The 57245-nt window shown below is 66.4% G+C and carries 48 protein-coding genes and 2 pseudogenes (2 of these 50 running past the window's edge); 27 read left to right on the top strand and 23 right to left on the bottom strand.

Translation table 11 applies throughout. The annotated features are described in order from the left end of the window. The 11 genes from nifB to CFB24_RS08775 all read left to right on the top strand — a co-directional run. A protein-coding gene (gene nifB, locus CFB24_RS08825) for a nitrogenase cofactor biosynthesis protein NifB (protein ID WP_088520234.1) crosses the window boundary here: on the top strand, positions 1 to 945 show its 3' portion. Its footprint begins 486 nt before the window's first position; 945 of the gene's 1431 nt are visible here — the last part of the coding sequence; its start codon lies beyond the left edge, outside the window; it ends in the stop codon at positions 943 to 945. Positions 946 to 969: 24 nt separating this feature from the next. Further along, on the top strand, positions 970 to 1158 hold the full coding sequence (locus tag CFB24_RS08820; protein ID WP_088520233.1) for a 4Fe-4S dicluster domain-containing protein: 189 nt from the start codon (positions 970 to 972) through the stop codon (positions 1156 to 1158). 43 nt (positions 1159 to 1201) lie between these two features. Continuing rightward, positions 1202 to 1552, top strand: coding sequence for a HesB/IscA family protein (locus CFB24_RS08815; protein WP_088520466.1), 351 nt, complete (start codon positions 1202 to 1204; stop codon positions 1550 to 1552). Positions 1553 to 1807: 255 nt separating this feature from the next. Next, a complete protein-coding gene (locus CFB24_RS08810; protein WP_141098395.1) occupies positions 1808 to 2056 on the top strand; it encodes a hypothetical protein in 249 nt (82 codons plus the stop codon). Between the two features lie 81 nt (positions 2057 to 2137). Then, entirely contained in the window at positions 2138 to 3127 is a 990-nt protein-coding gene (locus CFB24_RS08805) for an ABC transporter ATP-binding protein (RefSeq protein ID WP_158255177.1), read from the top strand. Continuing rightward, positions 3124 to 4221, top strand: a complete 1098-nt coding sequence (locus tag CFB24_RS08800) for an ABC transporter permease (RefSeq protein ID WP_244593146.1) — start codon at positions 3124 to 3126, stop codon at positions 4219 to 4221. Before CFB24_RS08805 ends, CFB24_RS08800 begins: the two co-directional genes overlap by 4 nt. Before the next feature lie 166 nt (positions 4222 to 4387). Further along, positions 4388 to 5590, top strand: a complete 1203-nt coding sequence (gene crtY / locus CFB24_RS08795; protein WP_088520230.1) for a lycopene beta-cyclase CrtY — start codon at positions 4388 to 4390, stop codon at positions 5588 to 5590. A gap of 91 nt (positions 5591 to 5681) precedes the next feature. Next, positions 5682 to 6401, top strand: coding sequence for a fatty acid desaturase (locus CFB24_RS08790; protein WP_088520229.1), 720 nt, complete (start codon positions 5682 to 5684; stop codon positions 6399 to 6401). Then, on the top strand, positions 6398 to 7585 hold the full coding sequence (locus tag CFB24_RS08785) for an MFS transporter (RefSeq protein ID WP_170133744.1): 1188 nt from the start codon (positions 6398 to 6400) through the stop codon (positions 7583 to 7585). The genes CFB24_RS08790 and CFB24_RS08785 overlap by 4 nt, the downstream gene beginning before the upstream one ends. 263 nt (positions 7586 to 7848) lie before the next feature. Then, positions 7849 to 8727 carry a transporter substrate-binding domain-containing protein gene (locus tag CFB24_RS08780; protein ID WP_088520227.1) on the top strand — a complete coding sequence of 293 codons (879 nt, stop codon included), beginning with the start codon at positions 7849 to 7851 and terminating at the stop codon, positions 8725 to 8727. 49 nt (positions 8728 to 8776) lie between these two features. Further along, complete coding sequence (locus CFB24_RS08775; RefSeq protein WP_158255234.1) at positions 8777 to 11536, top strand: putative bifunctional diguanylate cyclase/phosphodiesterase; 2760 nt, start codon at positions 8777 to 8779, stop codon at positions 11534 to 11536. 45 nt (positions 11537 to 11581) lie between these two features. Here the strand turns inward: CFB24_RS08775 and CFB24_RS23030 are convergent, their stop codons facing one another. From CFB24_RS23030 to CFB24_RS08740, 8 genes are all read right to left on the bottom strand, one after another. Then, on the bottom strand, positions 11582 to 11719 hold the full coding sequence (locus CFB24_RS23030; RefSeq protein WP_158255235.1) for a hypothetical protein: 138 nt from the start codon (positions 11717 to 11719) through the stop codon (positions 11582 to 11584). A 134-nt stretch (positions 11720 to 11853) separates the two neighbouring features. Beyond that, the gene (locus tag CFB24_RS08770; RefSeq protein ID WP_158255236.1) at positions 11854 to 12591 is read right to left on the bottom strand and encodes a VTT domain-containing protein; all 738 of its coding nucleotides are present in this window, start codon (positions 12589 to 12591) and stop codon (positions 11854 to 11856) included. Next, positions 12581 to 13996: a pyridoxal-phosphate dependent enzyme gene (locus CFB24_RS08765; RefSeq protein WP_088520224.1), complete on the bottom strand. Its 1416-nt coding sequence runs from the start codon at positions 13994 to 13996 to the stop codon at positions 12581 to 12583. Before CFB24_RS08765 ends, CFB24_RS08770 begins: the two co-directional genes overlap by 11 nt. A 239-nt stretch (positions 13997 to 14235) precedes the next feature. Next, positions 14236 to 14715 carry a 30S ribosomal protein S9 gene (rpsI, locus tag CFB24_RS08760; protein ID WP_088520223.1) on the bottom strand — a complete coding sequence of 160 codons (480 nt, stop codon included), beginning with the start codon at positions 14713 to 14715 and terminating at the stop codon, positions 14236 to 14238. Positions 14716 to 14717: 2 nt separating this feature from the next. Continuing rightward, complete coding sequence (gene rplM, locus CFB24_RS08755) at positions 14718 to 15188, bottom strand: 50S ribosomal protein L13 (protein ID WP_088520222.1); 471 nt, start codon at positions 15186 to 15188, stop codon at positions 14718 to 14720. A gap of 130 nt (positions 15189 to 15318) precedes the next feature. Beyond that, positions 15319 to 15744 carry a PaaI family thioesterase gene (locus CFB24_RS08750; protein ID WP_088520464.1) on the bottom strand — a complete coding sequence of 142 codons (426 nt, stop codon included), beginning with the start codon at positions 15742 to 15744 and terminating at the stop codon, positions 15319 to 15321. Between the two features lie 23 nt (positions 15745 to 15767). Beyond that, on the bottom strand, positions 15768 to 17573 hold the full coding sequence (locus tag CFB24_RS08745; RefSeq protein ID WP_244593220.1) for an ABC transporter ATP-binding protein: 1806 nt from the start codon (positions 17571 to 17573) through the stop codon (positions 15768 to 15770). A gap of 137 nt (positions 17574 to 17710) precedes the next feature. Continuing rightward, entirely contained in the window at positions 17711 to 18514 is an 804-nt protein-coding gene (locus tag CFB24_RS08740) for an RMD1 family protein (RefSeq protein WP_088520221.1), read from the bottom strand. A 209-nt stretch (positions 18515 to 18723) separates the two neighbouring features. Between CFB24_RS08740 and CFB24_RS08735 the strand changes: the two genes are divergently transcribed. Further along, on the top strand, positions 18724 to 20064 hold the full coding sequence (locus CFB24_RS08735) for a globin-coupled sensor protein (RefSeq protein ID WP_158255237.1): 1341 nt from the start codon (positions 18724 to 18726) through the stop codon (positions 20062 to 20064). 12 nt (positions 20065 to 20076) lie between these two features. Here CFB24_RS08735 and CFB24_RS08730 read toward each other — a convergent pair whose 3' ends face one another. The 4 genes and pseudogenes from CFB24_RS08730 to CFB24_RS08715 all read right to left on the bottom strand — a co-directional run bounded on the left by CFB24_RS08730 (position 20077) and on the right by CFB24_RS08715 (position 23167). Further along, complete coding sequence (locus CFB24_RS08730) at positions 20077 to 20490, bottom strand: hypothetical protein (protein WP_088520219.1); 414 nt, start codon at positions 20488 to 20490, stop codon at positions 20077 to 20079. 351 nt (positions 20491 to 20841) lie between these two features. Then, positions 20842 to 22158, bottom strand: a complete 1317-nt coding sequence (locus CFB24_RS08720; protein WP_425332086.1) for a PQQ-dependent sugar dehydrogenase — start codon at positions 22156 to 22158, stop codon at positions 20842 to 20844. Positions 22159 to 22224: 66 nt separating this feature from the next. After that, positions 22225 to 22590: pseudogene (locus CFB24_RS23915) on the bottom strand (DUF2231 domain-containing protein); the annotation flags it as partial. Positions 22591 to 22636: 46 nt separating this feature from the next. Next, a complete protein-coding gene (locus tag CFB24_RS08715; RefSeq protein WP_088520216.1) occupies positions 22637 to 23167 on the bottom strand; it encodes a SixA phosphatase family protein in 531 nt (176 codons plus the stop codon). A 118-nt stretch (positions 23168 to 23285) separates the two neighbouring features. Between CFB24_RS08715 and CFB24_RS08710 the strand changes: the two genes are divergently transcribed. The 6 genes from CFB24_RS08710 (at position 23286) to CFB24_RS08685 (ending at position 28858) form a co-directional block, all read left to right on the top strand. Continuing rightward, positions 23286 to 23873, top strand: coding sequence for a cytochrome c oxidase subunit 3 (locus CFB24_RS08710; RefSeq protein ID WP_088520462.1), 588 nt, complete (start codon positions 23286 to 23288; stop codon positions 23871 to 23873). A gap of 3 nt (positions 23874 to 23876) precedes the next feature. Then, positions 23877 to 24203, top strand: a complete 327-nt coding sequence (locus CFB24_RS08705; protein WP_088520215.1) for a hypothetical protein — start codon at positions 23877 to 23879, stop codon at positions 24201 to 24203. Next, the gene (locus CFB24_RS08700) at positions 24200 to 24655 is read left to right on the top strand and encodes a c-type cytochrome (RefSeq protein ID WP_088520214.1); all 456 of its coding nucleotides are present in this window, start codon (positions 24200 to 24202) and stop codon (positions 24653 to 24655) included. The genes CFB24_RS08705 and CFB24_RS08700 overlap by 4 nt, the downstream gene beginning before the upstream one ends. Positions 24656 to 24670: 15 nt before the next feature. After that, positions 24671 to 26029 carry a cbb3-type cytochrome c oxidase subunit I gene (locus CFB24_RS08695; RefSeq protein WP_088520213.1) on the top strand — a complete coding sequence of 453 codons (1359 nt, stop codon included), beginning with the start codon at positions 24671 to 24673 and terminating at the stop codon, positions 26027 to 26029. Positions 26030 to 26102: 73 nt separating this feature from the next. Continuing rightward, on the top strand, positions 26103 to 26906 hold the full coding sequence (locus CFB24_RS08690; protein WP_088520212.1) for a CbbQ/NirQ/NorQ/GpvN family protein: 804 nt from the start codon (positions 26103 to 26105) through the stop codon (positions 26904 to 26906). A gap of 5 nt (positions 26907 to 26911) precedes the next feature. Beyond that, positions 26912 to 28858, top strand: a complete 1947-nt coding sequence (locus tag CFB24_RS08685; protein ID WP_088520211.1) for a nitric oxide reductase activation protein NorD — start codon at positions 26912 to 26914, stop codon at positions 28856 to 28858. Here the strand turns inward: CFB24_RS08685 and pgl are convergent. From pgl to tkt, 5 genes and pseudogenes are all read right to left on the bottom strand, one after another. After that, the gene (gene pgl / locus CFB24_RS08680) at positions 28855 to 29619 is read right to left on the bottom strand and encodes a 6-phosphogluconolactonase (RefSeq protein ID WP_244593221.1); all 765 of its coding nucleotides are present in this window, start codon (positions 29617 to 29619) and stop codon (positions 28855 to 28857) included. The two genes, CFB24_RS08685 and pgl, sit on opposite strands and share 4 nt — an antisense overlap. Continuing rightward, positions 29603 to 31171 (bottom strand): glucose-6-phosphate dehydrogenase, encoded by a 1569-nt coding sequence (gene zwf, locus CFB24_RS08675; protein ID WP_425332083.1) that lies wholly within the window; start codon positions 31169 to 31171, stop codon positions 29603 to 29605. The genes pgl and zwf overlap by 17 nt, the downstream gene beginning before the upstream one ends. A 3-nt stretch (positions 31172 to 31174) precedes the next feature. After that, entirely contained in the window at positions 31175 to 32152 is a 978-nt protein-coding gene (gnd, locus tag CFB24_RS08670) for a phosphogluconate dehydrogenase (NAD(+)-dependent, decarboxylating) (protein WP_088520460.1), read from the bottom strand. Between the two features lie 44 nt (positions 32153 to 32196). Next, positions 32197 to 33291, bottom strand: a pseudogene (gene tal, locus CFB24_RS08665) (transaldolase); the annotation flags it as partial. After that, positions 33288 to 35483: a transketolase gene (gene tkt, locus CFB24_RS08660; protein ID WP_088520208.1), complete on the bottom strand. Its 2196-nt coding sequence runs from the start codon at positions 35481 to 35483 to the stop codon at positions 33288 to 33290. The pseudogene tal and the gene tkt, both read right to left, overlap by 4 nt. A gap of 165 nt (positions 35484 to 35648) precedes the next feature. Here tkt and CFB24_RS08655 point away from each other — a divergent pair, with 165 nt between their 5' ends. The 3 genes from CFB24_RS08655 (at position 35649) to CFB24_RS08645 (ending at position 42899) form a co-directional block, all read left to right on the top strand. Beyond that, the gene (locus CFB24_RS08655) at positions 35649 to 37499 is read left to right on the top strand and encodes a glycoside hydrolase family 15 protein (RefSeq protein ID WP_088520207.1); all 1851 of its coding nucleotides are present in this window, start codon (positions 35649 to 35651) and stop codon (positions 37497 to 37499) included. A gap of 27 nt (positions 37500 to 37526) precedes the next feature. Then, entirely contained in the window at positions 37527 to 37955 is a 429-nt protein-coding gene (locus CFB24_RS08650; RefSeq protein ID WP_088520206.1) for a hypothetical protein, read from the top strand. Between the two features lie 171 nt (positions 37956 to 38126). Continuing rightward, positions 38127 to 42899, top strand: coding sequence for a PAS domain-containing protein (locus CFB24_RS08645; protein ID WP_088520205.1), 4773 nt, complete (start codon positions 38127 to 38129; stop codon positions 42897 to 42899). Between the two features lie 444 nt (positions 42900 to 43343). On the opposite strand, the gene CFB24_RS08640 is transcribed toward CFB24_RS08645, so the two are convergent. Further along, positions 43344 to 44912, bottom strand: a complete 1569-nt coding sequence (locus CFB24_RS08640; RefSeq protein ID WP_088520204.1) for a DHA2 family efflux MFS transporter permease subunit — start codon at positions 44910 to 44912, stop codon at positions 43344 to 43346. Continuing rightward, on the bottom strand, positions 44909 to 46222 hold the full coding sequence (locus CFB24_RS08635; protein ID WP_088520203.1) for an HlyD family secretion protein: 1314 nt from the start codon (positions 46220 to 46222) through the stop codon (positions 44909 to 44911). Before CFB24_RS08635 ends, CFB24_RS08640 begins: the two co-directional genes overlap by 4 nt. A 258-nt stretch (positions 46223 to 46480) precedes the next feature. Here CFB24_RS08635 and CFB24_RS08630 point away from each other — a divergent pair, with 258 nt between their 5' ends. The 3 genes from CFB24_RS08630 (at position 46481) to CFB24_RS08620 (ending at position 49538) form a co-directional block, all read left to right on the top strand. Then, positions 46481 to 47095 (top strand): TetR/AcrR family transcriptional regulator, encoded by a 615-nt coding sequence (locus tag CFB24_RS08630; protein WP_158255238.1) that lies wholly within the window; start codon positions 46481 to 46483, stop codon positions 47093 to 47095. A gap of 136 nt (positions 47096 to 47231) precedes the next feature. After that, entirely contained in the window at positions 47232 to 48029 is a 798-nt protein-coding gene (locus CFB24_RS08625; RefSeq protein ID WP_158255239.1) for an alpha/beta fold hydrolase, read from the top strand. 78 nt (positions 48030 to 48107) lie between these two features. Further along, positions 48108 to 49538 carry a B12-binding domain-containing radical SAM protein gene (locus CFB24_RS08620; protein ID WP_088520200.1) on the top strand — a complete coding sequence of 477 codons (1431 nt, stop codon included), beginning with the start codon at positions 48108 to 48110 and terminating at the stop codon, positions 49536 to 49538. Between the two features lie 328 nt (positions 49539 to 49866). Here the strand turns inward: CFB24_RS08620 and CFB24_RS08615 are convergent, their stop codons facing one another. Further along, positions 49867 to 50688, bottom strand: coding sequence for a glycosyltransferase family 25 protein (locus CFB24_RS08615; protein ID WP_088520199.1), 822 nt, complete (start codon positions 50686 to 50688; stop codon positions 49867 to 49869). Positions 50689 to 50901: 213 nt separating this feature from the next. Here CFB24_RS08615 and CFB24_RS08610 point away from each other — a divergent pair, with 213 nt between their 5' ends. Then, positions 50902 to 51672, top strand: a complete 771-nt coding sequence (locus CFB24_RS08610) for a hypothetical protein (protein WP_088520198.1) — start codon at positions 50902 to 50904, stop codon at positions 51670 to 51672. A 19-nt stretch (positions 51673 to 51691) separates the two neighbouring features. On the opposite strand, the gene CFB24_RS08605 is transcribed toward CFB24_RS08610, so the two are convergent. Both CFB24_RS08605 and CFB24_RS08600 read right to left on the bottom strand, forming a co-directional pair. Continuing rightward, on the bottom strand, positions 51692 to 53833 hold the full coding sequence (locus tag CFB24_RS08605; RefSeq protein ID WP_275936878.1) for a malate synthase G: 2142 nt from the start codon (positions 53831 to 53833) through the stop codon (positions 51692 to 51694). A 36-nt stretch (positions 53834 to 53869) separates the two neighbouring features. Further along, a complete protein-coding gene (locus CFB24_RS08600; protein WP_206605470.1) occupies positions 53870 to 54814 on the bottom strand; it encodes an AEC family transporter in 945 nt (314 codons plus the stop codon). A gap of 110 nt (positions 54815 to 54924) precedes the next feature. Here CFB24_RS08600 and CFB24_RS08595 point away from each other — a divergent pair, with 110 nt between their 5' ends. Together CFB24_RS08595 and CFB24_RS08590 are read left to right on the top strand one after the other, a co-directional pair. After that, the gene (locus tag CFB24_RS08595) at positions 54925 to 55605 is read left to right on the top strand and encodes a PadR family transcriptional regulator (protein WP_244593222.1); all 681 of its coding nucleotides are present in this window, start codon (positions 54925 to 54927) and stop codon (positions 55603 to 55605) included. Then, entirely contained in the window at positions 55605 to 56375 is a 771-nt protein-coding gene (locus tag CFB24_RS08590) for a siderophore-interacting protein (RefSeq protein ID WP_088520195.1), read from the top strand. The genes CFB24_RS08595 and CFB24_RS08590 overlap by 1 nt, the downstream gene beginning before the upstream one ends. On the opposite strand, the gene CFB24_RS08585 is transcribed toward CFB24_RS08590, so the two are convergent. Then, positions 56327 to 57245: the 3' portion of an acyltransferase family protein gene (locus tag CFB24_RS08585; RefSeq protein ID WP_158255240.1), read on the bottom strand. It continues 161 nt past the right edge of the window; only the last 919 of its 1080 coding nucleotides appear in the window; the start codon falls outside the window, past its right edge; the stop codon is at positions 56327 to 56329. The two genes, CFB24_RS08590 and CFB24_RS08585, sit on opposite strands and share 49 nt — an antisense overlap.

Genomic DNA, 57245 nt, shown 5'->3' with positions numbered 1-57245 from the left:
GACCACGTCACCATCACCATCAACATGATCGACCCCGAAATCGGCGCGAAAATCTATCCGTGGATCTTCTACAAGCACAAGCGTTACGAGGGGCTGGAGGCCGCCAAAATCCTGCATGAGCGGCAGATGCTCGGCCTGGACATGCTGGTCGCGCGCGGCGTGCTGGTGAAGGTCAATTCGGTGCTGATCCCCGGAATCAACGACGAACATCTGATCGCGGTCAACCGCGAGGTCAAAAAGCGCGGCGCCTTCCTGCACAATGTCATGCCGCTGATTTCCGATCCCGCCCATGGGACGCATTTCGGCCTGACCGGCCAGCGCGGCCCGACCGCCGAGGAGCTGAAGAAGGTTCAGGACGCCTGCGAGGGCGGAGCGAAATTGATGCGGCATTGCCGCCAGTGCCGCGCCGACGCCGTGGGCATGCTGGGCGAGGATCGCGGCCAGGAATTCACCCTCGACAAGCTGCCGGAGACGATCGAGGTCAATCCCGCCAAGCGCGAGGCCTATCGCCGGCAGATCGAGGCCAAACGCGAGCTTGCGGCCTTCGCCCGCATGGCGGTGAAGCCTGCCGAAACCAAGCCGGGGCGCGTGCTGACCGTCGCGGTCGCCAGCAAGGGCGACGCGCTGATCAACCTGCATTTCGGCCATGCGAAAGAGTTCTTGATCTATCGCGCCGACGCCTTGGGCGTGAAATTTCTCGGCGCGCGGAAAATTGACGATCAGTACTGCCAGGGCGGGCTGGGCGAGGACTCCTCGCTGTCGCGGATCGTCGAGCTGATCCGGGATTGCGACGTGATGCTGTGCGCCAAAATCGGCGGCTGCCCGCGCGGCGAACTCAAGGCGGCCGGCATCGAGCCGAGCGACGCCTACGCCCACGAATACATCGAGCCGTCCATCGCCGCGCTTTACGCCGCGCGCTGCGCCGAGGCCGACGCCGACGCATGAAGTTCAAACCAAGGAGAGCCCCCCATGGCCTTTAAAATTGTCGCCTCGCAATGCTCCGCCTGCGGCGCTTGCGAATTCGAATGCCCCAACGCCGCCATCGCCATGAAGGGCGACAATTTCGCCATCGCCGCCGCCAAATGCACGGAATGCGAGGGCGAGGAGCCGCGCTGCATCGGCGTCTGCCCGGTCGAGAAGACCATCATCAAAGCCTGAAGCCAGGGCGCCCGACACCGCCCGAACAAGGATGGAAGACGACATGCTGATTCTGACCCGTCCGGCCATCGCCGCCATCGAAGCCTCGCTTGTCGCCAACGACAAACGCGGCCAGGGCGTGCGCATCACGGCCGAAGCCGGCTGCTCCGGCCCGAAATATTCCATGCGGATCGAGCCGGACCCGGCGCCGAACGACACGGTGGTGGAAATCCGCGACGTCCGCGTGTTCATGGATCAGGACTCCGCCGCCATTCTCGCCGGCGCCACCGTCGATTATTCGGAAGACCCGGACAATTTCGGCTTCAATTTCGCGCTGGCTCTGCCCACCGAGGAGCAGGCCGCCAATTGCGCGTCGAAACCGGCGGGCGCCTGTTCCTGCGCGAAACCCGCCTGACGGGGACGCGCGCTGAACTTGGCGTGTGGAATTTCCCCCGGAGGTCAATTTCCACGCGAAAAGTTCGCAGATGAACGCCTGGGCCGCAGGATTTCGCGGATTTCCGCGCCAAAACTCTGGCCCAGCTTTTGCAACAACAGGTCCAGGCGCCCCTGACGCGGCGCCGGCGCTTCTTTCGCCCGACGCCTTGGCGTCCGATGCGGCATGAGCCGTTTCCCCGAAGGGATTGACGATCCCGTCACACAGGAGACCCTCATGCGTGCAGAAATTCTTCTCAACACCTGCGTCGCCGCGATGCGGCTCGACGGCTGCGGGCCGGAAGCCATCGCCTTCATGCTGGCGGAGCGCGCGGTGGATGCGCTGACCGCCTCGGGGCTGCGGCCGGAATCGCTGGATCGCGGCGTCGAACATCTGATCGGCGCCATGCAGGACCGCGCCGCCGACCTGCGCGCGGTGCGCAACACGCCCAATCTGATGCTGGTGGCGGCGCAAGAAAGCGCTTGATCGCGCGCCCGAGCCGGCAAGCGGGAACTTTACGGGCGGGCTTGCGGTTGACGGATGGACGATGCTCCCCGCCGAGGCGCCATGACCGATGCTGCGACGATGACGAAACCGGAAGCCCGCAAGGCTCTCGACGGGAACGGCGCCGCGCCGGTGGTGCGGGTGCGCAACGCCGTTCACGCCTTCAAGGGCCGCGGGGTTTTCTCCGGTCTCGATCTCGATCTGTTCAAGGGAGAGATTTACGGCCTGCTCGGGCCGAACGGCGTCGGCAAGACCACCCTGATGAAGGCGATCTCCGGCCGCGTCAGGCTGAACGGCGGCGAGATCCTGATCGAGGGCGCCGATATTCTGCGCGAACCGTCGCGGCTGTCGGCGATCGGCTTCGCGCCGCAGGAAATTTCGCTCTATCACCATCTGACGGTGAAGGAGAACCTCCAAGTGTTCGCCGGCGCCGCCGGCGTGCCCCAGGCGGCGGATCTGATCCGCATCCTGATGGACGAAACCGGCCTCGCGGCGCGCGCCGACCAGATTTGCGCGACGCTGTCGGGCGGCTATCAGCGGCGGGTCAACATCTGCGTCGCGCTGCTCAAGCGTCCGCGCGTGCTGCTGCTCGACGAGCCGACCGTCGGCATCGACATTGACGCGCGCGAGGCGATTCATCGCCTGCTCGACGATTTGAGGCGCAAGGGCGCGGCCATTTTGGTCTCGACCCATGACCTCGACCAGGCGCAGCGTCTTTGCAGCCGCGTCGGCCTCGTCCAGAACGGGCGCATCGGCCTTGAGGGGCGCCCCGAGGCGCTGGTCCGCGAGGCGTTCGGGGATCGGCTCGAAGTGGTGGCGGAGCTGCGCGCGCCCGCCGACGCGCCGCAACGCGCCGCGCTGGAGGCCGACGGCTTCGCGCCGCATGTGTCGGAAACGCAATGGGTGCGTTACGACGCCGCCGACGCCGTCGACGTCGCGGATCTGCAACGGCGGCTGAGCCACAGCGGTTTGCGCGTTCGGGAAATCCGGGTGCGCGAGCCCGACCTGTCCAGCCTGTTCCTGCGCGGGACGCAACAGGAGACGGCGCCATGATCGTCGCCATGATGCGCGTGATGGCGCTCGATCTGCTGCGCGACCGCGGCGCGCTGGTGATGGCCTTCGCCCTGCCCGCCGCCATCTATCTCATCTTCGCCTCCATTTTCTCGGGAACCGCCGGGGACAAGCTGCAACTGAGCGTCGCTTTGTTCGATCAGGCCGAAACCGCGGGATCGCGCCGGATCGTTTCAGCGATCGCGGGCGACGACCGGCTGGTCGTGGCGCTGCGCCCCGCCAGCCGCGCCGGGCTGGAGCAGGCGGTGCGGCGCGGCGACGTGGACGCCGGCGTGGTCATTCGCAGCGATCCCGCCCTGCCCTCCGCCGACGCGCCCGTCGTCGTGCTGGGCGACGCCAGCCGCCCGGTGGCGGCGCCCGTGGTGGTCGGGCGCGTGCAGAAACTGCTTGGGGATAATCAAGCCGGCGCGGCCGACAGGACCGGCGCGGCGCCGCTGGTGGAGTTGGCGCAGATCGCGCGCGCCGCCCACGCCGACGCCCCCACCGTTTATTACGCCGGCGCGGTCGGGATTCTGTTCCTGCTGATTTCCGCCAGCCAGGGCGCCATGCTGCTGATCGACGAGCGGCGCAACGCAATTCTCGACCGTCTCACGTCGAGCGCGGGTGGGCTGGCCAAGGCGGTGAGCGGCAAATTCCTGTTTCTGACCTTGCAGGGAACGCTGCAGGTCGGCATCATCTTCGTGGTCGCGGCGGCGCTCTATGGCGTCGCCGTCATGGACCGGCTGGCGGGCTGGAGCCTCGTCACCCTCGCCGCGGCGGCGATGGCGGCCGGCGCCGCCCTGCTGCTCTGCGCCGTCTGCCGCACCCGGCAGCAGGCGCAGACCCTTTCGGCCTTTCTGGTGATGATCCTGTCCGCCGTCGGCGGGTCGATGATCCCGCGCTACCTGATGCCGCGCTGGCTGCAGGACGTCAGCCTGTTGACGCCCAACGCCTGGGCCATCGAAGCCTATCAGGATCTGCTCTGGCGCGGGTCGGACGCCGGACGGATCGCGCTTTACGCCGCCCTGCTCGTCGGCTTTGGCGTCGCGAGCGCGACCCTCGCCTGGGCTTTTCTGCTGCGGGAGCGTCGCGGCTGACCCCGCGCGTCGTCGCGCAAGGCGCGCCCCGGCTCATTTGCGGGACGCGCGGGAACGGAATGTCGCGCAAGACGATTAGTCTTGCAGAGTTTGCCTTCGATTCATGCCTTGGGAAGACGTTCATGACGGACTGGCTTTATGTCGTCGGGTCGCACGGCGTTTGCGAATGAGGGACGCCGATCTGATCCTGGTTGGCGGGGGACTCGCCAACAGCCTGATCGCGCTCGCCGTGGCCGCCCGCGATCCCGCCCGGCGCATCCTTCTCGTCGACGCCGGCGCGCAGGCCGGCGGCCACACATGGTCTTTTCACCAGACCGACCTCAACGACAGGCAACGCCAATGGCTCGCCCCGGCCATCGCCTGCGCCTGGCCCGGCCAGGAAGTGCGCTTTTCCCGCTATGCGCGGCGGCTGCGCACCGGCTACGCCAGCCTGACCAGCGCCTCTCTCGCCGCCGCGCTCGCCGCCTGCCCGTCCGTGATCCGTATTCCGGCGCGGGCGGAGCGGATTTCGGCCAAGCGCGTTCACATCGACGGGCAAGCGTGGCGCGCGCCCTGCGTCATCGACGGAACCGGCCGGATTCCCGAAGCCTATATGGCGCTGGGCTGGCAGGTGTTCGTCGGTGTCGAACTGGACTGCGCCGCGCCGCACGGTCGCGACGTTCCCATCATCATGGACGCGCAGGTCGCGCAGAACGACGGCTATCGCTTCGTCTACACCTTGCCCTTCACCGACCGCCGCATTCTGATCGAGGATACGCGCTACACCGACGGCTCCGTGCTCGACGAGGCCGATTGTCTGGCGGCGATCCACGATTACGCCGCCAAACGCGGCTGGGAGGGGGCGGAGGCGCGGCGGGAGCGCGGCGTGCTGCCCGTGGTGATGGCCTTCGACGCCGCCGCCTTCTGGGCCGACGCGGCCGGCGGCGCCGTTCCCGTGGGCATGCGCGCCGGGCTTTTCCATCCGGTCACCGGCTATTCGCTGCCGCTGGCGGCGCGGGTGGCCGACGTTGCGGCGGCCCACGCCTGCGACACGCGAGAGGCGTTCGCGGCGGTGCGGCGGTTCGCGCTGCAAGAGGCGCGGCGGCAGACCTACTCGCGTTTCCTCAGCCGCCTGCTGTTCCGCGCGGCCGAACCGGAGCAGCGCCGCAGGATCCTGGAACATTTCTATCGCCTGTCCGAACCGCTGATCGAGCGGTTCTACGCCGGCCGCCTCACCCTCGCCGATCGGGCGCGCATCCTGATCGGCAAGCCGCCCGTGCCGATCCCGCGCGCCCTCGCCTGCCTGAGCGAGCGGCCGCTGCTCAAAGCGGCGCGCCGCAAGCGCCTGGGCGAGGAGGCGCTGCTGGGGGCCAATGCGGAAGGGGTTTAGGCGAATCCTCCTCCGGGACGGGAACCCTTTGCGGCGCGGTTCCGTTGCGCAGAGCGGGAGCCGTCCGGCCCCGCCCCTGTGAGGGTTTTTCATGTCAAAGGATTTCGCGCGGCAGAGCTGGATCGGCCTGACGCTGGCCGGGGCGCTTATCGCGGCCTGGGTCGCCCTGCATGTTTTCGCGGTGTGGCGGCTCGACGCCGTGGGCCATCCCTTCACGGCGCTGGCCTGCCTGCTCGGCCTGACCTGGCTGTCCACCGGTCTGTTCATCGTCGCCCATGACGCGATGCACGGCTCGCTCGCGCCGGCCTGGCCCAAAATCAATGTGGCGGTCGGCGCGCTGGCGCTGCGGCTTTACGCCGGATTTTCCTTCCGGCGCCTCGTCGTGAAGCATCGGTTGCATCATCTCGCGCCCGGAACCGACGACGATCCCGATTTCGCCCGCGCCGGCCCGTTTCTTTGGTATCTCGCCTTCATGCGCCGCTATTTCGGCTGGCGCGAATTTTTGACCGTGACGGCGGCGGTGATCGCCTATCAATGGCTGCTCGGCGACCGCTGGCCTTACGTAGCGTTCTGGTCAATCCCCTCCATTCTCGCCTCGTTCCAACTGTTCTGGTTCGGCACATACCTGCCGCATCGCCCGGGACCGGAGCCGTTCGTGGACCGCCACAACGCGCGTTCGCCGCGCATGAGCGCGGGAGCGTCGCTGGTGACCTGTTTCCATTTTGGCGGCCGCCATCATGAACACCACTTGTTTCCGGGCCTGCCGTGGTGGCGCCTGCCCGCCGCGCCCGCCGAGCGGACGCGCGCGTGAGCGGTAGGGGCTGGCGCAAGGGAAGCGCCGCGCGCCTGACTCTTCTGTTCACGCTGCTTTATGGCGGGTTTGGCGCGCTTTCGCCCTTCTTGCCGCCGCTGCTTCAGGCGCGCGGCCTTCCGCCTGAAACCATCGGCGCCGTCATCGGCGCCGGCGTGGTCGCGCGCATGGCGGTCGCGCCGATTCTGGGCCACGCCGCCGACGCCCGCCGCGCCGTATGCCGGGCGCTCGCCGGCGCCTGCGCCTGTTCGGCGGTTGCGGCGGCGCTCTATGCCGCGCCGCTGGCCGGAACGGCGCTGGTCGCCCTCGCCCTGGCGCAGGCGGCCGCCCAGGCGCCGACCGCGCCTTTCGCCGACGCCTCGGCTGTCTCCGCCGCCGCGCGCGAAAACTTCTCCTATGGCCACATCCGAGGGCTGGGCTCGGCGGCCTTCATCCTCGGCTCGCTGGCGGGCGGCGCGCTGGCGGCGCGCTTCGGCGCGACGGCGCCGGCGCTGGCGCAGGCGGCGCTGCTCGCGGCGGCGGCGCTGGCCGCGCTCTACGCGCCCGAACCGGCGGCGCGAGCGCCGGCCGAACAGGGAACGATGCGTTGGACGGAGCTTTTCGCCCTCGGCGACTTCCGCGTCGTGGTCGGCATCGCCGCGCTCGCGCTGGGCAGCCACGCCCTGCACGATGGGTTCGCCATGATTTACTGGACGCAGGCGGGGGCGTCGCCCTTTGTCGCCAGCGTGCTGTGGTCCGAAAGCGTGGCGGCGGAAGTGCTGGTTTTCATGGCGATCGGGCCGGCGCTGCTGCGGCGCTTCGGCGAGCGCGGCGCCTTCGCGCTGGCGATCGGCGCGGCGGTCCTGCGCTGGAGCGTGATGGCGTCGACCGCGGCCCCGTCCGCGATGGCGCTGGTCGAACCGCTGCACGGCCTGAGTTTCGCCCTGCTGCATCTGACCGCCATGGGGGTGATCGGCCGCGCCGTTCCCGCCGCGTCGGCCGCTCTGGCGCAAAGCCTCTATGGCGCACTGGGCGTCGGCGCGGCGACGGCGGCCCTGTCGCTCGTCTCCGGCGTGTTATTCGGCCGCTATGGCGGCGCCGCGTTCTGGGCGATGGCGGCGATGGCGGGATTGGCGCTGCCGCTGGTTTTCGCCCTGTCGCAACCGGACGGGCGCCGCGTGCGCGGAGGCGAGTCCGATCGCTGATTCAAGCGGTTGAGGGACCGCAGGCGCTGCGCGGCGGCGGAGTCCCGAGGCCAGAGAAAGCAACGAAACTTCAAGATTTTCAACCTAAGGTAGCATAGACGGCGCGCGATCGGTTCAGCGCGGCTGACTTTTGCGCGCCGAGCACAACCTGCCCTTGCGCAAAGAACAGCGACGTCCGGCCGCCAGTCTTCATCGACGCGGGGGCCGTCCGCAACGGCTGGAGCAAGCCAAATGGTCGAGGTCGCATCTTGAGGCATGTTCTCTTGAGACAGGTTCTTGGCGTGTGCGCCCTGTTGTTCACGGTCGCGGCCTCGGCGGCGGCGGCCGACCTCGACGCCATCAAGGCGCGCGGGGAATTGCGGCATATCGGCATCCGCTACGCCAATTTCGTCACCGGTTCGGGCGACGGTCTCGACGTCGAGATCATGCAGGGGTTCGCCCGGCGGCTCGGCGTGAAATACAAGCTGGTCTATTCGGATTTCTACAGCGTCGTCCGCGACCTCCTGGGTAAGGACGCCGTGCGCCGGGGCGGCGATGTCCAGTTGGCGGGCGAATTTCCGGTCAAGGGCGACGTCATCGCCTCGGGCTTCACCGTTCTGCCGTGGCGCGAGCAGATTCTGATCTATTCCGACCCCACGTTTCCATCGCAGGTGCTGCTGATCGCGCCGTCGGCGTCGGCGATCCAGCCGATCAAGGAGGGAACGACGCTGGCGGACGACGTCGCAGCCACCAAAAGCCTGATCGGCAGCCAAAGCCTGCTGGTGATGGAGCGGACCTGCCTCGATCCGGCCAATTACGGGCTGACGGGTTTGGGCGTCGATCTCAAGAAATACACCAAAAGCGCCAATCTGAACGAGATGGTTCCGGCGCTGCTCAACGGCGAGGCGCAACTCACGCTGCTCGACGTTCCCGACGCCGTGCTCGACCTGCGCAAATGGGCGGGCCAGATCAAGGTGCTCGGGCCGGTGTCCGAGCGGCAGACACTGGCGGTCGCATTTCCGAAAGACGCCGGCGCGTTGCGCGACGCCTTCAATGTCTATCTGCGCGACATCAAGGCAGAGGGAACCTATGACCGGCTCGTCGACAAATATTATCCCGGCATCAGGCGTTTTTTCCCCGCCTTCTTCGAGAAGAAGGCGTGATCCATTGCCGCCACGCTGGCATCGCCTGCTTCTGAACTGGCCGCTCGTCATGGCGAGCGGGTTTCTGCTGTTCGTTCTTTACCTGGCCTGGAGCTTGTATTCGACCCGCATGCAGCTCCGCGCGGCGACCGACTCCCGGCTGCTCGCGGACAGCGCGCGGCGGGCGGCCGTCGTCGCCGACTTCCTCACGGACCAGACGAAACTCGCGACGCAGATCGCGGGCGCCCACGAGGTCGAGGACTATCTGGCGAACGCCGCGCTCGGCATGTCGCCGCGCTACGGGCTGAACGCCAATATCGGCTTCATCGAGCACGCATTTCAGCGGTTCATGGCGCGCACGACGTTGCGCGGGGAAGCCTATGTGCGCCGCATCCGCTTCATCGACAAGAACAGGGTCGAGGTCGCCTCCGCCGGCGTCGGCGCCAACCCGGCGATCGACTCCATTCCCGGCTATGTCGCCGCGCCGCGCATCGATCCGCAGGCCTGGACGATCGAGGTGGTCGCGCCGGTGTTTTTCAAGGATGTTCTGGTCGGCGCGATCGCGACCACCGCCGATCTGAAGGTTCTGTCGCGGCTGCTGATCGAAGCCGACGATTCCGAGGGCGGATATCACGAGTTCCTGCTGATCGGCGATGGAGCCCGCGCCCTTTCCGCCACGCGCGCGAGCGTGAATTTCGATCTGGTCGACCGATCCCTCGCCAATATTCCGGCCGACCGTCCCATCCCCACGGTCGCCGGCTCCCCCAACGGCAACCGGATGCTCGCCCTGCGCACGCCGATCGAGCGGGCGCCGCTGTCGCTGATGACCCTCACCTCCGAAGCGACGGCTTACGGCGCCGGCTCGACGCCGGCCTATGCGCTCTATCTCGCCGCCTTTCCCGCCGCCCTGTTCGTGATGGCCATCGGGTTCGAACGGCAGCGCCGCCGCGCCGTTCAGCTGGAGAACGACGTCGTCGAAGCCGACCGCCGCCGCCACGAACTGTCGCGCCACAACAGCTCGCTTTCCAAAGAAATCGCCCTGCGCAAACGCCTGGAGGAGGATTTGCGCCGCAAGACGCGGGCGCTGAAGGAGACCAACGCCGAATTGCGCATCGCGGCGACGACGTTCGAATCCCAGGAGGAGATGATCGTCACCGACGCCAACCATATCATTCTCAAGATCAACAAGACTTTTGGCGAGATGTCCGGCTATCAAGCCGAGGAGCTGGTGGGCCGGTCGATCGCGATCCTGCACGCCGAACAGGACGACGCCGACCCCGCCGAGCAGCAAGCCGCCGCCATCGAGGCGAGCGGCCGCTGGCAGGGCGAAATCCAGCTGCGCACCAAGGAAGGCGAGATCGTCGAGCGCTGGCTGGCGCTGTCGGCGGTCCAGGACGAGACGGGCGCGCCGTCGCATTATGTCCGCACCTATTACGACCTGTCGGACCAGAAGGCGGCCGAGGCGAAGATTCGCACGCTGGCGTTTTACGACCAGCTCACGGGCCTGCCGAACCGCGCCTCGCTGATCGTGAGCGCGCGCCAGGCGATGGCCAATTGCCGGACGACGCAGACCTATGGGGCGCTGCTGTTCATCGATCTCGATCATTTCAAGCGGCTGAACGACACGCTCGGCCATCACAAGGGCGACCTGCTGCTGAAACATTCCGCCGCGCGCCTGCAAAAATGCATTGGCAAGCGCGACACGGTCTCGCGTTTCGGCGGCGACGAATTCGTGGTCCTGCTCGCCGATCTCCAAGCTTCGGAAGCCGAGGGCGCGGCGCTTCACGCCGAAACGGTCGCCGAAAGCATCATCGCCAGCATCGCCGAACCGCAGGATCTCGACGGACACACCTATCGCTGCACGGCGAGCATCGGCGTCGCCCTGTTCTGCGACGAGCGGCAAAGCATGGAGGATCTGCTCAAATGGGCCGATATGGCCATGTACGAGGCCAAGACCGCCGGGCGCAACGACGTGCGGTTCTTCGACCCGGCCATGCAGATGCTGATCGAATCGCGCGCCAAGATCGAGGCTGAACTGCGCGAGGATATCGCGCAGAAAAACTTCCAGCTGCATTATCAGGCCCAGGTCGATCACGAAGGCCGGCTGGTCGGCGCCGAGGCGCTGGTGCGCTGGCCCCGGCCCGTGGCCAAGCCGCCCTCCCCCGGCGAATTCATCCCGATTGCGGAAAGCTCGGGGCTGATCGTCGCGCTCGGCAATGGCGTGCTGGAAACCGCCTGCGTCCAACTGGCCGAATGGGCGCGCGATCCGGCGCTGGCGAATCTGACCGTCGCGGTCAACGTCAGCGGGGTGCAACTGCACCAGCCGACCTTTGTCGATCGCGTGAAATCCATCGTCGAACAGACCGGCGCCGATCCGCGCCGGCTGAAGCTCGAAGTCACCGAGAGTTTCGAAATCGCGAAAATCGACGAGGTCATCGCCAAAATGACCGCGCTGCGCGACATCGGCATCCGGTTTTCGCTCGACGACTTCGGCACCGGCTATTCGTCGCTGTCCTATTTGAAGCGGCTTCCGCTCGACCAGCTCAAGATCGACCAGAGTTTCGTCAGGGATATCACCACCGACCCCAACGACGCCGCCATCGCCGAGACGATCATCGCGCTCGGCGAAATCCTCGGGCTTTCCGTCATCGCCGAAGGCGTGGAGACCGAAGAACAGCGCGCCTTCCTCGCGGCGCGCGGCTGTCGGGTTTATCAGGGCTATCTGTTCGCCCGGCCTATGTCGTCGAAGCAATTCGTCCAGTTCGCCAAGCTGTTCGCCCGTCCGGGCGTCCCGCCCGAGGGTTTGGACCTCCAGGCGCACAGCGCCTAAACCGGCGGCGCGGCGGTTCAGACAGACGGCGACGCGGTCGCCGCCTCATTCCATGACGAGCAGACCCGATCGCAGCACGGGCGCGAAAGCGATCACCAGCAACAGCAGCGGCAGGGCCGACAGGACGTATCCCGACGTCGCGATCTTGACGGCGCGCTGCGGAATTGAAAAGGCGAAGTTCATCGGCCGCCACCTTGAAAACGGATCGGCCCGGTCGCCGTTCCTGTCTCGGCAGCTTTGCCACGCCCAGCTTAAGCGCCCGTCAGGCGCACCCGCGCAATTTTAACGATTCGGCCGCGCCAAGGCCCTCGCGCCGGTCAATCGCGCAACGGCCAGGTCGCCATGACGGCCGCGCCCGCGGCGACGCCTTGGCGCGACGCCGCGCCGGCCTCGCGCCGCAATTTCTTGATCGCGTTGAGGAACGACCGCCACGGCCCCAGCAGGCTCAACAGGGTGCTGGCGGCGATGAGGGCGATGTAGCCGGGGAAGACCCACCATTCGATCGGCGCGCCATCGCGGTAATTGTGGCCCTGCTGGCCGACGACGCCATAGAACACGATCAGCGGCGCGCTGGCGAGCAAGGTGGTGACCAGGAATTGCAGCGCCGAAGCGCCGAAGAACGCCGCGAAAAACGTCACCAGCGGCGCGGGAACGAGCGGCGACAGGCGCAGACCGAGCAGGGACAGCCACAGGCTCAGCGATCGCCGCCGCGACGCCGGCGCGCGCAGCCTGTGCGGAATGTGCTTCCGGTACAACAGGAAAGCGCCGAGGCCGCCAAGCGCGCTCCCCACCACGACGACGACGCCGCCCCACAGCGGGGTCAGGCAATAGCCGGCCGCCACGCAAACCAGCGGCATGGACGGAAACGCCAAAAAGGACAGCACGACCGACAGCACGAAAAACACCAGCGCGCTCGCGACGATATTGTCCTCGCTCCGCGTGTCGAAGGCGCTCAATTCATGCAGCAGGTCATCGCCGGAGAGCGGACAGCAGCACCAGCCGAGCAGCGCCGCCGCGACCGCGCCCAGATAGAGCAGCAGGCCGTTAGAGCGCATGAGACGCCGCCGACGCGGACAGGAGGGACCGCGCATGGGCGGCGTAATCATAGGAATGATAGGTGTTCCAGAACAGAACCCGCTTGTCCCGCAACGCCCCCGACTTGCCAAAGGCCGCCAGGGATCGCCAGGCCTTGAGCGTGAAGACCGGATCGAGCTTGAGCCCCTCGCCCGCCAGTTGGTCGCGCCAGGCCGCATCCTCCGCGCTAATCAAGCCGTAGCCCGGGCTCCAATGCTGCGAATCCGGCAAAAACGCCTCGCGGCGCAGCAAGCGCTCGGCGCTGGCCGGGACGCCGGGGAAACCCAGCGCGTTCAGCCATGCGACGGCGCGCCCGGCCAACCGGGTCACATTGCCCTCCACGAAGGGGATCGACGGCTGCTGGTTGGCGACGAAACGCGACAGATAGGACCGGTCCTGATCGGCGACGCCGACGATCTGCGTGGGCCACCCGAGCAGATAGACGCCCAGCAGCAGGCCCAGCACCGTCGAACCGCTGCCCATGGCGACGAAAATCATGTCGGGCGGCGCGTCCCAGGCCTTCGACGCTTCGAGCAAAAGCGCGAAATCCGCGATGGCGTTCATATGGCCGAGCACGCTCAAGGCGTTCGACCCGCCCGGCGGCACAAGCGCCTCGGCTTGCGGGGTGAGCTTTTGCTTGGCCATTTCACAGGCGGCTTCGCCCGCCAGGCCGAACGTGTTGCTGGCCAGCACGACGCGCTGCGACAGCAGGCGGAGCAGGCCAAGCCGCTGATCGTCGTTCGGCATGCCCGGCGCCTCGAACAGCAGCAGGTCGAGATCGCTGTTCAGCGGCTGACCCGTCCCGGTCAGGTCCGCGAGGCGGTTGGCCAAGGCGAAGTGCAGCGCATGGTTGCTGGAGACCGCGCCGACGGTGGCGACGCGGCGGACGCCGGACCAATGCAGATTGGGCAGCAGAAACTCGTATTTGCGGGCCTTGTTGCCGTAGAACGGCTGGAGCGCGCTGCTTTCGTTCATCACCAGCAGCCGGTCGCAGCCGATTTGCCGGTTGATCCTTGCGGGCAGCTGCAAAATATCGGGGTTGCGCGGAAACAGCGGGGCCCACGGAAGGATCGGCCGCCCGCGCGCGGGATCGTGGAACACGGCGTCGCCCGGTTGGCCCTGGCGGACATAGCCGTCATGCGCGACTTTCTCCGCCACGGCGTTCACGATCAGCGGGCCTTGCGCCGCGTCGGGGTCGACCAGGGCGGGCGCAAATCTCGCCAGCGCCAGCGACTGGCGTTGCGGCGCCTGCAGCGGCGACGCCGGAGGCGAGGTTTCCGCTCCCGTCGTCTGCAATACCGTCCGGCTTTGCGAAAAACAGATCGCGCCCAATCCCGCGCCGCCCAGCATGATGCCCTGAAGGATATGGCGTCTCGAGCAATCCATCGTCACCTGTCCTGAAACTGTCAGGAAGGTTTACCAATTCTTAAGCCCGAGCAGAAGCCTTTGATTAATCAGTGGTTAATGCAACAGCCGTTTCGGAATGTTTGACCATAGGTCAGGGGCGGCGGCGGGGGCGCGCGCGAAGTCGTCCGCGCAAACAAAAACCCCGCCGGGACCGGCGGGGTTGTGGGAATTGCTGAGAACGGACCGAGGTCCGCCCTCGCATGTCCAAAAGCGTGAAATCAGCGCTTCGAGAACTGGAAGCTGCGGCGGGCCTTGCGCTTGCCGTATTTCTTACGCTCGACCACGCGCGAGTCGCGGGTGAGGAAGCCTTCCTTCTTGAGCGCCGGACGCAGGCCGGGCTCGTAATAGGTCAGCGCCTTGGACAGGCCGTGGCGCACCGCGCCGGCCTGGCCGGACAGACCGCCGCCGGCCACCGTGATCAGAATGTCGAACTGGTCGACGCGCGCGGTGACGCCGAGCGGCTGGCGCACGATCATCTGCAGCACCGGGCGGGCGAAATAAACCGCGAGCTCGCGGCCGTTCACCGTGATCTTGCCGGCGCCGGGCTTGATCCAGACGCGGGCGACGGCGTTCTTGCGCTTGCCGGTGGCGTAGGCGCGGCCGAACTTGTCCAGCTTCTGCACATGGACGGGAGCTTCCGGCGCGGGGGCGGCGGTGGCGGCCTTCAGGTCCTGCAGGGAGGAGAGGGTCTCGCTCATGGTCAGTCTTCCCGGGTGTTCTTGGTGTTCAGGGCGGCGACGTCCAGCACGACGGGGTTCTGCGCCGCGTGGGGGTGTTCGGCGCCCTTGTAGACGCGCAGGTTGCCGAGCTGCTTGCGGCCGAGCGGACCCTCGGGGATCATGCGCTGCACGGCCTTCTCGACGATGCGCTCGGGGAAACGGCCCTCAAGAATGAACTTGGCGGAACGCTCCTTGATGCCGCCCGGGAAACCGGTGTGATGGTGGTACACCTTCTGGTCGCGCTTGCGGCCGGTGAACACCACCTTGTCGGCGTTGATGACGATGATGTTGTCGCCATCGTCCATGTGGGGGGTGAAGGTCGCCTTATGCTTGCCGCGAAGGCGCAGCGCGATAATCGAGGCGAGACGACCGACCACCAATCCCTTGGCGTCGATCAGCACCCATTTCTTCTCGATTTCGGCGGCCTTGGCCGAATAGGTCTTGCCGTACATGTCTCTTTTCCGTTGCAGCGCGGGCGAAAAACCCGGCGGGACGATGCGCGCTTGTAGGGGCGCGCCACGTTTCTGTCAACGGCGTTTCGCGTGAAAGCCAAGAAAACGCGGGCGTTTCCGCTTGTGGGTATTATAATACCGTGTTTTGTGGCGGAATTGAATAGGTTCCCACCGCATGGGCCACCGGCGCGTCGTCGCCGTCCGCGAACAGGGTCGCCTCGCCCACCGCCAGACGCTTGCCGAGCTTGAGCAGGCGAATCTCCGCGATCACGTCGCCCGGCGGCGGCTTGCGCAGGAAATTGATGTTGAGATTGGTGGTCACGGCCAGGGCGACCGGACCGATCTGGGCGAGAATCGCCACGTAAAGCCCGACATCGGCCAGCATGAACAGCGACGGGCCGGACACCGTGCCGCCCGGGCGCAGGTGGCGCTCGTCCACATGCAGGCGCAGGCGCGCGGTGAGCGGCCCCACCGATTCCACCGTCACGCTGCGGCCGCCGTGGCGCAATTGCGGAAATTCGGCGGCGAGGAACGCCTCGACCGCCGCGACGGACATCACCGGCGGGCGCGCCGCCGCGCTCACTCGGCGGCGGCCTCGGCCAGCAAGGCGGCGCTCTCGAACTGGGTCTTGTGCAGCAGGGCGTAAACCCCGCCCTTCGCCAAAAGCTGGTCCTGCCGGCCCATTTCGATCACCTTGCCGGACTCGATCACGCAAATGCGCTCGGCCTTGGCCACCGTGCTCAAACGGTGGGCGATGACCAGGGTGGTGCGGCCGGCGCACAATTGCTTCAGCGCCTCCTGCACCGCGCGCTCCGATTCGGTGTCGAGCGCGGACGTCGCCTCGTCGAGCAGGATCAGCGGCGCGTTCTTCAGGAAGGCGCGGGCGATGGCGATGCGCTGGCGCTGGCCGCCGGACAATTGCATGCCCTGCTCGCCCACCGGCGAATCGTAGCCGTTTTCGAAGCCGGTGATGAAATCGTGAGCGAAAGCGGCCTTGGCGGCGGCGACGATCTCGTCTTCGCTGGCGCCGGGACGGCCATAGGCGATGTTGTCGCGAATCGAGCCCTTGAACAGGAAACTGTCCTGCCCGACATAGCCGATCTGGCTGCGCAGCGAGCGGCGCGAGCATTGCGCGATATCCTGGCCGTCGATCAGGATCCTGCCCCCGGTCGGCTCGTAGAAGCGCAGCAGCATGGCCATGGTGGTGGTCTTGCCGCCGCCGGAGCGGCCGACCAGAGCCGTGGTTTCGCCCGGCTCGGCCACGAAGTCGATGCCATTGAGCACCTGCTCGCCGGCGCGATAGGAGAATTCGACCTGCTGGAATTCGACCCGGCCCTGCGTGACTTTGAGCTCCAGCTCGGTTCCCGTCTCCTTCTCCGGCTCTTGCTGGTCGAGGAATTCGTACAGCATTTCCACGCCCATCAGCGAGGTCGAGAGGTCGACCTGCAAGCGGGCGACGCGCTTGACCGGTTCGGTGGCGAGCAGCAGCGCGGTGATGAACGCAAAGAAATTGCCGGGCTCGGCGCCATTGTAGATCACGCGATAGCCGCCATAGACCACCACGGCCGCAATCGCGACGCCGGCGAACGTCTCCATCAGCGGGCTGGAGCGCGACTGCACCCGCGCCAGCTTGTTGGCGGCGCTTTCGAACGAGCGGATGGCCTCGCTCTGGCGGGCGCGCATGTGGCCTTCGAGCGTGAAGCTCTTGACGACGCGGATGCCCTGGGCGGTTTCCTGCAGGCTTTCGAGGATGGACGCGAAGCCGCTGAACTCCGTCATCATCACCTTTTTCGCCTTGGCGCCGAGCTTGCGCACGCCGATGATGGCGCCGGGCATGATCACCACGGCGAGGACCGCGAGCACCGGGTCCTGCTGGAACATGGCGAAGGTCAGGCCGAGGGTGGTGAGAATGTCGCGGCCGAGCGCGGTGATCAGCATATTGAGCGCGCCGCTGGCCGCGCTGGAGATGAACGCCTGGCGCGCGATGAATTCGGTGGAATGGCTCCGGTTGTAGAAGGCGATGTCCATCGCCAGCATCTTGTCGAAGATGCGGGTCTGGATTTCCGCGACAATATTGTTGGCGATGCGGGTCAGCGTGACCTGCTGGCCGTAGGTGGCGAAGCCCTTGACGACATAGATGGTGACGATGGCGCCGCCAATCGCCCACATCGCCTCGATCGACCGGTCGACGAAGATGCGGTCGATGATGTCCTTCATGATATAGGCGGAGAACGTGGTGCAGGCGGCGATCACGCCCATCATCGCAAAGGCGATCACATAGGACCGCACGTGCTTGCGCCCCTGTTCGCGCAGCAACCGCTCGATCAGATGCATCTGACCGGCGTTGAACCATTTCTTGGCCAATTTTTCAGAGAGCCAGGACAATCAAGGACTTCCGCAAGCGAGCCACAACCATATCCGACGCGCTCCGGCCGCGGGAGCGCGGGAAAACCGCGCCTTGATGAGGGTTAAAGCCGGTCCTGTCAATGCGGCGGTCCTGCCGCCGCCTCCCCCGCCCCGCTTCAATGCCCGGACATGAACACGATCTGGAACAGGGAAACCGCCAGCTCCAGCACGATCAGCACGACGATCGCCGCCTCCATCCGGCTGGAGCGGTCGGCGTCGATCAGATCGGCGAGCGCGCGGGCGGTTTCGACGATCACATCCAGCTTTCTCTGGAGCGTCTGCGCCCGCTCCTTCAGCTCGTATTCGTCCTCAAGCCGCGCATAAAGGCGTTCGAGATCGGGGCGATCCCACAGCACGTCGGGCTTTTCCTCAACCGCGACGCGGCCGGAGACGCGGTGCTGGACGCGGAGCGCGCGGCCGATCAGCTTGAGCATTTCGCGGCGGCCGCGCATCGGACGGCCATGCCTCGCCAGACTGACGGCCAACGGCTCGATCTCGTCGAACACGCCGCTGACCTCGCGTTCGTCGCGGCCCAGCGCCACGCTTTTGGCCAGGGCGTCGGAGAACACCAGGAAGCGCGGGTTGGAAAAGTCCTTGACGCCAATGGAGCCGCCCGGCGCGATCCGGTCGTCGGTATCGAGCACGAGCTGCGCGGTTTCATCCTCCTTCAGCAGCCGGGCGCCGACGATTCGGCCCTTCAGCTTGGAGATGATGTCGTCCTCCTCCAGCGGGCTGAGGCCCAGCAGCACGGCCACGCCATAGCGATACAGCACGACGCGGCCGGCGGGCCCGACCTGAAAGGCGAGCGGCATCAACGAGATGGTGTCGGAACGCTCCAGCCCCGCGAGATCGATGCGGTCGCCCAGCAGCAATGCGCGGGCGGTGAGTCGGTCGGCGCCGATGATTGTCGAGTCGTCCATATCTGGAGTTCTAGCGCAATTCAGCGACGATTGCAGGCGCCGAATGGCCGCATGAGATCGCGGGCTTCGGTCGGCGCCGTCTCAGCCGCTCCAGCGTGGCGCAAGCTAAGATGATTAGAACAGCTCCAACAAAATCAAGAAAATGCTTTGCATCGCACCACGCGCCCCCTGAGCGAGCGTGGCTTCGCGTCATTTTTTTGAGGTTGAGCATGGCGCTTGAACGTGCGGCGGACTTAAGCGGACGCCTGAAATTTTTCGTTATTCGTCCCGAGGAACGGCGCGTGCTGCCGGAAATCTGGAAGGCGGTCGAGCCGAAGCTTCCGGAGATCATCGACGGATTTTACGCGCACGCCGCCGACGTGCCGCACCTCGACGGCATGATCGCGGGCAAGTGCCCCCATCTCAAGCGGGCCCAGACCGGACATTGGCTGCAACTGTTCTCGGGACGGTTCGACGACGCCTATTTCAACGCCGTCCGCGAGATCGGCAAGGTGCATTTCCGCATCGGCCTCGAACCGCGCTGGTACGTCGGCGGCTACCAGTTCATCCTGACGCGCCTGTTCGACATCGCCGTGGATTCCGCGCGATGGTCGCCGCGAAAAATCAAGGATGTGCTGCGGGCGATCTCCACCGCCGTCATGCTGGACATGGAAATAGCGATTTCGGTCTATCAGGATGAGTTGCTGGGGCAACGCGAGCAGCGGTGTCGGGATCTCGACGGCTTGCTGACGGCTCTGGAAACCAAAACGCGCGAGGCGCTTTCCGGGCTTGCGAGCGCGGCCCACCAGTTGCAGGCGACCGCCGGCGGCATGACCGAAACCGCGATGCAGACGCGCGCCCGCTCCTCGACCGTGGCTTCGGCGTCGGAACAGGCGAGCGTCAATATTCAGAGCGTCGCGTCCGCCGCCGAGCAATTGTCGCGCTCGATCGCGGAGATTCTGGCGCAGGTCAATCACTCCTCCGAGGCGGCCGGCCGCGCGGTCGCCGAGTCCCAGGCGGTCCACGACCTGGTCAGGACTCTGCGCGACAACGCCGAGAAGATCAGCGCCATCGTCCAGCTGATTCAGACCATCGCCGGGCAGACCAACCTGCTGGCGCTGAACGCGACCATCGAGGCGGCGCGCGCGGGTGAGGCCGGCAAGGGATTCGCCGTCGTCGCCAATGAGGTCAAGACCCTCGCCAATCAGACGGCGCGCGCGACGGACGAGATCACCGCCGCCATCGGGGAAATCCAGAACGCCAGCCGCCGCGCCACCGAGGCGATCGAAGCCATCGCCGCGCGCATCGGCGACCTCAGCGGCAACGCTGAAATCATCGCCCAGAGCGTCGAGCAGCAGGGCGAGGCGACGCAGGAGATCGCCCGAAGCGTGCAGGAAGCGGCCGCCGGCGCGCGAGAGATCGCCTGCAGCGTCGCCGGCGTGAACAAGGCCGCCGAGGATACGGATGTATCGGCGCATCAGGTCATCGACGCCGCCGCGTCCCTGTCTCGCGAAACGACCCGGCTCAACGAGGACTTGGGCCGCTTCGTCGCTCAGGCGAAAGCGGTCTGACGGCCTGGCGAGTCAGATCTCCCGGTCGGGCGGGTGGGAAATCAGGCGCAGCGTCAGCGGCCGTCCGGCGACGGCGCCGCCGAGGCTGTCGGTCATTTGCGCCGGCAGGCATCGGTCGAGCGCGGCGGCGACAGCGGCGAGCGCCGCCTGCCTTTGCACATCGTCGCCCGACACGCGGGCGAAGGAAATATGGGGGCGGCCGACCAGCGCGCCGTCGCGGCGCAGGCTGAAGCGCAAGGTGATTTCCCCCGACGGCATGTCGGCGGGCTGTTTCAGGCAGGCGCCGAACTGGGCGAACAGCTCGCGCAGGCTTGACGCGGGCGCGGCCCGCGCCAGCGCAGGCGGGAGGACCACGGCGAGGCCCATGGCGACGACGGCCAAAGCCAAGGCCGGCAAGGCTTTCCGGGCGGCGGCGACAGCGCGCATAAAAGGCTCCTTGCCGGCGCGGAGGCCTGAGCTGTTCAGGGGGCGTGGAACGTCGGCTCGTCCGGCGGATAAGGCATCGGCAGAGTTTCCGCGACGGCGGCCACCTGCCGCCAGACGTCCTGCCCTTCGTAATCTCCGGTCCGGGCGAGCTGTCCGGCTCGTTCTCTCGCGTCGCCTGGCGCGCGGGCGCCACGTTGAGCGCGTAAAGCCTTGGCGTAAATTTCAATCGCCTGCTGTAAGGATACTTCCATGAGACACCTGAAAAATGAAAGCGTCGTCAGGGGCTAAGTTACTTTAGGGCACAAGACAAATCAAGGCGAAGTCAGACTTCCGCCTTGCCGGCTTGGGCGATCAGGGCGACGCCTGTTGCGACGCGGCGGCGACGCGCCAGACCGTATTGCCGACATCGTCCGCGATCAGCAGCGCGCCGCCGCCGTCCACGGCCACGCCCACAGGCCGGCCCCGAGCTTCGCCCTGCGCATTGAGGAAGCCGGTGACGACATCCTCCGCCTTGCCGCTGGGCCGCCCGCCATTGAACGGGACGAACGCCACCTTGTAGCCGTTCAGCTCGCCACGGTTCCAGCTGCCGTGTTCGCCGACGAAAGCGCCTTTGCGATAGCGTTCCGGCAGCCCCGCGCCGTTGGAGAACGCCAGACCGAGCGGCGCCACATGGGAGCTGAGGGAATAATCCGGCATGAGCGCGCGCGCGACCAGATCGGGGCGCGGCGGCGCGACGCGCGGATCGACATGCGCGCCCCAGTAGCTATAGGGCCAGCCGTAAAATCCGCCGTCCTTCACCGAGGTCAGGTAATCCGGGACGAGATTGGGGCCGAGTTCGTCGCGTTCGTTGACCACGGTCCACAGCGCGCCCGTTTCCGGCTCGAACGACAGGCCGTTGGGGTTGCGCAGACCGCTGGCGAAGACGCGCCAGCGCCCGGTGGCGCGCTCCACCTCCAGAATGGCGGCGCGGTTCTTCTCCGCCTCCAGGCCGTTTTCGCCGACATTGCTGTTGGAGCCGACGCCGACATAGAGCAGCGATCCGTCCTTGCTGGCGACGAGGCTCTTGGTCCAGTGATGGTCGATGGGACCGCCCGGCAGCGGCGCCAGAACCTCGCCCGGCGACTCGATCCGCAGGTCGCCGGTCTTGTAGGGATAGCGCATCAGCGCGTCCGTATTGGCGACATAGAGGTCGCCTCCCACCAGGGCGACGCCGAAGGGCGAGGTCAGATGGTCGAGAAACAGGCTTTGCTGCGCCTTGCCGTCCGGGCCGACGCGCAGCAGGGTGATGCGGTTGCTGGGGCCGGTGGAGCCGCCATTGGTCGCCCAGCTTTCGATCAGGCCCATCACCAGATCCTTGGGCCGGTGGATGGGATGGCCTTTCGGCGCGACGGCTTCGACCACGAGAATGTCGCCGTTCGGCAACACGGCGAGCGAGCGCGGGTGCTGCAGGTTCTGCGCCAGCGGCGCGATGGCGAGGCCCGGCGCGACCTCGGGCTTTTCGCCTTCGCCCCACCCCACCACTTTCGCTAAGCGCATGTGCGGCAACAGCGAAGGCTCCGGCTCCGGCAGGGCCGGGTTCGGGCCGATCTGGCTGGAGAGATCGAAGGCGGCGTCGGCGTGCTTGAGCGCGAAGGCGAACGGGGCCGACGTCGCCAAAACCGTGAGCATCGCCAACACCATGCCGGGGGGACGGCGGGCCAGCGCGCGGCCGCGCGGAAAGAACAGCATCAGCGCGACCGTCATCGCCGACAGCCCCAGCCCCTCGGGCGCGACCGAAGTCCAACCGTCGCGCGTATGCGTCATGACGTTGAGAAAAACGGCGATCAGCGTCAGCACGGCGACGAACACGTAAACCCAGTTCGGCGGGTCGAGCAGCGGCCTTCGCGCGACGACTTCAATCAGGCCGACCGCAAAGGCCAACATCCCCAGCATAAAACCGATCGTCACCAGCCAGGAGGAGGCGTCGGCCCAGAACATGTCGGCCGTGCGCCAATAGACGAGATCCGTCGCCAGCGTCCCGATCAGGCAGGCCGCCGCGAAATGCGCCAGCGGCCGAAACAGAGGGCGCCGCAACAGCGGAATGGTCGCAACATCGGTCATGAAGTCCACCCGGTTTTTTTCGCGCGTGTGGACTGGAAACGCCCCGTTAGCGCGCGTGTTCCCGTGGCTTCAGTTCGCGCGGCGTGATGAAGCGGATCGGCGCGGCGCGGCCGAATTCCAGCTCCGCCCACGGACCGTCCCATGCGAATTGCGCCAGCGCGCCGGTGGGAAAGCTTGCGGCCATGCTGCGGACGCACGGATCGTCGCGCAGGGACGACAGGCGCAGGACGAAGTCCTGCAGGCCCGGATTGTGGCCGATGACGAGGATCGCGCCGGCGGTTTCGGGCGCGGCGCGAACGATGTCGAGAATTTTTGCCGGCGCGGCGTGGTAGAGCGCCAGCAAGATCTCGACCTGTGGCGGCGCCGGCCACGGCTCCAGCCCGTGCAAGGTTTCGCGCGCGCGAACCGCGCTTGAGACCAGCACGAGGTCGGGGCGGACAGCCTCCTTGCGGAACCAATCGCGCAGCAGCGCGCAGGCCTTGCGGCCGCGCTTGGCCAGCGGGCGGTCGGCGTCGGCGAGATCGGGATCGTCCCACGAAGATTTGGCGTGGCGAAGCAGGCAGAGCTGTTTTTTCATTGCGTTCCCGCTGCGGTTGGCGGCGGCATTATGCGCCGCGCGACAGATTTTTCCACTTTCCCGCCGCAACTTGCGGATGGGCAAAGTGGACCGCGACCGTCTGCCGCATCACTGCCGCATGAACGCCGCCGACACCCCCGCCCCCGTTGCGACCGCCGATTCCGATTGGGGGCCGCTCTCCGCCCTGCCCGGCCACCCGCTGATGTGGGTGCTGATCGGCTCTGAACTCGCCGTCTTCGGCCTCGCCCTGCTCGGCTATGCCGGAGCGCGGGCGCGCGACCCGCTCGGCTTCGCGCTGGCGCAGGACAATCTCGACCGGCTCGCCGGCGTCGCCAACACCGCGCTGCTGCTCGCCAGCGGCTTTTTCGCGGCCTTGGCCAATCGCGCCGCGCACGCCGGCGAGGCCGCCCCGGCGCGCGGCTGGCTCGCCGCCGCCGCCTTGCTCGGCCTCGGCTTTCTGGGCGTGAAGGGGTTTGAATATTCCGGCGAAATCGCGGCCGGCCATGACATCGACAGCTCGCCCTTCTTCACCCTGTATTTTCTGGTGACCGGATTTCACGCGCTGCATGTCGTGCTCGGGCTGATCATTCTCGGCATTGTCGCGCGCCTCGCCACCCCCGCAGCCGTCGAGACCGGGACCGCCTTCTGGCACATGGTCGACCTGATCTGGCTCGTCGTCTTCCCCTGCCTCTATCTGATGCGGTGAGCCATGCGCAGGACATTCTCCAGCCTCGTCCAAGCCTTCCTGCTTCTGCTGACGCTGTCGCTCGCGCTCGCCTTCGCCGCCGAAGCGCAGGCGAGCGCGCTCTGGCTGGCGGCCGTCACGCTCGCCGCCGCGCTCAAAACCCGCATCGTTCTCGCACGCTATCTCGGCCTCGACGCCGCGCCCGGCGCGCTCGCCGGCTTCTTCGCCGCAACCTTTCTCGTGCTGGCCCTGGTCGCCGGCTCGATCCTCGTCTTTCCCACGCCGATCCATCAGGCGCGCGGGAACGCACATCTCGTCGCAACAACAGGAGCACCGGGAGCAAATGAATGAGTGAAGTCCTGACCAAATCCACGGCCCGAAATATTTTCTACGGCGGGTCGCTGTTCTTCTTCGCGATCTTCGTGGGGCTGACGGCGCAGAGCCGCAACTACATCCTGACGAAGGGCACGGATGAAGCGCATCTCACGGAATCGGTGGTGCGCGGCAAGGGCGTGTGGGAACGCAACGCCTGCTTCGATTGCCACACGCTGCATGGCGAAGGCGCACGCTTCGCGCCGGAAGTCGGCGACGTGTTCAAGCGCTGGGGCGGCGAGACCGATCCGGCCGGCGCGCACCAGATGATCAAGGACTGGATGAAGTCGCAGCCATCCGGCGCGCAGGGGCGCCGCCAGATGCCCAACTTCCACCTGACCGAAGCCCAACTCGACGATCTCGCCGATTACCTCGCCTGGGTGTCCCGCACCAACACGCAAGGCTGGCCGCCGCGGCCCAAGGCCAACTGATCTCCGGAGGTTTGAATGCAATATCAGACACAGAATATAGCCAAGACCTATTGGCTTGGCGCGCTGCTCATCTTCGCCGTACAGGTCTCGTTCGGCCTGGTCGGCGGACTCATCTACATCATGCCCAACCTGCTGCCGGTTGAATATTTTCCGTTCAACATGGTGCGCATGATCCACACCAACGCCCTGATCGTCTGGCTGCTGCTGGGCTTTTTCGGCGCCGCCTATTATCTCGTTCCCGAAGAATCCGAGCGCGAGATTTACTCGCCCAAGCTCGCCTACATCCAGTTCGCGATCTTCTTCCTCGGCGGCCTTTCGGCGGTGGTCGGCTATCTGTTCCACATCTACGCGGATCACGCCCGCTCCTATCTGGAACAGCCGCTATGGATCAAGCTCGGCATCATCGTGGCGGCGTTGATCTTCCTGTTCAACATCTCCATGACCGTGCTGCAGGGCCGCAAGACCGCGATCACCAACGTGCTGCTGCTGGGCCTGTGGGGCATCGCCGTCTTCTTCCTGTTCTCGCTCTACGTTCCGCACAACACCTCGGAAGACAAGATGTTCTGGTGGTATGTGGTGCATCTGTGGGTGGAAGGCACGTGGGAGCTGGTGATGGCCTCGGTGCTCGCCTTCCTGATGCTGAAGATCACCGGCGTCGATCGTGAAGTGATCGAGAAGTGGCTGTACATCATCATCGCCACCGCCCTGTTCTCGGGCATCCTCGGCACCGGCCACCATTATTACTGGATCGGCGCACCCGGCTACTGGCAGTGGATCGGCTCGGTGTTCTCCTCGCTCGAAGTCGTCCCCTTCTTCGGCATGATGATCTTCTGCTTCGCCATGGCGTGGAAGGGTCGCCGCGACCATCCGAACAAGGCCGCGATGATCTGGTCGCTGGGCTGCTCGGTTCTCGCCTTCTTCGGCGCGGGCGTGTGGGGCTTCCTGCACACGTTGCACGGCGTGAACTTCTACACCCACGGCACGCAAGTCACCGCCGCTCACGGACATCTCGCCTTCTACGGCGCCTATGTCTGCCTGAACCTGGCGATCATGACCTACGCCTTCCCGTATCTGTTCAACCGCGCGCCGTATAACCAGATCCTGAACATCGCCTCGTTCTGGATCACCTCGGCGGGCGTGGTGTTCATGACGGTGTCGCTGACCTTCGCGGGCGTGCTGCAATCGCACCTCGAGCGCGTGCAGGGCCTGAGCTACATGGACGCGCAGGACCAGATCGGCCTGTTCTACCTGCTGCGCTTCGGCGGCGGCGCGGTGACGGTGCTGGGCGCCCTGCTGTTCATTGCCTCGCTGCTGCTGATGCCGCGCACGAAGACGGCGCCAGTCGCCGGCGCGGTTCCCGCAGCAGCTGAGTGACGCATCCGCTCCCTCTCCCCGCGAGCGGGGAGAGGGACCGGCCCGTGGCCTCTCAAGATTCTTGGAGCTTACAATGCATCTCGCCGCCGTCGCCGCGCATAAGGAAGTCCCGTTCTACCAGCCGCAAGGCCGCGAATGCGAAATTTTTGAAGCCGCGTTCCGGCGCCGTTTGCCCGTGCTGCTCAAGGGGCCGACCGGCTGCGGCAAGACCCGCTTCGTCGCGCATATGGCGGCAAAGTTGAATCTCCCGCTCGACACCATCGCCTGCCATGACGATCTCGCCGCCGCCGATCTCACCGGCCGCTATCTCATCAAGAATGACGAAACCGTCTGGAGCGACGGGCCGCTGACCCGCGCTGTTCGTCGAGGGGGAATTTGTTACCTCGATGAAGTCGTGGAGGCGCGCAAGGACGTCACCGTGGTGCTGCATCCGCTCACCGACGACCGCCGCATTCTGCCGCTCGACCGCACAGGGGAAACGCTGCACGCGCCCGACGATTTCATGCTGGTGATCTCGTACAACCCCGGCTACCAGTCGGTGCTGAAAACGCTAAAACCCTCGACGCGGCAGCGGTTTGTCGCCATTTCGTTCGACTATCCCAACGCCGAGGCCGAAACCGAAATCGTCGCGCGCGAGAGCGGGCTGGCGGCGGGGGCTTGCGCGCAACTGGTGCGGCTGGCGGGACGGTTGCGGGCCTTGAAGGGGCAGGATCTGGAGGAAGGCGCCTCCACCCGCCTGCTGGTCGCCTGCGCTTCGCTTATGGCCGATGGCATGAAGCGCGATGAGGCGATCGAGGCGACGCTGATCGAGCCGCTCACCGACGATTTTGACGTGCGCGCGGGGTTGCGCGATCTGGCGCAAGTCACGCTGGGATAAAGTCCATGTCATTCTTGCGCGCGCTAAAAGACTCAAAATTCTGGGAGCCGGAGGAGGCGGTCGGGACCTTTTGGGACCGCGCCGTGCAAAAGCTCGACGCCGAGCCGCGCCACTCCGAAGCCGCAGTCGCGCTGGCTTCGGTGAAGGGATCGCTGGGCGTGCTGTTTCGCGGCCTCGGCGGCGAAGCGGGCGTCGAGATCAAGGCGTGCGGCGACGAGGTTTCCGAGCATCGCCGCTCGTGGCGGCGGCGGCTGGCGCGCGACACAGAGCGGGTGAAGTCGGCGCGGTTCGATGGCGTCACGCTGTTTCTGCCGCGCGAGCTGGACGTGTTTCCCGACGCCGGACTCAACCGCCAACTCTACCTCTGGCTGGCGGCGCTGGCGGTGGTTGCGACGCCGCCCAACCTCGTGTTCGAAGATCCGCTGCAACGCGACATCGTGCGGCTGCGCTGCGCGCATCGCGACAGCGAAAAAGTGGTCGCGGCCTTCGCCGGGCTGCGCGCAATTCGCAACGACCTTTACGCCGCCACGCTGACGGCCCGTGCGAAACTGTCCGCGCCGCCGGTCGAAGCCGAGTTGGAAAACTGGATCTGTGCGCGGCTCGCACAGGAGCCCGCCGCCATCGACACGCCGCTGCGCCGCGCGCTGGCCGGCGACTATGAGTCCTTCGCCGCACTGACCGCGCCGCCGAAATACCGGCCCTGTCGTCCGGTGTTGCTGTGGGGCGAGCGCGCGCCCCCGCCCGCGCCAAGCGGGCGCCGCAGCGCGGAGTCGCAAGAGCCGGGCGGCGGCGGCGCGGAAGGCGCCGAGGAAACCAAGAAGGCGAGGCGGCAAAAGAGCGATCAGGCGGAGCGGAAAGATTCGCTGCTGCTGTACCGCTTCGAGTCGCTGTTGTCGTTCGGCGATTTTCTCAACCTCAATCGCCATGTCGAGGATGAGGACGAGGACAATGCGAAAAAGGCCGCGCAAGACGCCGAACGTATCGACGTCGCGCAGCACAGCAAGAAGCCGAGGACGCGGCTGAAATTCGATCTCGATCTCGCGCCGGAGGACGGCGACCGCGAGAAATTTTCGGGCAAGTTCATCTATCCCGAATGGGACTGGAAGAAGGAAACTCTCGTTCCCGGTCAGGCGCGCATTCTCGAAAATGTCGCGGAGGAAGCGCCCCAGGGCCTCGTGCTCGACGCCGCCGCACGGAAGCGCATCAACGCCGTGAAAAAGCAGTTCGAGACGCTTCGGCCGAAACGGCGCGTGCTCGGGCGGCAGATCGAGGGAAGCGAACTCGATCTCGACGAAATTTTGCGCGCGCGCGCCGACAGGCGCGCTTGCGGCGCGTCGAGCGACCGGCTGTATCGCGACGCGCGCAACGACGAGCGCGATCTTGCGGTGGCCGTTCTGTTCGACGGCTCGCGCTCGACCGAGAGCGCCGTCCAGGGGCGTCCGGTGATCGCGGTGGCGCGCGAGGCTTTGGTGGCGCTGGCGCGCGGACTCGACGCGTGCGACGACGACCTCGCGATCTATGCGTTTTCCTCACTAAAACGCGAAAAGGTTTTCTTCGACATCTGCAAGCAGTTCGACGAGCCGTTCGGGCCGCGCGTGGATGCGCGCATCGCCGGGTTGAAGCCGGGGTTTTATACGCGCATCGGCGCGGCGCTGCGCCATGCGTCGTTCAAACTTTCGCGGCGGCCCAATGCGCGCAAACTGCTGCTGCTGATCAGCGACGGCAAGCCGAACGATCTCGACCATTACGAAGGTCGCTACGGCGTCGAGGACACGCGGCGCGCGGTGATGGAGGCGCGACGGCTCGGGCAATCCGTGTTCTGCGTCGCCATCGACAGCCAGCGGCGCGCCAGCCTGCAGCATCTATTCGGGCCGGCGGGTTTCGCTCTTGTATCGCAGCCGGAGAAGCTCGCGACCGCGCTTCCGGCGATCTATCGGCATCTGGTGCGTTAAAGCGTTTCGAGTTCCTGCGCGGCGGCGGCGTCCACGAACAGACGGATCTCCCCGGCCGGGCGCAAATAGGTCGCCGGCAGCGCGCGGTCGCCGCGCATGAGGCGCGCCAGCGCGGCGCTCTTTTGCGCGCCCGTCACCAGAAACGCGATGCGCCGGCTGTTGTCGAGCGCGGGATAGGTCAGCGCGACCCGCTCAAGGCCGTCGGGGCCGACGACAGCCGCCGTCCAGCCCTCGCGCTGGCAGAGCGCCTCGTCGCCGGGAAACAGCGATCCCATGTGGCCGTCGGCGCCCAGGCCGAGCAGCGTGACGTCGAACAATGGACGCGCGCGGGTCAGAATTTCCGACCCGTAAAACAGCGCCAGTTCGCGCTGGTAGGCGATCGCCGCCGCCCGCGCGCTCGCGGCCGACGGGACCGGATGAATGTTCTGCGAAGGCAGCGGCGCGCGCGACAGCAGCGTATCGCGCGCCATGCGGAAATTGCTGCGCGGGTCGTCGTGCGGCACGAAGCGTTCGTCGCCCCAGAACACATGCGTCCGCTCCCAGGGAAAGGCGGCGCGATAGGGCGGCGCCGCGAGACGCTGGTAGAGCGGCCGGGGCGTCTCGCCGCCGGACAGGCACAGAACGAAAGGGCCTTCGGTCCCCAAAGCGACCGCGAGCAGCCATTGCGCCGCCTGCTCGGCCACGTCCTCGGGATTGCTGAGGCGCAGCATCTGCCGCGCGACCGCCGCGCCCGCGCCGCTCATTTCAGCCTGCGGCGTCAATGGGGCGCCAAAAGCGCCCGTCGCGCGCCAGCAGCGCGACGGCTTCGCCGGGGCCGGCGCCGCCGGAGGGATATTGGGGCAAGCGCGCGTCGCCGCGCCAGGCGTCGAGCGTCGGCTGCACGATGCGCCAGGTTTGCTCGACCATATCGGCGCGCATGAACAGGGTCTGGTCGCCCGTCATCACGTCGCGGATCAGCGTCTCGTAACCGACATTGGGCTCTTTCGGGAACCAGTCGTTGTAGCAGAACTCCATCGCCACTGTGGCGAGATCCATGGCGGGCCCGGGGCGCTTGATCTCGAATTGCAGCGCGATGCCCTCATCGGGCGCGATGCGCAACAGCAGCCAGTTCGGCCTGAGCGAGTCGACCTTGCTGTCGCGGAACGGCGTGGCCGGCGCCGGCTTGAACCGGATGGCGATTTCGGTGACGCGGTTTGAAAGATGCTTGCCGGTGCGCAGGTAGAACGGCACGCCGGCCCAGCGCCAGTTGTCGATCTCCAGCCGCATCGCGACATACGTCTCCACCGCCGAGTCGGCCGCGACATTCGGCTCCTCGCGATAGGGCCGCGCCTGCTGGCCGGCCACCTCGCCGGCGCCATATTGGCCGCGCACCGCGCAGGCCGGCGTCACTTCGGGAATGGCGGCGAGCACCTCGGCCTTTTTCGACAGGATATGGGCGGCGTCGAAACTGACGGGCGGCTCCATCGCCACCATCGACATCAACGTCAACAGATGGTTGGGCAGCATGTCGCGCAGCGCGCCGGTGGCCTCGTAGAATTTTCCGCGCGTCTCCACGCCCAAGGTTTCGGCGGCGGTGATCTGGACGTGGTCGATGCGGTCGCGGTTCCAGATCGGCTCGAACAGGCCATTGCCGAAACGGAACGCCATAATGCTGCGCACCGTATCCTTGCCGAGGAAATGGTCGATGCGGAAGATCTGGTCTTCCTTCAGAATCCGCTGCAACCGCGCGTTCAAGGCGCGCGCCGAGGCGAGGTCGTGGCCGAACGGCTTTTCGATCACCACGCGGCGCCAATATCGGTTCTTTCCGTCGTCGCCGGGCGGCTGTTCCAGCAGCCGCGCCTCGCACAGTCGCCCAGTCACGACATCGAACAATTGCGCGGCGACGGCGAGATAGAAAATCGCATTGCCGCGCGTGCCATGGTCGCGTTCGGCCGCATCGAGGGTCGCGCGCAACTGGCGGTAAAAATCGGGGTGGGACAGGTCGCCGGGAAGATAGGTCATTGTGTCGGCGAGACGACGCCACGCCTCCGCGTCAATGTCGTCGCCCATGCGCTTCGCCAGCGAGGCGCGCAGATTGTCGCGCCAGGCCTGCGTGGTCATGGGCGTGCGCGCGACGCCGATCAATGCGAACGACTCCGGCAAGCTGCCGGTGCGCGAAAGATTGTACAACGCGGGAACCACGAGCCGGTGCGTGAGGTCGCCGGTGGCGCCGAACAGCACCAGCGCGCATGGCTCCGCCGCGTGGAGCGGCTGGCGCGGCGGCGCCTGCATCATTCTGGCTTGCGCGGTCCGGCAGGGGGGGGAATCGCCCATGCCTTACCTCGCTTCGCGCGGTTCGATATGGCCGCCGAAACCGAACCGCATCGCCGAGAGAAGCTTCTCCGCGAAACTGTGCGCGTCGCGGGAGCGGAACCGGGTGAACAAAGCGGCGGCGATCACGTTGGCGGGAACGGCTTCCTCGATGGCGGCCTCGACGGTCCAGCGGCCCTCGCCGGAATCGGCGACGGCGCCGGTGAATTTCTCCAGCGCCCCATCGCCGGCCAGAGCCAAGGCGCAGAGATCGAGCAGCCAGGACGACACCACGCTGCCGCGCCGCCAGACTTCGGCGATATCGGCGAGATTGAGGTCGAAGCGTTCGGCTTCCGGCAGGGCGGGCGCGTTGCGATGGCGCAGGATGTCGAAGCCTTCGGCATAGGCCTGCATCAGGCCGTATTCGATGCCGTTGTGCACCATTTTCACGAAATGGCCGGCGCCTGTCGGCCCCGCATGGATGTAGCCGCGCTCGGCGCGCGGATCGCCTTGACGGCCCGGGGTTGGCGCGATGTCGCCGCGCCCCGGCGCGAGCGCGGCGAAGATGGGATCGAGATGATCCACCGCCTGTTTCGGGCCGCCGATCATGAGACAATAGCCGCGCGTCAAACCCCAGACTCCGCCGGAGACGCCGCAATCGACATAGGCGATGTTTTGCGCCGCCAGTTTTTCGGCGCGGGCGATATCGTCCTTGTAGAAGGCGTTGCCGCCGTCAACGATGATATCGCCCGGCGACAGCAGCGCGGCGAGATCGTCCACCGCCTGCTCGGTGATGGCGCCGGCGGGCAGCATCAGCCACACCGCCCGGGGGGCGGAGAGCTTTTGCGCCAGCGCGGCCAGCGAGGCGACGGCGGCGGCCTCGCCGGCCAAAGCCGCGCGCGCCTGCGGGTCGTGATCGTAGACCACGCAATCATGTCCCGCCTTGATCAGACGCCGGGCCATGGCGCCGCCCATCCGCCCGAGTCCGACCATTCCAATCTGCATGCGCTTCCCTCCGTCCGCGCTCACCCCACGCGCTGGCGCGGCGCCGCGCGGCGTTTCGCAAGCGTGTCGAACAATTGGTCGAACGCATCGGTAAATTGCTTCACGCCGTCCTCGACCAGAGCGTTGGTGATTTCGTGAAGCGAAACGCCGCGCGCCGCCAATTGATCCAGGATTGCACGGGCGCCGTCGACATCTTGCGCGATCGCATCCGGCTTGATCTCGCCGTGGTCGCGGAAGGCGGCCATGGTCGCGGGCGGCATGGTGTTCACCGTGTCGGCGCCGATCAGCTCCTCGACGTAAATCGTGTCTCGGTAGTCGGGGTTTTTCGTGCTGGTGGAGGCCCAGAGCAGGCGTTGCGGGCGTGCGCCGGCGTCGGCGAGGCTTTCCCAGCTCGGTCCGTCGAACAGGGCCTGATAACGCGCATAGGCGATCTTGGCGTTGGCGATGGCCGCCTTGCCGCGCAGCTCTTGCGCCGAGGGATCGTCGAGCGCGTCGAGCCGCTTGTCCACCTCCGTGTCGATGCGGCTGACGAAGAAACTGGCGACGCTCGCGACATGGGACAGGTCGCCGCCCGCGCGCGAAAATTCCTCCAGCCCGGCGAGATAGGCTTGCGCGACCTGCTCGTACACGTCGGTCGAGAACAGCAGGGTGATGTTGATGTTCACGCCCATGCCGATCAACCGTTCGATGGCCGGAAGACCGGCGGGCGTCGCGGGGATTTTGACCATCAGATTGGGGCGGTCGACGGCGCCCCACAGCCGTTGCGCCTCGGCCACCGTCGCCTCCGTGTCATTGGCGAGATAGGGCGAACATTCCAGGCTGACATAGCCGTCGCGCGCTTGCGTTTCCGCATAGACCGGCGCGAGAACGTCGGCGGCGGCCTGAATGTCGGCGATGGCCAGATGTTCGTAAATCTCGCCTTCGTCGCGGTCGCCGTTCGCGAGAAACTGCGCGATGGCTTCGGCATATTCGTCGGATTGGCCGATGGCCTTTTCAAAGATCGAGGGGTTGGACGTGACCCCCTTCAGGCCGTCGCGCGCGATCAACTCCTGCAGATCGCCCTGCAGCACGAAGTTGCGCCTGAGATAGTCGAGCCAGGGCGCCTGGCCGCAGGCTTGCAGTCTATGCAGTGGGTTCATGGGCTGTTCTCCAGTTGACGTCGGGCCGCAGCCACGACCGTCTCGCGGGTGAAGCCGAATTTTACCATGAGATCGCCCGCCGGCGCCGATGCGCCAAATCCGCACATGGCGATCTTTGCGCCGGTCGCCCCGACATAGCGGTCCCAGCCGAGCGGCGAGGCCGCCTCGACGCAGACCCGCGCCGTCACCTGCGGCGGCAGAACGGCGTCGCGATAGGCCCGGTCCTGGCGTTCGAACAGATCCCACGAGGGCATGCTGACCACCCGCACGGCGACGCCGTCGCGCGCCAGTTCTTCGAAGGCTTCGAGGCAGAGCGAGACCTCGCCGCCCGTTCCGATCAGGATCACATCCGGGTTTTCGCCGGTCTCCGCCAGCACATAAGCGCCGCGCGAAACCCCTTCGGCGGAAGCGTAGCGGCTGCGGTCGAGCGTCGGCAGTTTCTGGCGGCTCAGGACGAGGCAGGCGGGCTGCGCCTGCCGCATGATGACGCGCCACGCCTCCACCGTCTCGTTGGCGTCGGCGGGCCGCAACGTGAGCAGGTTGGGAATGGCCCGCAGGCCCGCCAGTTGCTCGATCGGCTGGTGGGTCGGGCCGTCCTCTCCCAAGCCGATCGAATCGTGCGTGAAGATGTGGATCACCGGCAGGCCCATCAAAGCGCCCAGCCGGATCGCCGGCTTCAGATAGTCGGAGAAGATCAGGAAGGTCGAGCTGTAGACGCGCAACTTGCTGAGCGCCAGCCCGTTCAGCGCCGCGCCCATCGCATGTTCGCGGATGCCGAAATGCAGGTTGCGGCCGCCGTAATAGCCGAGTTCGAATTCGCCGGCGCCGTCGAAAGTGAGGTTGCTCTTGGTCGAGGGGGCGAGATCGGCGGCGCCGCCAACCAGCCACGGGACTTTTTTGGCGATGGCGTTGAGCGCCTGTCCGGAGGCTTCGCGCGTGGCGAGGCCCTTCGCGTCGGGCGGAAATTCCGGCAGATCGCTGTCCCAGCCCTCGGGCAATCCGCCGGTCTGCATGAGGTCGAGACGCTCGGCGAGGTCGGGATGGCCGGCGCGATACTGGCGCATGCGTTCGAGCCAGTCGCGCCGCAGCGCGCCGCCGCGCATGCCCTGCTGGAAATGCTCGCACACGCCTCTGGGCACCAGAAAGGACGAGTCTTCCGGCCAGCCATAGGCGCGCTTGGCGAGGCGGACCTCCTCCTCCCCGAGCGGTTCGCCATGGGCGGCGCTATGGTCCTGCTTGTGCGGCGCGCCATAGCCGATGTGGCTCTTGACGACGATGAGCGTCGGCGCGTCCTGCGTCTCCCGGAAACGCTTGAGCGCGGCGGCGACGGCCTGGGTGTCGTTGGCGTCGGCGACGCGCTCGACGTTCCAGCCATAGGCGCGGAACCGCATCGCCACGTCGTCGTCGAAGGCGAGGCCGGTGTGGCCCTCGATGGTCACCTGATTGTCGTCGTAGATCCAGCACAGATTGCTGAGGCGCAGATGGCCGGCGAGCGACGCCGCCTCATTGCTGATCCCCTCCATCATGTCGCCGTCGCTGCACAGCGCGTAAATGGCGTAGTCGAAAATTTCAAAACCGGGGCGATTGAAATTCTGCGCCAGCCAGCGCTCGGCCATCGCCATGCCCACGGACATGCCGCAGCCCTGCCCGAGCGGCCCGGTGGTCGCCTCGACGCCGGTGGTGGCGTAATGCTCGGGATGTCCGGGACACACGCTGTCGAGCTGGCGGAAGGCCTTGATGTCGTCGAGCGACACGGCGGGGGCGCCTGTCGGCTTTTGCGACGCGTCGAGTTTTTTCACGCCGGCGAGATGCAGCGTCGCATAGAGCAGCATCGAGGCGTGGCCGTTCGACAGGATGAAGCGGTCGCGGTTGAGCCAGGCGGCGTCCTCGGGGTCGTAGCGCAGCACGTTGCGCCATAGCGCATACATCACCGGCGCCAGCGCCATCGGCGTGCCCGGATGGCCGGAATTGGCTTTCTGCACCGCATCCATCGCCAGGGTGCGCATCGTGTCGATGCACAGGCGATCGAGGTCGCGCGCGGGCGCGATCTTCGCCGGCGTCTCGCGCGCGGGGGCGGCGACGCCGCGCGACGTCTGCGGCGGGCGCTGGGCCGCGCCGCCTGCGGCGGCGCTTTTGCCGGGGGCGCCGCTTTTGCCGGGAGCGGGAGATGGCGCGCGCTTGCGATTGGGCATGAACGTCCTCGGCTTTCGCGGGCGGAACGATTTTCGCCCGCGGCTAGGCAACGCTTTACGGCCGCGACGGTTTCGCGGAGACGGCGGCGCGCTGACGGTTAACGCCCCATGCGGCGAAATTGATCGCGGCGGTTCGCTTTTTTCGCGCCCTAAGACGAGGTTCTCATGCCGGCGGCCATCGAAGATTACGGATTGATCGGCGATGGCGAAACCGCCGCGCTGGTGTCGCGGGACGGCTCGATCGACTGGCTGTGCTGGCCGCGCTTCGATTCCGACGCCTGTTTCGCCGCCCTGCTCGGGGACGCCGGCAACGGGCGCTGGCGCATCGCGCCCGCCGACGGCGATCAAAAAATCGTGCGGCGCTACCGGCCGGACACGCTGATTCTGGAGACGACCTTTTCCTGCGCCGACGGCGAGGTCATGCTGGTCGATTTCTTTCCCTTGCGCGCCCAGGCCTCGCAGGTGGCGCGTCTGGCGGTGGGCCTGCGCGGCGCCGTTCGGATGCGATGCGAGCTGACGCTGCGATTCAATTATGGCGCGTCCGTTCCATGGGTGCGGCGAACGGCGGACGGCGCCTTGCTGGCGGTGGCCGGCCCCGATCAGGTCGTGCTGCGCACGCCGGTCGAGCTGCGCGGCGAAGGGCTGAGCACCGTCGCCGATTTCACCGTCGCGGCCGGGCAGACCTCGCCCTTCGTGCTGATGTACGCGCCGTCGCACCTGCCGCCGCCCGGACCGGTCGACGCCTGCGAGGCGCTGCGGCGCACCGAGGCGTTCTGGAAGGGCTGGGCGGCGGGACAGCGCAAGCCCGACATGGCCGAGCCGCATGTGGAGGCCGTGACCCGCTCGCTGATCACGCTCAAGGCTTTGATCTATACGCCGACGGGCGGCATCGTCGCGGCGCCCACCACCTCGCTGCCCGAGCGGATCGGCGGGCCGCGCAACTGGGACTACCGGATTTGCTGGCTGCGCGACGCCACGCTGACCCTGCTCGCCTTCATGAACGCCGGCTATTACGACGAGGCCCGCGACTGGCGCGACTGGCTGTTGCGCGCGGCGGCGGGCAGCCCCGAACAGATGCAGATCATGTATGGGCTGGCGGGCGAGAAGCGGCTGACGGAATGGGAGGTTCCGTGGCTTGCGGGCTATGAGGGGTCGTCGCCGGTGCGGATCGGCAACGCCGCCGCCGAACAATTGCAGATCGACGTGTTCGGCGAGGTGATGGACGCGCTGCACCAGGCGCGGCTCGGCAGCCTGCACAATCCGCGCGAGGGCTGGGATTTCCAGCGCGCGCTGATCGGCCATCTGGAGACGATCTGGGCCAGCCCGGACGAGGGCATCTGGGAGACGCGCGGCGGGCGGCGGCATTTCACCCATTCCAAAGTCATGGCCTGGGTGGCGATCGACCGCGCCATCAAAAGCGCGGAACGCTTTGGGCTCGACGGGCCGGTGGCGGCCTGGCGCGTCTTGCGCGAAAAAATCCACCGCGAGGTGTGCGAAAAGGCGTTCAATCCGCGCCTCGGCGCCTTCGTCCAGGCCTATGGATCGCAAACGCTCGACGCCAGCGCCTTGCTCATTCCCGCCGTGGGTTTTCTGCCGGCGGCCGATCCGCGCGTTCTCGGGACGATTGCGGCGGTCGAACAGCATTTGATGCGCGACGGGCTGGTGTTGCGCTATGACACCGGCGAGGCCGGCGACGGTCTGCCGCCGGGGGAAGGCGCGTTTCTGGCGTGCAGCTTCTGGCTGGCGGACGCCTATCTGCTGACCGGGCGGCGGGCGGAGGCGGAGCTTTTGTTCCGGCGTTTGTTGGCGCTGCGCAACGATCTGGGGCTTCTGTCGGAGGAATACGATCCGCGCAGCCGGCGCCAGCTCGGCAATTTCCCGCAGGCTTTTTCCCATATCGCCCTAGTCAATACGGCGCATAATCTGTGCCGGCCGGCGCGCCAGCCCTGCCGCGGGCCGCTCGGCCCGCACGCGGAAAAGGAGCTTGTCGGCGCCCCGCCCAATGATTTTATATAGGCCCCGAAAGCTGAACTGGAGACAGCGATGAGCGAACAATGGGATTTTCAGATTCGCGCCACACTGACCGACCGCGCCGCGGAACTGATTTGCGAGGGAGGCGCCGCGCCCGAGCTTGCCCCGCTGGTCGCCGTGGCCGAGCGTCATCAGGCGCAGATTCGCAACCAATATGACGCCTTCGCGGAATTTGTCGCCGAGGCCGAGGCCAACGGCGAAACGCAGACGCCGCTGTACAAGTGGACCCGGGTGACCATCGACGATCCGGTCAAGGCGGCCAAGCACAAGAAAATCGTCACCTTCTACGTCAATGGCGAGGAAGTTTACGCGCGTAACGCCGCCGAGGCGCTGGAGGCCGATCTCTTGCCGCTGGTGGGCGGGCCGCTGGTGACCAAGGTGAACAAATACGATTCCAACCCGGCCAACAATCCGCAGCCGCCCGCGCAATTCGGAGCGTGAGCGCGAAGCCGTCGTCCTCCTCATTTGACCGAATGGCCAAGATCGCCGGAACCAGGGAACGCCTGACTAGATCTGAGCGTTGTTGAGGCGGGTTCGCCGAAATTCTGGCCGCGCATCAGACGTCCGGGCCACGATCCGGCGCGGCGGCGGGCGAAAAAGGTTGAGGCGATCATGGAGGGAACCGGAGAGAGTCGGGCCGGCTTCGACCTTGCGACCAAGGACAATCCCCCGGCCTCGGCGCTGGGCGGGATCGACTTCGCGCATCTGGCCAGCCTTGTCGATCCGGCCTCCAATCTGGGCGCGCCGCAGTCCTGGCCGGCGCCTTTGCTGGTGGCGCTGCGCGCCGCTCTGGCGTCGCGCCAGCCGATCCTGGTGTTCTGGGGGCCGGACAGCCGGTTGTTTTGCAACGGCGTCGCGCGCGATCTTCTGGCGGGGGACATCGGGACGCGCGCGCTGGGGCTTCCCGCTTCCGAACTGCTGGGATCATGGCCGGGTCTGGCGCCGCAAATCGCCGCCATCCTGCGCGGCGAGGCCGTCGAACGCGGCGGCTTGGTCGTTCGGGGCGGCCCCGCGGCGTCGGAGCGTTGTTTGGCGTGCAGCCACGCGCCGATCATCGATCCCGCCGCGCCTCGCGGGGTGGGCGGCGCGCTGACGCTGATCGACGCCGGCGACGCGGCGAGCCGCCTCACGGAGATGTTTGAGCAGACTCCCGGTTTCGCGTGCATGTTGCGCGGCCCCGACCATGTGTTCGATCTGGCCAACGAATCCTACCGGCGGCTCGTCGGCGATCGTCCGCTGATCGGCCGTCCTGTGCGCGAGGCCCTGCCCGAAATCGCCTCGCAGGGTTTTCTCGATCTGCTCGACGCGGTGCGGACGCAAGGCCGCCGCCATGTCGCCAGGCGACAGCGCGTCCTGCTGCGCAGAGACCGGGAAACGCTGGAGGAAGTTTTCGTCGATTTTGTCTATGAGCCGGTGCGCGGCGCCGATGGAAGCGTCTCCGGCGTTTTCGTGCAGGGCGGGGACGTCACCGATCAGGTGCGCGGCGAGGAACGGTGGCGCGCCATTGTCGAGGCCGCGCCGGGCCTGGTCTTCGCCGCCGACGCCGACGGCGCCATCCATTTCGTCAACGAACAGGCGTGCGCCCAGTCCGGGCGGGATGCGGCGGCGCTGCGCGGGCGGCGCTGGTTCGATCTGCTGCATCCCGACGACGCGCAGGCGGCGCTGCGGCTTTGGCGCGAAGCCCAGGTCCTTTGCCAGCCTTTTGAGGCCGAATGCCGCTTTCGCGGTCGGGACGGAGCCGACTGGCGCTGGCATCTGGCGCGGGTGGCGCCGATGCGCGTCGCCAATGGCGCCGCAGCCGAATGGGTGGGCGTCGCCACCGACATTCACGAGCGCCGCGAGGCCGAACAGCGTCTGGCGGCCAATGTGGACGCGTTCGACCGGCTCATCACCGGCAATCCCTTCGGCATCTACGTCGTGGACGGCGACTTCCGCATCGCCTACGCCAGCGAAGGCGCGAAACGCACGTTCGGCAGCGCGCTCGCCCCGTTGATCGGCAAGGAGCTCGGTCATGCGATGCGCACGATCTGGCCGGAGCCGTTCGCCAGCGAAGCGGTGCTGCGCTTCCGCCGCGCCATGGACCTCGGCGAAACTTACGTGGCGAGGGACACGTTCGAGCGGCGCGCCGACCGCGACGCCAAGGAAGCCTACGACTGGCATGTCGAGCGGATCGTCATGCCCGACGGGCGCTTCGGGGTGGTCTGCTATTTCCACGATCTGACCGAACGCGTCGCCTATGAGGAGAAACTCAAGGCCAGCGCCAGGGCGCTGGCGGAGAACGAAACGCGCCTGCGCCTGGCGACCGAACATGCGGAGATCGGCTTTTGGGACGTCGATCCCATGAACGACGTGCTGGTCTGGCCGCCCCGGGTCAAGGCGATGTTCGGCGTCTCGGCCGATGCGCCCGTGACCATGCGGGCCGATTTCTACGCCTGCCTGCACCCGGACGATCGCGATCGCGTCAGCGCGGCCTATGCGGCGGCCTGCGACCCGCGGCGCCGCGCGCTTTACGACGTCGAATACCGCACCGTGGGCAAGGAGGACGGCGTCCTGCGCTGGGTGGCCGCCAAGGGGCGCGGCGTGTTCGACGCCCAGGGACGATGTGTGCGCGTGATCGGCACGGCGATCGACATCACGGCGCGCAAGCGCGTGGAAGAGCAATTGCGCGAGACGTCGGAGCGGGTTCAACTCGCGCTCGACGCCGGCGCGATCATCGGGGTGTGGGACTGGAATTTGCCGCGCGACCGCCTGACCGCCGACGCGCGCTTCGCCGAGGCCTTCGGGCTTGATCCCGAACGCTGCCGCGCCGGGATCGGCCTTGACGAGGCCGTCGCCAACATTCATCCGGCGGACCGGTCCGCCGTGATGGCGGCGGTGGACGAGGCGATCCGAAGCGGCGGCGCTTTTGCGCGGCAATATCGCGTGCGCGGCGCCGATGGCGCTTATCATTGGGTCGAGGCCAACGGACGCGTCGATCGCGGGCCGGACGGAACGCCGATGCGTTTTCCCGGCGTGCTGCTCGACATCGAGGCCCGCCGCGCGGTGGAGGCGGAGCGCGATCAGGTCAAGGCGCGGCTCGCGGCGTTGATGGACGCGATTCCCGGCGTGGTCTATTGCAAGGATCGCGAGGGCCGCATGGTGTTCGCCAATCGCGGCGCCACCGATCTCATCGGCAAGCCGCTGCTGGCCTGCCTTGGCCGAACCGACGCCGATCTGCTCGGCGACCGCGCGCAGGCGCAGGCGGTGATGGCCAACGACCAGAACGTGATGATGAGCGGAACGACCGCGACGTTCGAGGAAGAAGTGTCCTCGCCCGACGGGCGCCGCTCCATCTGGTTTTCGACCAAGGCGCCGTTTCGCGACGCTTCGGGCGAGGTGGTCGGGCTGATCGGCGCCTCGATCGACATCACCGACCGCAAGCGGGCCGAGCAGGAAATCCTCGACAGCCAGGCGCGTCTGCGCGCGGCGCTCGAAGCCGGCAAGATGGGCGAATATTCGCTCGACCTCGCAACCGGCGAGATCACGGCGGCGGCGCGCACGCGCGAACTGTTCGGCTTTGGCGACGACGCGCCGCGCGGGATCGACGACTGGCTGGCGCGAACGCATCCTGAGGACCGCATCGCCCTGCGCCAGAACCTGCTCAAGGCCGCCGGATCGGACGCGAGCGACTCCCAAAACGAATTCCGGGTGACGCATCCGGCCGGCGTCCGCTGGATCGCCGCGCATAATGAGATCGTGCGCGGCCCGCACGGCGCCCCCATCGCCGTGCGCGGCCTGATCTACGATGTCACGGCGCGCCGGCTCAACGAGGAGCGCTTGCGCGATCTCAACGCCGACCTCGAGCGCCGGGTGGCCGAGGCGCTCGAAGGCCGGCGCCTCTGGAGCGACATCATCGAGGCCAATGACGCGTTTATCCAGGCCATCACGCCGGATTTCCGCCTGCTCGCCATCAACAGGGCCAACGCCGACGAATATGTGCGCGTCTTTGGCAAACGGCCCCGCGTCGGCGACAGCCTGCTGGAGATTCTGGCGGAATGGCCCGAGCAACTCGCCTCGTCCATGGCGATCTGGTCGCGCGCGCTGAACGGCGAGATCGTGGTCGAAACCGGCGAATACGGCGACGACGCGCTGGAAAAACGCTGGTACGAGATGAAGTTCAGCCCGCTGCGCCATCCCGACGGCCGGTTGATGGGCGCGCTGCATATTTCCTATGAGGTGACGCAGAAAATCCGGCAGCAGGAGGCGCTGGCCAAGGCGCAGGCGGAGCTGTTCGAGGCGCAGAAGATGGAGACGATCGGCCAGCTCACCGGCGGCGTCGCCCACGATTTCAACAATCTGCTGGCCGCCATCCTCACCAATCTCGATCTCGCCAAGAAGCGCATTCCCGATCTCAGGACCGCCACGCTGATCGAAGGCGCCGTGAAGGGCGCCGAACGCGGCGCCGCCCTGTCGAAGCGGCTGCTCGCCTTCGCGCGCCGGCAGGAGCTGAACGTGGCCACCGTCGACGTGGCGGCGCTGTTCGACGACATGCTCGACCTGTTGTCGCGGTCGCTGGGACCGTCGATCCGCATCGACACGGACTTCCCGGCGCGGCTGCCGCCGGTGCGGGTTGACGCCAACCAGCTCGAACTGGCGCTGCTCAATCTCGCGGTCAACGCGCGCGACGCCATGCCGGGCGGCGGAACCCTCAGCGTGTCGGCCGCGGCGCTGGCGGCGGAGGCCAATGCGCCCGATCTCGCCGCCGGCGACTATGTCCGCATCCGCATTGTCGACACCGGCGGCGGCATGGACGCGGAAACGCTCAGAAAGGCGACCGAGCCGTTCTTCACGACCAAGGGCGTCGGCAAGGGCACGGGGCTTGGCCTGTCCATGGTGCAGGGACTCGCCGCGCAATCGGGCGGCGCGCTGCGTCTTCACAGCGAAATCGGGCGCGGCGCGACGGTGGATCTCTGGCTGCCGCAAGCGCCGGCCGGCATGCAGCCGGCGGCGCCGGCGGCGCCGTCCCTGGACGCCGACGCGGATGAAGGAGCGCCGATGAAAATCCTGGTCGTCGACGACGATGCGCTGGTCGCGATGGGGACGGTGGCGATGCTCGAAGATCTCGGGCACGCCGTGTTCGAGGCGAACAGCGGCCGCAAGGCGCTGGACGTCGTGGACCAGCATCCCGACTTCGACCTCGTCATCACCGACCACGCCATGCCCGGCATGACCGGCTGCGAATTGGCCGGCAAGCTGCAAAGCCTCCGGCCGGACCTGCCGATCATCCTCGCGACCGGCTACGCAGAGCTGCCCGCCGGCCGCGATCCCGGCCTGCCCCGGCTGGCCAAGCCGTTCCGGCAGGACGAGCTGATCGCGGCGCTCCGGTCGGCGCGTCGCCCGGCTTGAGGCGAACGGCGGCGCGGGCGTCGCCGTGGTGTTTTTCTGGCGCCCCACAGATCGGCTGAAAAAGCCGATTTTCTCGAAATTTCTATTTAGAGTTGAAACGGTTTTGCGCAAAACACGTCGAAAACCGTCCATTTTGTGAAAAAACTGCGCGATTCTTGAAAAAAACCGACTGTTTTCGCACCTACACGCGTTTGGTTGCACAGCCGGAGGCCGGACAAAAATCGGGGGGGATTTCTGTCGGGCCTGGCGATAAGCCCGGTCATTTTCTTTTTTATATCAATTTATTACGAGGCCGCTTTCTTCGCGCGCCGCCCCGTTTCACGTGAAACAAAACAAGAACATATGCGCCGTCAATGAGCCGACTCCACGCCTTTTCCATTTTCACTTTTCGCCAAAATCGCTTTTGGATTCGCGTTTTTCGTTGTGGAGCCGGCGCCGGCCGCGTCAATGTCCCGCCGGCGCGGCGCCGCCCAGTTTGACTTTGCGCAGCAGCAACGCGAGCGGGATCGCCGCCAGCGACACCAGCATCAACGTCCAGAACACATCGATATACGCCAGCAGCGACGCCTGCGCCTGCGCCTGCTGGCCGATCCAGGCGAAAGCTTGCGCCTTGGCCTGCGCGGCCGAACCGTTTTGCGCGAAATAGTCGGTCGCCTGCTGCATCGTCTGCTGATACGAAAGATTCGACGGGACGCTCTGTTCGGCGAGACGGCTGAGGTGAAACTGCTGGCGATGCGCGAGCACGTTCGAGGCCAGCGACACGCCGATGGAGCCGCCGGTGTTGCGGGCGGCGTTGAGCAGCGCCGAGGCCATGTCGGTCTTGCCGGGGGGCAGGCCGTCATAGGAGGCGGCGGTGATCGGAATGAAGATCAGCGGCAGGCCGACGCTCACCACCATGCGCCAATCGGCGAAGAACCAGAAGTCAACGTCGCCGTTAAGGCCGGTCAGTCCGTACATGGAGAAGGCGCAGACGGCCGAGCCCGCGGCGATCAGATATTTCGGCTGGACGCGGCGCGACAATTGTCCGACCGTGAACATCATGACCATCGCCACCAGGCCGCCCGGCGACAGCGCCAGCCCCGCCCAGGTCGCGGTATAGCCGAAATCCTCCTGCACCATCTGAGGCATGAACTGCGTCGTCGCCAGCAGGATGGCGCCGGTCGCCAGCATGACCACGAAACAGGCGCCGAACTGGCGGCTGGCGAGCATGCGCAGGTCGACCAACGGAGACTTGTGCTTGAGTTCCCACGGGATCGTCGCGACGAAGGCGAGCGCCGCGATTGCGGCGAAGGTGACGATAAAGCGCGAGGCGAACCAGTCCTCGATCTGGCCGCGATCGAGAATGACTTCGAGCGAGCCGAGGAAACAGGCGACCAGCACGAAGCCGATCCAGTCGAAACGGGCGGCGCGCGCGGTGGGCGGCGTCTCGTTGATCAGGGCGTAGATCAGCGCCATCGACAGCAGGCCGACCGGGCCGTTGATGAGAAAGCACCAGTGCCACGACAGATTGTCGGACAGCCAGCCGCCGAGCGTCGGGCCGATCACCGGCGCCACCACCACGGCCACGCCGAACAGGGCGAAAGCCTGGCCGCGCTTCTGCGGCGGGAAGGAATCGGCGAGAATGGATTGCGCCACCGGCACCATGCCGCCGCCCGCCAGGCCTTGCAGCAGGCGAAAAGCCAGCAGGGAGTTCAAATTCCAGGCGAAGCCGCACAGCACCGAACTGACGGTGAACAGGCCAAGGCAGAACAGGAAAAAACTCTTTCGGCCGAATTTTTGCGCGAAGAAACTGGTCGCCGTGACGATGATGGCGTTGGAGACGAGATAGGTGGTGACCACCCAGGAGGATTCGTCGGCGCTGACGCCGAGGCTGCCGGCGATATAGCGCAGGGCGACATTGGCGATGGTGGTGTCCAGCACCTCCATGAAGGCGGCCAGCGCCACGACCACCGCGATCAGCCAGGGATTCACGCCCTCCGCGACGACGGGCGGCGCTGCGCCGCGTTCGCTCATGACTTGCTCCAGAGCCTGTCGACAGCGCCGGCGAGGCGCTCGTAGAGCGAGGGCGACGCGTCCACGCGCACGCTGGGGACCACCGACATGCCCGGACCGAGCGTCACATCCGCCGGCGGGGCGTCGATGACGATCTTGACGGGCACGCGCTGCACGATTTTCACGTAATTGCCGGTGGCGTTCTGCGCCGGCAGCAGCGAAAAAGCGGTGCCGGAACCAGGCTGAATGCTCTCGACGTGGCCGGTGATCGTGCGGCCGGGATAGGCGTCGATCTCGAAGGTCGCCTTCTGGCCGGCTCGCATGGCGTCGAGCTGGTTTTCCTTGAAATTGGCGGTCACCCAGATCTCGTCGGGCACGAACATGGCGAGGTTCGCGCCCGTGGCGGCGAACTCGCCGGGCTCGGCGGTGAGGTTGACCACCCGCCCCGGTTCGGCGGCGGCGACCGTAGTGTAGCTGAGGTTGAGCCGCGCCTGATCGGCCTGCGCCTGCGCCTGAGCGAGGCTCGCCTGCGCGCTGAGGCGTTGCGCCCGAAGCGACTCCACCTGGCGCCGCGCCACCTCGACGCCCGCCTGCGCGGTTTTGAGCGCCGCCTGCTGCTGCGCCGATTGCGCGTTGAATTGCTGCGCATTCTGCACAGAACCGGCGCCGCGCTGCGCCAGTTGCTCATAGCGGGCGGACTGCTGCCGGGCGAAGACGAGCGTCGCCTGCGCCTGATCGACCTGCGCCTCGTTGGCCGCGATCTGCGCTTGCTGCACGGCGATCTGCGCGTCGATGTTTTTGATGTTCGCCTGGGCGGCGCCCACCTGCGCCTCGGCCTGTTCGAGCGCGACGCGATAATCGCGCGGGTCGATCCGCGCGATCACGGCGCCCTTTCCGAGATGCTCGTTGTCGGTGACGGGAACCTCGGTGACATAGCCCGAAACTTTCGGCGCCAGCGCGACCGGCCGCGAGGCGATGAAGGCGTCGTCGGTGCTCTGGAAATGGCTGGATTCGTCCCACCAGAGGTAGCCCGCCCCGAGCGCGCCCACTATCAGCAGCGCGCCGAACGCCGATGCGACGGGGCGGCGGCGAACGAACCCGCGCCCTGGCTTGTCATCGTGGTCGGATGGCGCGGCGCCCGCGTCCGTCTGATCGGCGGCCGGGCGATCACCATCGGGAGGCGCGGTGCGCTTTGTTTCCGGCGCCGGTGGACGAGCCGGACGCGCCTCGCCCTTCTCCGCGACTCTCACCTTTCGAGATTTGATGGAGGGTCCGGCTTCGGCGGAATTCTGCGCTTCCTTGTCCTCGATGTAATCCTGGTCTTTCAGCATTCACTGCTCCCGCCTGGACCGCGCGGCCGCGAAACGCGGCGCAAGCGCGACAATGGAACGACGCCGTTCAGTTCCGCTACATGGGTTGACGGGTCTCATTGTTCAATACGAAACGACACCGTTTCGTTCGCTTTACACGAGGACGTGAGGCGCCTATATCCCGGCAGGGTGAAGGCGATGGAAGATACTGGAAAACCGAGGAGCGAGCGCGAGACGCGGACGAGATGCGGGCGTCCGCCGCTGGAGCGCGCAGGCGAGGTGGACGCCCGCATCCTCAATGCGGCCACACGCGTATTTCTCGACCGCGGCTTCGAGGGCGCTTCCATCGACCTGATCGCGGAAACGGCCCGTTCGGGCAAGCCGACGATCTACGCGCGTTATCCCAACAAGGAGGCGCTGTTCGCCGCCGCCCTGGCCGATCGGATCGCGCTCAAGCACGCGCGCGTCGGCGATCACAAGCCGGCCGGCGACACGCTGGAGGCGCGGCTCGCCGGCATCGCCGTCACCCTGGTCAATGAAACGCTGACCGAGGAATTCGTTGGGCTTTACCGGCTGTGCCTCTCGGAATCCCGACGCTTTCCTGACCTGGTGCGCAGCCTCGGCCGGATGGCGCGGCGGCGCGGCGGCGAGATCATCGGGCAATTGCTGGCGGGCGCCTCGCAATGCGGCCAGCTCGACGCGGCGCTCGGCGACAACGAGGAACGGCAGGCCCGCGCGGCGCGCTATTTCATCGACCTGAACCTGCTGCCGCTGTTGATACGGGCGCTGGCGGGCGAGCCGCTGGAGGCCCTGCGCGCCGAATTCGTCAACGAGGCCGACAGACGCGTCGCCTTCTTCCTCGCCGCGTGCCGCAATGGCGGCCTCGCAAGCTGAGCCTGAATGCGCTAGAATAGCGTCGGCTTGGCCTTCACCGATTGAAGCGCAAAAAGCCTACGCGGGTTTCGACGTTTTTTCGCCGCGCGCGTTGACCCATCCGCGACGCGCCAGCCCGCCAGACAACACGGCCGCCATGCTTTTCGCCAAGACTCGCAATTTCCTGACCAAACACGCGGTGACCATAAGCGGCGCCGGCGAGCGCGTCCTCGTGCTCGGCAACGGTTTCGGGACCAGCCAGAATTGCTGGACGCAGCTGCTGCCGCTGCTGGAAGCGCGTAGCCGGGTGGTCCGATTCGACTGGGCGGTCTCGCCCAAGCATTACGACTCCGCGCGCTACGCCACGCTCGACGGCTATGTCGAGGACCTGCTCGGCATTATCGCCGCCACCGTCCAAGGCCCCTGCACGCTGATCGGCCATTCGATGAGCTCCATGATCGGCATGCTGGCCGCCACGCGCGAACCGGAGCGGTTCCACCACATCGTCATGATCGCGCCGGCGCCTTGCTTCATCCGCGACCAAGGCTATGAAGCCGGATTCACCCGCGAGGAGCTCGACGCCTTGCTCGACGCTGTCAGCGACGATTACCTCGCCTGGACCGAGGCCTTCGCGCCCATCGCGGTCGGGGGCGCGCCGAATTCCGTGGCGATCGACGATTTCCGCGAAGGACTGCGGGCGCTGCGGCCGGACGTCGCCCTGTCCATGGCGCAACTGCTGTTCACCATTGATTTGCGCCCGCAGCTGCAAGCCTATCGCACGCCCACCACCATCATCCAGCCCAGCGCCGACCCCGTCGTGCCGGTGGCGGTGGGCCGCCATCTGGCCGGGCTGTGGCCGCAGGCCGAACTCGTTATCGTCGAAAGCAGCGGCCACCTGCCCCATGTGACGGCGGCGGATCAGGTCGCCGCGATTCTGGCGCGCGTGGCGGCGTGAGGGTATTTTGGCTGCCGCTCGGGAACCGCGCGCCGCCGCCGCCGTTCAGCCTGTTGTCTGGCTGTTCGGAACCCCTCCATGCCCACGCGCCGCATCCATCTGATCAATCCCAAGACCGATTCCCTGACCACCCGCCCGATTTATTTCAACCGCGCGCTCTATTCTCCGCTCGCCGGTCTGTTGGCGGTGGCGGCCTGCATCCCGCGCGACCAGTATGAAGTCGTGCTGACGGACGAAAACATCGAGCCCGTCGATTTCGACCTCACGGCGGATCTCGTGGGCATTTCCGCCATGACCTCCTATGTCAATCGCGGCTACGAAATCGCCGACGCCTTCCGCCAAAAGGGCGTGCCCGTGGTGATGGGCGGCGTGCATCCGAGTTTTATGGCGCAGGAGGCGCTGTCGCATTGCGACGCCGTGGTGGTGGGCGAGGCGGAGCTGGTGATGGACCGGCTGCTCGACGATCTGCGCGGCGGCGCGATGCGCGGCATCTACCGCTCGCACCAGCTGCATCCGATGGTCGGCATGAAAATGCCGCGCTACGATCTGCTGAAACAGAACCGCTATGTGAACAAAACCTTCGTGCAGACCTCGCGCGGCTGCCACACGGGCTGCACCTTTTGCGCCGAACCGCTGATGAACGGCCTGAAATTCCGCTACCGCCCGGTGGACGAGGTGATCGCGGAAATGGAGGCCTGCGGCTCGCGCAACATCTCCATCAACGACGCCGATTTCTTCGGCACGCCGGAGCGCCCGAAAGAGGTGATGCGGGCGCTGAAAGGACGCGGCTTTCGCTGGCAGGCCGGCGTCACCTCGAAGCTCGCCGAAGACGACAGGATGCTTGAGCTGGCGGCGGAAAGCGGCTGCACCATGCTCAGCATCGGCTTTGAATCGATTTCGCGCGACACGCTGAAAAGCGTGCATAAATTCGTCAACCAGCCCGACCATTTCGCCGCATTGGTGCAGAAGATTCAAAGCTACGGCATTTCGGTGTTCGGCCTGTTCATGTTCGGCTTCGACGGCGACGACGCGACCGTCTTCGACCACACCGTCAATTTCAACATCGACGCCGGCTTCGACGCCTGCGCCTTTTCCGCCCTCACCCCCTATCCGGGCACGCTGACTTGGTACGAGATGAAAAAGGCCAACCGCATCGTCTCGTTCGACTGGACCATGTACGACCAGGGCCATGTCGTCTATCGCCCCGCGCAAATGGAGCCGGACACGCTGCGCCTTGGCCTCGACGGCGCCTACAAGGATTTCTACTCGGTCAAATCCATCGCCAGCCGCTTCCCGCTCACCGGCAAGCGCAGCCGCGCGCAATGGCTGATTTACAATCTGTTCATGCGCAAGGCGTCGAAGACGGAAAACATCGAGAGCATCGCGCCGGCCACGCCGGAAACGCAGCACGCGCCCAACCCACCGATCCTGCCGATCAAACGCGAATGGCGCGAGGCCGTGCTCGAAGGTTTGGAGCCGGAACCCGAATTGCGCCAATCGGCGGAATAGGCCGGCGGCGCGACGCAAAACAAAAACAAGAATCCCGCGACAAAGCCAATACCGCAATGTTCATGGTATGTTCCACGTGAAACACCCTTGATCAAAACATTGATTTACATATGTAATTTGGCGAAACCGTCGAGAACCGCCTCAGCGCAACCAAATGGTTGTCCGTTCAAAAACAAACAGAAATTTGCGTCTTTTTGCACGAAATTCGCAAAAATCGTCGCGAATCTCGCTGTTTTTGCAATTTTCGATTCAACCAAAAATTGAAATTCTGGGAAATTGGCCTCCGCGCGGCCTCAGCCAAGAGTCCAAAAAGACGCCAGCGCCGCCTTCACTTGTACAAAAAGTTCCGGTCCGAAATCACTGACCATATTTTCCCAAATGCTTTGGCGTCCGCATCGACATGATCGTCGAAATGTTCGAGTTTTTCCGCAAAATCGGCGCAAGCGCCATCGGTCCAGATCATCCGCCGGAACAACAGCCATGCGACATCCGCGACCTCATGCGTGGAGGGCTGAATGTTCGACGCCAGACTGTTGTCGGCGACCGACGTCAGGAACGGAAAAACGACGCCCGCCTTGATCTTGGCGTCATGAACCAACCGGCGCATGAAGATATCGTAAGGCAGATCCAGGGTCTCGTTTTCGGCAAAACAAGACAGCGCCTTCTCCGCCGCGCCCGCCTTCACCACATAGGCCGTCGTGCCGAAAAAACTCGGCAGGAATCGCAAATCGATAATCCGGGACTGTCCGGTCTTTTGAAATTCCTGTTTCAATCGAACGAGATGATACTGGGTCGGAATGTCGGGAACGCCGACGTCGGTGAAAATGACATCCCAGTCGTTTGAGGCAGGGTCACGCAAAAGCGCGTCCAAACCGACGAAGGTCGAGGGGCCGAACAGCACGTCGTCTTCCGCCACCAGGGCGTCGTCGCCCCGGCGGGCGATCTCGGCGATGATGCGCCGATGACTCAGCAAGCAGGCTTTTTCAGCCGGGCGAATGCGGCCGTCGACGCCCTCTGCGACCACCTCGTCAGCCGTTACGGCGGGAAAGCGGGTTAAATCCCAGTTCTGCGTGCGGAAGCGATTGAAATTCTCCTGCACGGCCGCCCGCCTGTGCGTTTCCGCATCGAGATTGATATAGAAGCAATCCATGACTGATCTCGTGAACGGCGGGCGAAACAAAGTTTTGACGCGCCCCCACGTCTCCCCCGAGGGCAGGCGCGCGTTCGGGAGTCTCCGTCTCTATTGAGCTAAACTTGTGCGAAGCCGATGCGCCCACACATGCCTCGCGCGAGGAAAGAGTGACAGCTTCGGGCGCCGTCGGCGCGCCTGCGCCGCCGGCGCATTTGGACCGGGGGGCGCGCGATGATCGGAAGCAACAGTCAACAGATCACGGTTGAACGGCTTCCCGCGCAACGCCGGCGCAATCTGTTGATCCTGCGCGCGGGCGACTCGCCGCGTCCGTCGTTTTTCTTTTCCCTGCCCGATCCGCGCAGCTTCGACATTTTCGTCAGTTATTATGCCGGACCGGCCAACAACGATATTCTGGCGACCCAGGCCGAAGGCGTTTTTACCGGCGGATTGTCGAAATTCCACAGCGTGCATGAAATGGCGCGGGTTTATCCTGACATCGCCGACTACGAACACATCATGATCGCCGACGACGATCTGGAGTTTCGTTTTTCACTCGACGATTTCTTCGCCTTTTGCGGCGCGCAGGGGTTCGATCTCGCCCAGGCCTCGCTGACGCGGGACTCCCATGTCTCGTTCGCCCTCACCTGGAACCATCCCGGCCACAGCTTCCGCCGCACCAATTTCGTCGAGGTGATGGCGCCCTGCTTCTCCCGGCGCTATTTTGGCAAGATGTTGCATTCCTTCACTTATTCGATTTCGAGCTGGGGACTCGACGTCTATTGGGGCCATCATCTCGGCGACGAATATGTCGCCGCCATCGTCGACGCGTTCGAGATGCGCCACACCCATCCGTTCGACCCCAACGGCGAATTTTACAATTATCTCCGCGCGATCGGCGTCGATCATAATCGGGAATTGCAAGCGATCCTCGCGCATCTCGGGATCGCCCGCTACGTCCCGCAGGCGCTGACATCGGCGCCCGCGAGCGGAACGGCGGCGTAGGAGCGCCGCCGCTGAAAATTCAGACCGCAGCCTTAACCTGGCGCCGCCCCGCATGCAGCAGCGGCTCGGTATAGCCGTTCGGCTGGCGCGCGCCTTCGAGCACCAGGGCGCAAGCGGTCTGGAACGCCACCGAAGACCCGAAATCCGGCGCCATCGGGCGGTAATTGGGGTCGCCCGCGTTCTGCTTGTCCACCACCTTGGCCATGCGCTGAAAAGTGGCGAGGATCTGATCGGCGTCGATGACGCCGTGCATCAGCCAGTTGGCGATATGCTGCGAGGAAATCCGCAGCGTCGCCCGATCCTCCATCAGCCCGACATTGTGGATGTCCGGCACCTTCGAGCAGCCGACGCCCTGGTCGATCCAGCGCACGACATAGCCCAGAATCCCCTGCGCATTGTTGTCGAGTTCCTGCTGCACCTCCTCCGCCGACCAATTGGCCCGGTCCGCCAGAGGCAGCGTCAACAGATCGTCGAGGCTGGCTTTTTCGCGAGCGGAAATCTCCGCCTGCCGCGCCGCGACATTGACGCGGTGATAATGGGTGGCGTGCAGCGTGGCGGCGGTGGGCGAAGGCACCCAGGCGGTGTTGGCGCCGGCGTTGGGATGCCCCACCTTCGCCTTGAGCATATCCGCCATCAGGTCCGGCATGGCCCACATGCCCTTGCCGATCTGCGCCTTGCCGCGAAAGCCGGCGCGCAGGCCGACATCGACATTGTTGTTTTCATAAGCCGCGATCCACGGCGTCGCCTTCATGTCGTTCTTGCGAATGAAAGGCCCCGCCAGCATGGACGTGTGCATCTCGTCGCCGGTGCGGTCGAGAAAGCCGGTGTTGATGAAGAACACGCGGGATTTCGCCGCGCGAATGGCCTCTTTCAGATTGACGGAGGTGCGGCGCTCCTCGTCCATAATGCCCATCTTGATCGTGTTCGGCGCCAGCCCCAACCGCTCCTCGACGAAATCGAACACATCGTTGGCGAAAGCCACTTCCTCCGGCCCGTGCATCTTCGGCTTGACGATATAGATCGACCCGGCGCGGCTGTTGCGCAGCCGCCCTGACCCGCGCAAATCGTGCAGCGCGATGGTCGAGGTGACCAGAGCGTCGATCAGCCCCTCCGGCGCCTGCGCGCCATCGAAAGTCACAAGATCTGTGGTCATGAGATGGCCGACGTTGCGGATCAGCAGCAGCGCCCGCCCCGGCAGGGAAAACGGCGTCCCGTCCCGGCGCAGATAGTCGCGATCCCCATGCAGCGTGCGGGTTTCCGCGCCGCCCCGCTTCTCGAAGGTCGCGGACAAGTCGCCCCGCATCAGGCCGAGCCAGTTGCGATAGACGAGAACCTTGTCGTCGGGATCGACGGCGGCGACAGAATCCTCGCAATCTTGAATCGTGGTCAGCGCGGATTCCAGGATGACATCGCTGATCCCCGCGGGATCGTCGCGCCCCACCACGGTCGTGCGGTCGATCACGATCTCGACATGCAGGCCATTATGCACCAGCAGCAGACGCGACGGATTGTTGGCGTCGCCGACATATCCCGCCAGCCGCGCGGGATCGGCCAGCGTGGTGGCCCCGCCCGCCACATCGACGCGCAAAAGCCCGTTCTCGATGGCGAATCCCTTGGCGTCCTTCCACGCCTCGCCTTGCAGCGGCGCGATCACGTCGAGAAAATCGCGCGCCCAATGCACCACGGCGGCGCCCCGCGCCGGATCATATCCGCGCGCCCCCGGATCGACCGGAGCCAAGGCATCCGTGCCATAAAGCGCGTCATAAAGGCTGCCCCAGCGCGCATTGGCGGCGTTGAGGGCGTAGCGCGCATTGCTGATCGGCACCACCAGTTGCGGCCCGGCGACATGCGTGATCTCGGGATCGGCCTTGGCCGTCTCCACCGCGAAATCCCCGCCCTCCGGCAGCAGATAGCCGATCTCGCCCAAGAATTTCTTGTAGGCGGCGGCGTCGTGAGTCTCGCCGCGCCGTTCGAGGTGCCAGCGGTCGATCTTCTCCTGCAGGGCGTCGCGCTTGCGCAGCAGCCGCCGGTTGTCCGGCGCAAACCGCGCCAGCAACTCCTCCAGCGCCGACCAGAACGCGTCGGGCGATACGCCCGTCCCCGGCAGGGCCTCGTCCTCCATGAACCGCCGGAACGCCGGCGCAATCCGTATATCCGCCACGTTGTCCTCCCTGAATTATTTTCGCCTGTCGCCTGACTACAACGCGATCAGCAGAATAAACGGCGACAGGACATAGCTGAGCGCGGTCGAGATCAGCACCAGGCCGGCGACTTCCTCTTCATGCGCACCATATTCGCGCGCGAAAAAATAATTGAACACCGCCACCGGCATGGCGCTCTCGACGATCAGAACGCCGCGCTCGGCGCCATTGAACCCAAACGCGGAAGACACGACAAGGCCCCCAAAAAGACCGAGACCGATGCGCGCCAGCGAGAACGCCGTCTGGCGCGGCCAGGCGCTGGCGCCGAATTCGGCCAGCGCGCAGCCCAGCCCCAGCAGCATCAGCGGAATGGTGACGTCGCCCACCAGTTTTAATGATTTCACCACCCAGTCGGGCGCGACGATCCCCGCCTGCGAGCAGGCGACCGCCGCCAGCGCGGCATAGAGAAACGGCGCGCGGAACAAAGCCGCCAGTGTGATGCGGCCGCGCGCCATGGCCGGGCCGAAGGTGAACTGGCCGATGGAGGTGATGGTGAAATAGATCATCGCCAGCGCCAATCCGCGCTCGCCAAAGGCGTAAAGGCAGATCGGCAGGCCCATATTGCCGATATTGGGAAAGATCAGCGAGGGCAGGTAAACCCGCCGGTCGTAGCCCAGCAGCCTCAGCGCCGGCGCGGCCACGGCGGCGAACAGCAGCAGGCAGGCCAGCGTCGCCCCGCCCATGCGGGCGATGTCGGCCAGGGCGAAATGGCTGTTGAGCAGCGTGACGAACGTCAGCGCCGGCGCGCCGACCAGCGCCACGAACTGGGTGACGAAGCTCTGGTTGAACGGCAGCGCGCGCAGCCGCCAGAAATAGCCGATCGCCGTGACGATGAAGACCGGCGCGCCGATTTGCAGAAGATCGAGAAGAGGCAAGGCGAAACCTGACGTTTCCGCCTGCCGTAGCAGCTTTTCGGCGCGCTGTCGCTTGGGCCGCCGCAAGCGGGCCTCCGGCCCCGCGCACGCCGCGTCGCGCAAATCGCGTGCATCCGACCTTGACATGACGCATCTAAGATATATCTTGTAACCATCGAAAACAGGAGAACACAGAAATGCGAATGTTCCACAGAGGCGGCCGCCACGGCTGCGAAAACTTCGGCGGTCCCGATCTCGACCACGACGCCGGCGGCGACCCGCGCGAAACCCCGTTCGGCGGACGCCGGGGCGGCTGGTTCGACCACCTGCGCGCCATGCGCGGCGAAGGCTTCGGCCGGCACGGTTTCGGCTTCGGACGCGGCCACGGACATGGCGGCGGACGCGGCGAGGGCGGCGGCCGCAAGCGCATGTTCGAGGGCGGCGAACTGCGGCTGGTGATGCTGCTGCTGATCGAGCAGGAGCCGCGCCACGGCTATGACATCATTCGCGAGCTGGAGGCCCGCACCGGCGGCGCCTATGCGCCCAGCCCGGGCGTGGTCTATCCGACCCTCACGCTGCTGGACGAAACCGGCCTGATCGCCACTCAGGCGAGCGAGGGCGCGAAAAAGCTCTACGCCATCACCGAGGCCGGCGCGGCGGAGCTGGACAAGAGCCGGGCCGAGGCGGAAGCGGCGCTGGCGCGGCTCGAAGCGCTGCGCAAGCGCGGCGAGGCCATGGACATGGGCCCGGTGTTCCGCGCCATGGTCAATCTGAAAGCCGTGCTGGAGCAGAAGGCGCTCGACGCCGGCAATCGCGAGCAATTGCTGGCGGTCGCGGACCTCATCGACGAGGCCGCGCGCAAGATCGAGCGGCTCTGATGCTCTGCCGCGCCGAAACCCGCCACACGGTCGAGCGCCTGCGCCAGGAGCCGAAGAAACGGCTCCTGACCGTGGAAAGCGTCGCGCGCCTGACCCCGTCGATGCTGCGGCTGACCTTCACGTCGCCTCAGCTCGCGGATTTCGTCAGCCACGCGCCCGACGATCACGTCAAGCTGTTTCTGCCCGACCCCAACAGGCCGGGTGAGACGGTGCTGCGCGACTACACGCCGCGCGCCTTCGACGCGGCGGGCCGCCGCCTCACGCTCGATTTCGCCCTGCACGACGCCGGCCCGGCCACCGCCTGGGCGCTCAAGGCGCGGCCCGGCGACACGCTGACCATCGGCGGCCCGCGCGGCTCGGTCGTCGTCGCCGACGATTTCGACTATTATCTGCTGATCGGCGACGAATCCGCCCTGCCCGCGATTGGCCGCCGCGTCGAATCGCTGCGCCCCGGCGTCGCCGTCGCCAGCGTGGTCGTGGTCAACGGGCCGGAGGACGTCCAGACTTTCGCCGCCGCCGCGCATTGGACGCCGCTCTGGGTGTTTCGCCGCGGCGCGCACGCCGACGACGCCACCCTTTTGCGCCGGGCGTTGAGCGGGTGGGCCAAACCCGAGGGCGACGGCTTTGTCTGGATCGCCGCCGAGGCCGCCGTCGCGCGGCGGCTGCGCGACTACATGATCGAGGATCGCGGCCATCCCAAAAACTGGATCAAGGCCGCCGGCTATTGGGTGCGCGGCAAGGCGGGCGCGCATGAAAAGTTCGAGGCCTGAGCCTGCTTTAACCGGCGCGACAATCGCGCGCCAAAATCGATCAACGGCGTCTCGATCCAATGGAACGAGACCAACGACCACGCCAAACACCCGGCGACCGCGCCCAGATAAAACAGCGCGCCCGCCCCGGCGAACGGATAAGTGGCCAATTGCTGCCACAGATAAACGCCGTAGGACACCCGGCCGGTCGCCTGCAAAGGCGGCGACAGCAGGACATCCCGCCACCGGGACGGACTCAGCATCGTCCACATCAGCAGCGTCGGGATGACGGCGACAATCGCCAGCCCGGCCAGCTCATAGCCGGCATGGCGCGCCCAGGCGAGCGCCGGCGCCGCCGCGAGCAGCGCATAGCCGGCCCAGTTCGGCAGCAGCCGGACAGCACGCCGCGCGGAATCCTCGTTCAGCGCCAGCGCCACGCCGGCGCCGATGAACACGAACTGGATCAGAATGTCGAAGGCCGAAAAAACCAGCCCCAACAGACAGAAAACGATCAGCATCGCCAGCGCCGCCGGGCGGTTTTGCGCCAGCAGCACGAGGAAGGACGGGATGACCAGATAGAACTGCTCCTCGACCGACAGGCTCCAGGTGTGACCGCCGAGCCATCCGCCGCAATCGGCGTTGGCGATGTTGCAGGTGAAGGTCAGGGCGCGCGCCAGCGGGCCATAGCCATGGATCTCGACCGCGCCCATCCACGCCAGCAGCGCGACGCAGGCCAGATAGGCGACCAGAGGCGGCCCGATCCGAAAGACGCGGCGGGCATAGAACGCCGGCAGCGAGATCCGCCCGGTCTCGCGCCGCTCCCGCATCAGGCCGCGGCAGATCACGAAACCGCTGATCACGAAGAAAATATCGACGCCCAGCCGCGCCAGC

Origin of the sequence: Rhodoblastus acidophilus, assembly GCF_900187365.1 — a bacterium.
GTDB lineage: Bacteria > Pseudomonadota > Alphaproteobacteria > Rhizobiales > Beijerinckiaceae > Rhodoblastus > Rhodoblastus acidophilus.
This window is presented reverse-complemented; position numbering and strand designations above follow the sequence as displayed.

Coding starts and splice junctions, on each gene's coding strand:
- zwf (WP_425332083.1), bottom strand. CDS start 31,171: ATGGGCGATTCCCCCCCCTGCCGGACCGCGCAAGCCAGAATGATGCAG.
- CFB24_RS08770 (WP_158255236.1), bottom strand. CDS start 12,591: ATGCGCTCTAACGGCCTGCTGCTCTATCTGGGCGCGGTCGCGGCGGCG.
- CFB24_RS08655 (WP_088520207.1), top strand. CDS start 35,649: ATGCCGGCGGCCATCGAAGATTACGGATTGATCGGCGATGGCGAAACC.
- CFB24_RS08790 (WP_088520229.1), top strand. CDS start 5,682: ATGTCAAAGGATTTCGCGCGGCAGAGCTGGATCGGCCTGACGCTGGCC.
- CFB24_RS08710 (WP_088520462.1), top strand. CDS start 23,286: ATGAACGCCGCCGACACCCCCGCCCCCGTTGCGACCGCCGATTCCGAT.
- rpsI (WP_088520223.1), bottom strand. CDS start 14,715: ATGAGCGAGACCCTCTCCTCCCTGCAGGACCTGAAGGCCGCCACCGCC.
- rplM (WP_088520222.1), bottom strand. CDS start 15,188: ATGTACGGCAAGACCTATTCGGCCAAGGCCGCCGAAATCGAGAAGAAA.
- CFB24_RS08765 (WP_088520224.1), bottom strand. CDS start 13,996: ATGGATTGCTCGAGACGCCATATCCTTCAGGGCATCATGCTGGGCGGC.
- CFB24_RS08810 (WP_141098395.1), top strand. CDS start 1,808: ATGCGTGCAGAAATTCTTCTCAACACCTGCGTCGCCGCGATGCGGCTC.
- CFB24_RS08640 (WP_088520204.1), bottom strand. CDS start 44,912: ATGAGCGAACGCGGCGCAGCGCCGCCCGTCGTCGCGGAGGGCGTGAAT.
- CFB24_RS08750 (WP_088520464.1), bottom strand. CDS start 15,744: ATGTCCGTCGCGGCGGTCGAGGCGTTCCTCGCCGCCGAATTTCCGCAA.
- crtY (WP_088520230.1), top strand. CDS start 4,388: ATGAGGGACGCCGATCTGATCCTGGTTGGCGGGGGACTCGCCAACAGC.
- CFB24_RS08615 (WP_088520199.1), bottom strand. CDS start 50,688: ATGGATTGCTTCTATATCAATCTCGATGCGGAAACGCACAGGCGGGCG.
- CFB24_RS08620 (WP_088520200.1), top strand. CDS start 48,108: ATGCCCACGCGCCGCATCCATCTGATCAATCCCAAGACCGATTCCCTG.
- CFB24_RS08635 (WP_088520203.1), bottom strand. CDS start 46,222: ATGCTGAAAGACCAGGATTACATCGAGGACAAGGAAGCGCAGAATTCC.
- CFB24_RS08590 (WP_088520195.1), top strand. CDS start 55,605: ATGCTCTGCCGCGCCGAAACCCGCCACACGGTCGAGCGCCTGCGCCAG.
- CFB24_RS08720 (WP_425332086.1), bottom strand. CDS start 22,158: ATGCTCACGGTTTTGGCGACGTCGGCCCCGTTCGCCTTCGCGCTCAAG.
- CFB24_RS08820 (WP_088520233.1), top strand. CDS start 970: ATGGCCTTTAAAATTGTCGCCTCGCAATGCTCCGCCTGCGGCGCTTGC.
- CFB24_RS08695 (WP_088520213.1), top strand. CDS start 24,671: ATGCAATATCAGACACAGAATATAGCCAAGACCTATTGGCTTGGCGCG.
- CFB24_RS08775 (WP_158255234.1), top strand. CDS start 8,777: ATGGCGAGCGGGTTTCTGCTGTTCGTTCTTTACCTGGCCTGGAGCTTG.
- CFB24_RS08690 (WP_088520212.1), top strand. CDS start 26,103: ATGCATCTCGCCGCCGTCGCCGCGCATAAGGAAGTCCCGTTCTACCAG.
- CFB24_RS08705 (WP_088520215.1), top strand. CDS start 23,877: ATGCGCAGGACATTCTCCAGCCTCGTCCAAGCCTTCCTGCTTCTGCTG.
- CFB24_RS08815 (WP_088520466.1), top strand. CDS start 1,202: ATGCTGATTCTGACCCGTCCGGCCATCGCCGCCATCGAAGCCTCGCTT.
- CFB24_RS08740 (WP_088520221.1), bottom strand. CDS start 18,514: ATGGACGACTCGACAATCATCGGCGCCGACCGACTCACCGCCCGCGCA.
- CFB24_RS08735 (WP_158255237.1), top strand. CDS start 18,724: ATGGCGCTTGAACGTGCGGCGGACTTAAGCGGACGCCTGAAATTTTTC.
- gnd (WP_088520460.1), bottom strand. CDS start 32,152: ATGCAGATTGGAATGGTCGGACTCGGGCGGATGGGCGGCGCCATGGCC.
- CFB24_RS08700 (WP_088520214.1), top strand. CDS start 24,200: ATGAGTGAAGTCCTGACCAAATCCACGGCCCGAAATATTTTCTACGGC.
- CFB24_RS08625 (WP_158255239.1), top strand. CDS start 47,232: ATGCTTTTCGCCAAGACTCGCAATTTCCTGACCAAACACGCGGTGACC.
- CFB24_RS23030 (WP_158255235.1), bottom strand. CDS start 11,719: ATGAACTTCGCCTTTTCAATTCCGCAGCGCGCCGTCAAGATCGCGACG.
- CFB24_RS08650 (WP_088520206.1), top strand. CDS start 37,527: ATGAGCGAACAATGGGATTTTCAGATTCGCGCCACACTGACCGACCGC.
- tkt (WP_088520208.1), bottom strand. CDS start 35,483: ATGCCCAATCGCAAGCGCGCGCCATCTCCCGCTCCCGGCAAAAGCGGC.
- CFB24_RS08805 (WP_158255177.1), top strand. CDS start 2,138: ATGACCGATGCTGCGACGATGACGAAACCGGAAGCCCGCAAGGCTCTC.
- CFB24_RS08610 (WP_088520198.1), top strand. CDS start 50,902: ATGATCGGAAGCAACAGTCAACAGATCACGGTTGAACGGCTTCCCGCG.
- CFB24_RS08730 (WP_088520219.1), bottom strand. CDS start 20,490: ATGCGCGCTGTCGCCGCCGCCCGGAAAGCCTTGCCGGCCTTGGCTTTG.
- CFB24_RS08685 (WP_088520211.1), top strand. CDS start 26,912: ATGTCATTCTTGCGCGCGCTAAAAGACTCAAAATTCTGGGAGCCGGAG.
- CFB24_RS08800 (WP_244593146.1), top strand. CDS start 3,124: ATGATCGTCGCCATGATGCGCGTGATGGCGCTCGATCTGCTGCGCGAC.
- CFB24_RS08715 (WP_088520216.1), bottom strand. CDS start 23,167: ATGAAAAAACAGCTCTGCCTGCTTCGCCACGCCAAATCTTCGTGGGAC.
- CFB24_RS08595 (WP_244593222.1), top strand. CDS start 54,925: ATGCGAATGTTCCACAGAGGCGGCCGCCACGGCTGCGAAAACTTCGGC.
- CFB24_RS08645 (WP_088520205.1), top strand. CDS start 38,127: ATGGAGGGAACCGGAGAGAGTCGGGCCGGCTTCGACCTTGCGACCAAG.